Origin of the sequence: Collinsella sp. AM17-1, from assembly GCF_003470665.1 — a bacterium.
Taxonomy (GTDB): Bacteria; Actinomycetota; Coriobacteriia; order Coriobacteriales; family Coriobacteriaceae; genus Collinsella.
Window position 1 is genome coordinate 1 of record NZ_QRJZ01000003.1, and the last position, 57671, is coordinate 57671.

Consider the following 57671-nt stretch of genomic DNA (forward strand, 5'->3'; position numbering starts at 1 on the left):
GCCCGCGCCGAGCGCCGCAAGGGCGAGCAGCTTCGCCGCGACGGCGCGCCCGCGCGAGGGGACCGCCGTGAGGTTGGCGAGGCGCCCGGCAGCGCGCTCCTCGTCCACGGCGAGCCCGCAGACGATGGCGGACATGAGCGGCATGAGGGCGCCGAGGAACTGGGCATAGGCGTCCGCGCCCAGCGCCGGGTCCCATCGGGCTACTGAGAAGTACTCGCCGCAGGCAAGACCGGCTGCCAGGCCGCAGACGAGGTGCACCGCCGTGAGCGGGGAGCGTGCCAGGCGCAGGGCCTCGGAGAGCAGGGCCCGCGAGAGAGTCATGCGCGGCGTCGGGTCGGAGAGTCGCGTCACGGCCATCACCTCTCCTCGGAGCGCGCGAACCAGGCCGCGCCCGCCGCCGTGAGCGCGGCGAACGCGAGCGCGCAGACCGCAAGGCCCGCCAGCGTGAGCATGCCATCCGCCGCGAGCGCCCCGCCGAGCGCCATGTCCGCCGCGAGTGGCTCGCCGCTCGGCAGCACGGGGATGAAGCTCGTGGGGATGACCATGCTCGCCGACGGCGGAAAGAGCTGCGGCAACGGCACCAACGACCAGGCGAACCCACCCACGAGCTGCGCGACGAGCGGGCAGAAGATGCCCGCGAGCATGCCGAGCCGCACCGTGAGAAAGAGCCCTGCGGGGATCATCCACGCCGCGGTCACCGTGTTGACGAGCGCGCAGAAGAGCATCGTGAGCGTACCCGCGGCCGTGAGGCCCTGCGAGGAGAACGCCGATCCCGCGAGGTAGATGCCGAAGACCACGAGGTTCGAGAGCGTGCAGAGCGCGAGGCACCAGAGCGCCTTGGCCCACCAGGCGCGCCCGAGCGGGAAGCCCAGGCCCAGAAGCCCCCGCATCCGCGTGCGAGCGTCCGCCCGCGCGACGCACGCCACCACGAGCGAGAGAGACACGGGCAGGAAGAGCGCGTACCAGTAGTTCCACGCACTGAAGATCTGCACGCCCCGGTAGGGCATCGCGCCGAGCAGCGGCATCGGCAGCGCCATGAGCACGGCCAGGCGAACCGGTGCCGCGTGGCGCGACTTCAGGGCCTCGGCGCGCAGGGCCGCGAGCAGGCCGCCTTTCTCGCCCGTCATGCCGCCACCTCCCCGCGCGCTCGTCGCCCTTCCCGGCAGAAGCTCATGAAGAGTTCCTCGAGGTCCTGCCCGGGCCGAAGCGCATCCTCGTAGGCGAGGCGCCCCTCGCAGATGATGCCGATGGTGTCCGCCATCTGCTGCACCTCGGAGAGGATGTGGCTCGAGACGATCACCGTCGTGCCCGCCGCCGCGAAGCCGCGGATCTGGTCGCGCAGCTCCTCGATGCCGATGGGGTCGAGGCCGTTGGTGGGCTCGTCGAGCACGAGCAGGCGTGGCCGGGCGATCAGCGCCAGCGCGAGCCCCAGGCGCTGCCGCATGCCCATCGAGAAGCGCCCGGCGCGCTTCTTCCCGGTGTCCGCGAGGTCCACGGCGGCGAGCACCTCATCTATGCGGCTCTCGGGAAGGCCCAGCAGCGTGGTGCGCACGCGCAGGTTCTCGCGCGCGGTGAGGTTGGGGTAGAGCGGCGCCTCCTCGATGAGGCTGCCGATTGCGTAGAGGTCCTCGCGGCACCAGGCGTGCCCGGCAAAGAGGATCTCCCCGGCCGTCGGCCGCAGCATCCCGCAGATCATCTTGAGCGTTGTCGACTTGCCGGCGCCGTTGGGACCGAGCAGCCCGTACACCTCGCCCTCGCGGATATGAAGGCTCACATCGGCCACGGCGTCCTGCGCCTGGTCGCCGCGGCCGAAGCGCTTGGTGAGCCCACGCGTCTCGAGCATGTAACCCATGGGTTTATCCTTTCTCTTCCGGGAGCGCGGGCCGAGCCACCGTGCCCGCGCGCCTTGCCTTTCGGGTTCACCATCCATGGTGGGGTGCGTTTCTAACGAAGCCGTAACGGCCGTTGGGCTCTTTTGGCGCCAGCCCTTCTCGACCCGCACATCATGATTAATTTGCTTAAGGCAACAACTTTCCCGATCGATGTCATCACCGAATCAAAACGTGTACATCACCCTCCAAAACCGACATTTTTCGGCATGTTTGGAGACTGATGTACACGAATGCGAAAATCCCCGCCGCCCAAAAGCGCCCTCCACATGTCTGGACTCTCTATGCTTACGCTGGATAGACATCGCCGGAACGGGTATAGTATCGAAAGTTTTGTCGTTAACCAGCGGGGGAGTCCTGTGGGCATCAAAAAGAAGATCAAAAAGAAGATCAAAAAGGAGCTTATCGGCACTTCCGATTACCCGTCGAATAAGATCTTTACGATCTCCAATTTCATCACCTTTACGCGCCTGATCCTCACCCTGGTATTTCTGTACCTGTTTGTGACGGATAACAACCGCGTCATCGCCATCGTTATCTACGCCGTTGCCGCCTCTACCGACTGGATGGACGGTCAGATCGCCCGCATGACCAAGACGGTCTCGTGGCTCGGCAAGGTCATGGATCCCATCTGCGACCGTGCGCTGCTGTTCACCGGCGTACTTGGGCTGGTGGTCCGCGGAGAGCTGCCCATCTGGGTCTGCGTGCTCATTATTGGCCGCGACATCTATCTGGGCATCGGCACGCTTATCGTTCGTCATTATCACCGTCGCCCCATCGATGTCGTCTTTCCCGGAAAGATTGCCACTGCACTGCTCATGACCGGCTTCTCGCTCATGCTGCTCGGGTTCCCCGTTGTTGACGGCCTGCACCTTTTACCTTCATCCCTCACGGCCTTCCCGGGTCTTAACGGAAGCTCGGTGCCCCTCGGCATCTTCTTTGTGTATGGCGGTGTGATCTTCTCCATGCTCACCGCTGTCATCTACTCCATTAAGGGCGGAGCGGCCATTAAACAGGCTCTCGCGCATCCCGAGGACGAGGACATCGACTTTCTGAACCCCGAAATCGAAGACTGATTCGTTGGGGTATGATTACGTACGGTTCATTATTTGCGGCACGTCCGCGATAAGTTAGGGGTTGTCATGGACAACATGGTTAACAATATGCCTCAGAATGATAAGACTGCTGACGCTACCTGCGTATTCCGCGTGCCTTCAAGCGACGTCACCGTTCCCGACCTCATGGCCAACGTGCGCATCACCGCCCCCGTTCTGTCCATCGTCAAGGGTCCGCAGACTGGTGCCGCCTTTGAACTCGAGGACGACGTGACCACCATCGGCCGCGATCCCGCAAATGGCATCTTCCTCAACGACATGACCGTTTCGCGTAGCCACGCGCGCATTATTCGCGAGGGCCTCGGCGCTCGCATTGAGGACCTGGGCTCGCTCAATGGCACCTGGGTCGACGGCGCCATTGTCAACGCGGCCCCGCTGCACGATGGTTCTTCCGTCCAGATCGGTACGTTTACGCTCATCTACCACGAGAGCACGCCGGAGCGCATCGAAACCGGTGAGTAGGGCATGGCCGAACGCAACTATCTGAGTATCGGCCAAGTCGTCAACCTTCTTCGAGGCGCATACCCCGATCTTTCGAACTCAAAAATTAGATTTCTAGAAGATGAGGGGCTCATTACCCCTCATCGTACGCCTAAGGGATACCGTCAGTACTCTAAGGAAGACGTTGATCGCCTGGAGGTCATCCTGCACTTGCAGAAGACCCGCTACATGCCGCTCAACGTGATTAAGCAGCGCTTGGAAAACGCCACGGACCTGTCAACGCTCGCCTACGAGGTGGGCTTGCTGTCCGATGTTCCGCTTAAGACGGAGCCCAAGGAGACCAAACAAAAGCTGCATCCCATCGAGACCATTCCCGATATGCTGGGCGTCGAGATCTCGTTTATCCGCTCGCTCGCCGAGAACGACCTCATTCGCATCATCAAGAGTCCGCAGAACCGTGAGCTCGTCGATGGTCGCGATTTTCCGATCATCCGCTACTGCTCCGAGCTGTCACGCTTCCATATCGAGCCGCGCAACCTGCGTCAGTACGTGTCTTCCGCCAACCGCGAATCCTCGATGTTTGAGCAGGTGCTCGTGAGCATGCTCGGCATGGATACCTCCGATGACGAGCGCGACGCCAAGCTCGAGCGTGCGTTTAAGAAGCTTCACGACCTGACGGAGGGCGTGCACACCGCGCTGCTCAAAAACCGCGTTTTTGAGTCGCTCAACGCCGTGGTCGAGGACGCCGACATCGATGCACTCGATGAGGAAATCGCTCGCTCCGAATCCACCAAGGCCAAAAACGAAGAAACTGCCGCACCGGCTTCGCACGAGGATTCTCTCGTAAAGCCGCTCAAGGTCGTCGCCCCTTCGCAATCCGGCACCGTCACCGCGGGCAAATAACCGCTGTTGATATTTCGGCAACCCATTGAAAGGTCATGCAATGTACGACTTCGAATCTCAAATCGTCGACATCCCCGACTATCCCGAGCCCGGAGTCATCTTCAAAGACATCACGCCGCTCTTTGGCAATCCCGAGGCGCTCAAAGCCATGACCGATGCCCTCGCCGAGCACTTTGCCGGCATGGGAATCACCAAGGTCGTGGGCCCAGAGGCTCGAGGCTTTATGGTTGGCGTACCGGTGGCTGTAGCCCTTGGCGCCGGCTTTGTTCCCGCACGTAAACCGGGCAAGCTGCCGCGCGAGACCGTGAGCCAAAGCTATGAGCTCGAATACGGAACGGATTCCATTGAGATCCATGCCGACGCTATCAGCTCTAAAGATACCGTGTTGATTCTGGATGACTTGGTCGCGACGGGCGGAACCGTCGAGGCAACAGGTAAACTGGTGCGAGATATGGGCGCAAAGCTTGTCGGTTACGGTTGTATCCTTGAGCTTGCGTTTCTCAACCCGCGCGAGAAGCTCACGCCGTCTGATGGCGATGTGGAGCTCTTTAGCCTGGTGACGGTGGACTAGCCGTTACCCTTAGTTACTGGAAAGGAAGCTACATGCGCACAGCAAACACGCACAAAAACATGGCACGCTGCGCTGCTACGGCAACCCTCGCTTGTGTTTTGGGCTTGGGCCTCGCGGCTCCTGCCTACGCCGATACCGCATCCGACCTTGCCGCTGCTCGAACGAAGCTCGAGCAGATCGGTACCCAAACCCAGCAGATTTACGATGAGCTCGCCACGCAGACGCAGGCGCTCGATCAGACTGCTGGCGAGATCACGCAAAAGCAGCAGGAGATCGCTGACGGTCAGGCCAAGCTCTCGACCTATGTCGCCGGCGAGTACAAAACTGGCGGTCTGAGCCTGCTTCAGGTTTTGACGGGTGTCGATGATCTGAGCGATATGCTCAACCGTCTGTTCTACTACGGCAAAGTTTCCGATAAGCAGGCTCAGACCATTCAAGAGGTCAAGGAGCTTAAGCAGCAGCTCACCGATAAGCAGGCCGAGCAGGAGAAGAACGTCGCCGCCACGCAAAAGAAGGTCGACGAGCTTAATGCTCAGCAGGCTGAAGCCCAGAACGTCGTAAATTCCTTGGATTCGCAGCTGCAGGCCGAGCTTGCCGCCGAGGCCGAGGCCAATGCCGCGCTGCAGGCCGGCATCAACGCCAGCACCGCCGAGAAGGCCACGGTGAGCAACGAGACTGCCGGTACGACCGAGAACACCAACAACGGTGGCCAGACCAGCAATAACAACAACCAGGGCGGCAACACTCCGGCTCCTACGCCGGCACCTGCTCCGACGCCGCAGCCCTCCACGCCTGCTCCGGCTCCGACGCCTTCTGCTCCGAGCCAGTCCGTCGATGGCGGTTCTGTTGTCTCGCGTGCATACAGTAAGCTTGGTTGCGCTTATTCCTGGGGCGGAATTGGCCCGAACAGCTTCGACTGCTCTGGTTTTGTTAGCTATTGCCTCACTGGTCGCTATTGCCGCCTGGGCACCACGGGTACCTTTATGGGCTGGACGCGTGTGTCCGATCCGCAGCCCGGTGACGTTGTGGTCAACTCGTACCACACCGGCATTTACATCGGTGGTGGTCAGATGATTCATGCTTCCGACTACAATACGGGTGTTATCATCAGCTCCGTTGCCGCCGGCATGAACAACAACTATATCTTCGTGCGTTACTAAGTCATCTTACACAGCGTGTGAATGTGGACCTCGTGGCTTTAAGTCGCGAGGTCCATTCTTTATTTTCTCTAATCTTGTACGGCTATCTAGTATTCAAAACTAGATAGCCGTACATTCAGTTTGCAAGATGGCTATAATTGTTGAGGAACAATTAGAAAGGACCCTCTATGAGCTGGGCACTTATCTCCGATTCAAGCTGCAACCTCCGCGATTGGCAACCGACCGCGCCCCATACCACCTTTGCATTTGCGCCCCTCAAAATTCGAGTGGGGGAGCGTGAATTCATCGATGACCTTTCACTCGATGTTCATGAGCTCAACTGCGCTGTTCAGGCGGAGACGAACGCTTCTTCGAGCGCTTGTCCCAGCGTAGGGGAGTGGGCCGAACTCTTCAAATTGGCAGACAAGACCATCTGCATGCCAATCTCTGAGGGCGTGTCGGGCAGCTACAACGCCGCCGCCACGGCTCGCGATATGGTTCTTGCCGAGGAGCCCGACCGGCAGATTCATCTAGTCAATTCGCGCGCAGCTGGCGGCAAAATGGACCTCATTTTCTTGCTGTTCGACCGCCATCTTGCAAGCAATCCGGATGTCTCATTCGAGGACGCTTGCGCATACTTCGATAGCCTTGAGCAGAACAGCAAAATCCTCTTCAGCTTGTGCAATTACGAAAACCTGGCCAAAGCCGGACGTATCCCTAAGGCAGCCGGCGTCATTGCCAATAAGCTCAATATTCGCATTTTGGGCACGGCGAGTGAAGCCGGTAAAATCGAACTCGTCGGACACACGCGTGGCGAAAAGAAGATGCTCAACAAGATCATCGACACCATGGAAGCCGAAGGTTTTACGGGCGGCGAGGTCGTTATCGACCATGTCGAGAATGAGGCAGGCGCCCAAGCACTTGCCAGCCGAATTGTGGAGCGCTGGCCAGGCTCCAAGACTATCATCATGCCCTGTAACGGGCTAGATTCATACTATGCCGAAATGCATGGGCTCATTATCGGCTACGGCATGGGCGTGGCTTCGGGCCAATAACGTCCAACCAAGCAAAAATACGGGCGGGACAAAGTGGCAGATAGACCTTTGTTCCGCCCGTTTTATACGTCGGCTAGCTATTAAACCCATTAAACTTTAGATAGCTCATCAGGTACGCTTTCGAAACGAAGGATGAAACCGCACTGCGCACAAGCAGCGACTCACGCGTTACCTGATGCGCCGTATCGGGAACCGGCGTCTGCTCGACGGAAAACGCCGAACGAATCGATGCCTCGAGCTGATCGACCACATAATCGAAGGCCGTCGGGGCATCGTAGCTCAAACGCTGAATGTTAAAGAGTGCCTGCACCGCAGCAATAGGTAGCACCTGCTTAAAGATGCAGATAGCGATCAGACGGGCAATCTGCTCGCGGCCATATTGCTTTTTAACCGGAGCAGGCACCAGGCCGACCTTCACGTAGTTGTTGATCATCGATGGCGTAATGACGGGCTGCTCAACGCAAATGGACAGCGGCTCCATCCACAGCGCAACATACTCAATAACCTGGTCGCGATAGAGCGTCACATTGGGCAACTGGTCATAGCGCGACAGACTCAACGTATTGAGTTTGCACACGATTTCGGACTGAATAAATGCATCGGGCAGCACCGTGGGCTGAATATCCTCAGGCTTAATACTGACCGACGAATCGGACATCGGAATAACGTGTTTAACGTGGTTCATAAAGGTCCTCCGTTCATTTTCTATATTGTATTCTAGGTTATCTAGTTTTGCATACCACATAGCCGGCAAGTAAAAGTGGTTGGACAACACATTGATGCATCGTCCAACCACTTTGTTTAAAGATAGCAACCTTACATAAGATATATTATCGTACTTATCCACGGAGAAACGCGTATGCGCTCGTTGCTGCTATGGCTCCGTCCGAAACAGCGGTCACAACCTGGCGTAAACGTTTGGAACGGATATCGCCAGCGGCAAATAAGCCAGGCGTGCGGGTGGCCATCGATTCGTCGGTCACAATACCGCCGTCGGGCGCCAAATCTACCAGATGCTCTACAAGCTCAGTATGGGGCTGCACGCCAGCAAAGACAAAAATGCCAAACGAGCCAGGTTCAAAGGTCTCAGCATGCGTCTTGCCGCTCGCATTATCCTTGAACGTAATTGTCGTGGGCATCGCTTCACCAGAAAGCTCAACAATACTAGTTTGGTACCTAACTGAAATATTATCCTTAGCTAGGACTTTTTTCACGACGCCCTCGGGCGCACGGAACTGGTCGCGGCGCAAGACGATGGTCACGCTGCTGGCGATTTCTGACAAGAACAGGGCTTCCTCGCAGGCGGCATTGCCGCCACCGATGACAAAGACCTGTTTACCGCGAAAGAACATGCCATCGCACGTCGCGCAATACGAAACACCGCGACCGCGATACGTATCCTCGCCAACAAAACCAGCAGATCGCGGCGTAGCACCCATGCAAGCGATAACACTCGAGGCCAGCGTATCGCCCATATCATGATGCACCGTAAACAGCGCTGTATCGGCATCGTAATCGATACCCGTAACCATGCTCCATGCAACCTGTGCTCCCAGGCCCTCTGCATGTTGCTGAAAACGCTCGCCGAGTTCGGCGCCACTCAAGAGCGGAATGCCCGGATAGTTCTCGACCTCATTGGTTGTGGCGATCTGCCCTCCCGACATGCCCTGTTCAATCACGGTCGTCGTTAGGTTGGAGCGCGCAGCGTAAATGGCGGCAGCATAGCCCGCGGGGCCGCCACCGACAATAGCAACATCGATCGGCTGATGGGTAGTCATGAAGAGACCTCCTGTCGAAAGATTGGCGTTCTTTGCGCTCATACCCAAATTTACGTGAACGTGACACTCATGCACTACAATGATAAATCCGTGTTACAACGTCGAAGGGGAGTTATCGATGGATCAGACGCAGACGGGCGACGACGCTCCCCTGCTCACGCACAGCACTCCCCAATCGGAGCAAACCACGCTCTTGGCCCAGCAAAAACCTCTCGTGACCATCGTGCACGCCTCCGTCGGCTCAGGCCACAAAGCCGCCGCAAATGCGATTGCGCAGGCATTCGACCTCATCCGCGGCACCAATGGCATCCCCGAGGATGTTGAGATTGAAGTGCTAGATATCCTTGATTTTGGACGTATTAAATTCGACGGCAATAAGACCGCGGCATCTTTTACGGGAGCCACGCGCCCCATCTACGACCTGACCTGGCGATATACGCTTACGGGACATCTTCTTTGGGGTGGAGGCACGGCATGGTCGCGAATTATGTTCCCCGCCTTCAACGAATATATTCGTAGCCGCAGGCCCATAGCCGTGGTCGCAACGCACATCACAGCAGCCAATGTTGCCGTGGGTGCCCGCGTAATTACGGGTATCGATTACCCGGTCATCTGTGTGCCGACCGATTACGAAGTCGAAGGCTTTTGGCCCCACAAGGACACCGACCTATTCTGCGTGGCCAATGAGTTTATGGCCGAAACGCTGCGCCCGCGCAAGGTGCCCGAGGCAAATATTCGCATTACCGGCATTCCTATTCGCGCCGGATTCGACACGGATTACGATCGCGAGGAAGAGCTAGCCAAGTTCAACCTCCCCACCGACAAGACCGTCGTGCTGGTTATGGCCGGCGCCAGTTTACCTCAACCGTACGTCCGCTTTCGCGCGGCGATGGACCAGACCCTCCCCTTCCTACGCAGCTTTGAGGACATGCATTTTGTCTTTTTGCCGGGCAAGGATGAGGAATACGCCGACCGCCTCAAGACGCTCTTCGACGCCATGAAGCTCGAAAACGTCACGGTTCTGGACTACGTGGACGACATGGCGGCCCTCATGCACGGCTGCGACCTGGCAATTCTCAAATCGGGCGGACTCACCGTCACCGAGTGCCTGTGTGCGCATTTGCCGATGATCCTGCTGGGCAAGTCCTATGGCCAGGAAAAGGCCAACACCACGATGCTCACCGGCATGGGCGCCAGCATGCATGTCACCACCGCACGAGAACTCATCGTAACCCTGCGCCATCTGCACGATCATCCCGAGTCACTCAAAGCCCTACTCATCAACGGCGAAGTACTACGCCGCCCCCACGCAGCCGAAGACATAGCCATCGCAACCATGGAGCTCATAGGCAAACCCCAAAAGCGCAAAAGAGCCTTCTGCCGCTTCTACTGGGGCGAAAAACCTGCGCATATCCGCTAGCGTCGGACTGTCCGCTTGCCTGTGGGGGCCTATATATCATCCCGTGCTCAAACATTCTCACTACGCTGCGAAACTGCGCGCGGGACGATATATAGGCCCCCACAGGCAAGCTGCGTTTACGTACTAGCAGCTAAACTAGATTCCCCTCCAGTAGAACCAACAAAGGCGAGACCGGAAAAGATGAATACAGTTAGCCGACGCGACAAAGAGACTATTCCTTTATCGCGTCGGCTAACTAGAATGTAATTTTTTGTCAAGCGAGTAGCCGCCCGCCCGCCTCTCTCACATATCGTTCCACGCGCAGTTTCGCAGCGAGCGAAGCGAAGCGAGAATGTTTGAGCATGGAATGATATAGGTAAGCCCCGAGCGGGAGGGATACGAGCGCCCTAGGCGACGCCGCTGGAGCCGAAGCCTCCGTTGCCTCGATCGGTTTTGTCTAGTTCTTCTACTTCTATGAGGTTGACCGTGGGGACTTCTTGGATGACGAGTTGGGCTATGCGGTCGCCTTTGTTGATTTGGATGTCGTTGGTGGGATCCAGGTTGATGAGGATAACCTTGAGCTCTCCTCGGTAGTGGGCGTCAATGAGACCCGGCGTATTGACTATAGACAGGCCCTGCTTGATGGCCAAGCCGCTGCGGGGCTGGACGAAGCCGGCGTAGCCGTCAGGCAGGGCGATGGCCAGCCCAGTAGAGACCAGACGGCGTTCGAAGGGCTTCAGGACGCAATCCTCGTTGGAGCGCAAATCCAAGCCGGCATCGGTGGGATGGGCGTATTTGGGAAGCTCGACGGTGGGGTCGAGACGCTTTATGTTGACGGTAATGTTGGGCATGGAATCACCTTAGCTTGTCGAGCTCTTGCAGAAACTCATCGACGTCTTTGAAATCACGGTAGACCGAGGCAAAGCGAATGTACGCTACCTTGTCGATCTTGGCCAAGCGCTTGAGCACCATGTCACCCAACTCATGGGACGTGACGGCCGTCAGCGTGCGTGAACGCAGCTCGACCTCGATGTCGTCGATAATCTCATTGAGCTTCTTAGTGTCGATATCACGCTTGATGGTGGCGCGCATCAAGCCGACGAGCAGCTTATTGCGATCGAACCGCTGCTTAGTTCCGTCCGACTTAATGACCTCGATTGGGTCTTCACATCGCTCGAACGTTGTAAAGCGGTAGTTACACGAGCAACATTCGCGACGGCGCTTAATGGTGTTATTTGACTCCTGCATACGGGAATCAACGACGCGGGTATGTGCCTTGCCGCATTTGGGACAGCGCATGGAACCTCCTCTTAAACGATAACAAGGGTACCATGCGCAGCGCGATAATGATTACGAACGAGCAGGAACCTTAAGATGCGCACCGGCGGCGAGCGAACCATGCTCCAGATGATTGACGTTACGGATCATGTCGGAAGTCTCTTGCGTGGAAAGGCCTTCGATTGGATATTCCTCGGCAAGCGACCAAAGAGAATCACCAGGCTGAACGCGAATGGTCTCGTAGGTAACGTTGGAAGCGGACTCGGCATACGCGGCATGACGAGCGCTGAAGACCGACGTAGCGAGGACAAAAAAGAGCGTGAGCGCAACGGCGACGGCAACAATCGTCGAGACCTTCAGGGCAGCGGGAGTCGGCGCGGCAACAGCATACTGAGTACGAGCAGACTTTACGGGCAAAGGTTGATAACCGGAACGGCCACCCTTGACAACAGTAAAAGCGGGCGCGGCAGGCGTCTCGAGCTTAAGGGCGAGGTTTCCCTGGACCATATTCGTTGCGTTCATCATGTTCTCCTCTCGCGTGTTTTGCTGAGAACAGTTTTATCAAGCCGCGCGGACAAAAATGTCTGGCGCGAGAACGAATGTTCGGTTATTATTATCTTCGAACAGTTGTTCCTGTCAAGCAAAATTCGAACATTTGTTTGACATGGGTAGAGAGGATGCCCTGATGGCTCGCAAAATTACCAAGCGTCAGCAGCAAATTTACGACTTCATCAAGGAATATCAGCAGGAGAAGGGTTATCCGCCCAGCGTGCGCGAGATGGCTTCTGCCGTGGGCCTTTCCTCCCCCAGCACCGTGCACGCTCATCTCTCTGCCCTGGAGGCGCGCGGGCTACTCAAGCGCGATGCCACCAAACCGCGTGCCCTGGAACTCTTTAACGAAGACGGTTCCTCTGTCTCAATTTCTAAATCTGACGAGCCCACCGCACCTCGCGGGACGGTCTCGCTACCGCTCGTTGGTCGCGTCGCGGCTGGGATCCCCATTCTGGCCGAGCAGAATATCGAAGACACTTTTACTATCCCGACCGAAATCGCCACCGATCAGGGTTCCTTTATCCTTGAGGTACATGGGAGCTCAATGATCAATGTCGGCATCTTCAATGGCGATTACATCATCGTCCGTGAACAAAAGAGTGCCATGAACGGCGAAATTGTCGTGGCCATGATTGATGGTTCAGCGACCGTCAAGACGTTCTACAAGGAGCAGGGACGCGTACGCCTGCAGCCCGAGAACGACACCATGGAACCTATCTATGCAACGAATCCCGTTATCCTGGGCAAAGTCGTCGGCTTGATGCGCCGGTTCTCGTAATGCAAAAACGCATAACCATCTTTGATACCGTCCGCGGGTTTACGATGATTTCTATGGCAGGTTTTCACGCTTGCTATGATCTCGCCTACCTGTACGGCTGGGATATGCCCTGGTTTACCCAGTCAGTCTTTCAAGACATCTGGCGCGCCAGCATCAGCTGGGTATTTTTGTTTATCGCGGGTTGGATGTGCACGCTCTCACGCAACAATGCTAAACGAGCGGCCAAGTACGCTGCCGCAGCTTTGGTCGTCTGGATCGCAACAACGGTCGTATCGGTCGACGATTCAGTGAACTTTGGCATCATTTATTGCATGGCGGCGTGCACCGCGGTGGTTGCACTCACCCGTCCGCTACTCCAAAAATTACCGGGCTCGTGGGGCATCGCGGCGTGCCTTGTTCTTTTTGCCCTAACCTGGGGCATTCCAAAAGCGGTCTACCCACTCCCCTACCTGGCATGGCTAGGATTTCCGGGCCCGGGTTTTGTTTCGGGAGACTACTATCCGCTCATTCCGTTTGTCTTTATGTACCTTACCGGCTATTTTGCTGCCCAGGTAGCACAAGCATCAAGCCTCGAAGCGCCCGAATGGGCATACGCCAATCCCATCCCGGCGCTCACAGTCCTTGGTCGGCATGCCTTACCGTTCTACCTGCTCCATCAGCCTGTCATTCTAGGCGTACTAGAAATCGTTTATTCCGTACGATAGCGCTCGAGACGCGGCGCGATTCGGGCCGGCAACTTCGCCACAATGCGAACGCCGTTCTCGAGATATTCTTCATGCAGAAGGGTTCCCTGCTCATGCACCAGCGTGATGAGGGCGCCCTCACGATACGGGATATCAGCGGAGAGCAGCACATCGGTGGCAGCCGCCTCACGAGCAATACGGTCGACGAGATCGTCGAGTCCCTCGCCCGTTTGGGCCGAGAACAGCACGGCCTCGGGATAGCGACGACGGAAACTTAATCGATCAACGCTATCGAGAAGATCGATTTTATTGAATACGGTCAGCGTTAGGCGCTCTCCGGCACCGATCTCATCAAGCACGCGGTCGACAGCCTCCAGCTGCCGTTCATAGTCCTCGTCAGACGCATCTACGACTTTGAGAATTAGATCGGCACCCAAAACCTCGGACAGCGTCGATTTAAAGGCATCGACAAGACCATGCGGCAGCTTTTGAATAAAGCCGACGGTATCGGTGATCGTCATGCCGCGACCGCCGGGCAGGCGATACGAACGCGTCGTCGGGTCGAGCGTAGCAAACAGCTTGTCCTGCGAAAGTACAGTAGAGCCGGTCAGACGATTGAGCAACGTCGATTTACCGGCATTGGTATAACCGGCTAACGCGACGCGAAACGCCGGAGACTCAATGCGGCTCTTGGACTGGACATCGCGACGCTGTTCAACCTGCTTGAGCTCACTACGAAGCGCAGCGATCTTATTACGAATGAGGCGACGGTCGACCTCGAGCTGGCTTTCACCCTGACCAAAGCGTGAGCCGATGCCGCCGCGCGTCTGCTCCTTGGCAAGATGGCTCCACATGCCGCGCAGACGAGGCAACAGATACTGAAGCTGTGCCAGCTGAACCTGTAGGCGTCCCTCACGCGTCTGAGCATGCAGGCCAAAGATATCCAGGATCAGTGCTGTACGATCGATAATCTTTACCGGCTCGCCCACGGCTTTCTCCAAATAGGACTGCTGCGAGGGCGACAGGTCGTCATCAAAAATAACGACATCGGCATCTAAGCGATGCACCAGGCCGCACAGCTCTTCAACCTTACCGGAACCGATAAACGATTTAGGATACGGCTTTACCAAACGCTGCGACAAGCGTGCCACGCACTGGGCACCAGCCGTGTGGGCAAGACGTTCCAGCTCATCAAGCGAGCGATCGAGCGGCCATGCATTGTCGCGCCACTCAACACCAACTAAAATGGCACGCTCGGGCTCGGGCGCCGTGGGAACAAGGGGGAAACGGGCCATTAGGCAGCCTCAATACGATGCAGAATATCCTCAACGACCTCATCGATCGTACATTCATCCATATCAAACCACACGATACGGTCATCGCGCTTAAACCACGAAAGCTGACGCTTGGCATAACGACGCGAACGCATCTTAATGAGTTCGCGAGCCTCATCCATGCTTATCACGCCATTGAAAGCATCGATGATCTCTTTGTAGCCAATTGCCTGCATCGACGTCAGGGCATCTCCCAGCCCCTGGTCCATAAGACCGCGGACCTCATCGACAAGACCCTGCTCAAACATCAGATCGACGCGCAGGTTAATGCGCTCGTAGAGCACCTCGCGATTACGCGTCAGACCAAACCATAGAGCACGATAATGCTCGCGTGGAACACTAAACTGACTTTTTTGCTGTGCATAGGAGACACCATCATCGTGCATTTCGAGCGCACGAATCACACGGCGCACGTTATGGGGATGAATAACAGCAGCAGATTCTGGGTCACGCTCGGCAAGCAGCGCGTGCAGCGCTTCCTCGCCTATGCGCTCGGCGAGTTCCTGATACCCCGCGCGACGATCGTCCTCAAGCTCGCCCGAGGGAAAATCCATCTCATCCAGGGCGGCCTTGAGATACAGCCCCGTACCTCCGCAAAAAACCGGCAGGCAACCCAAACCAAGGAGACGTTCAACATGCGCGCGAGCGTCATCCTGATAAAGTGCAGCAGAATATGCCACACCCGGCTCAACAATGTCGACGAGACGCAACGGCGCCGTACACTCATCGGGCGCCATCTTTGCAGTACCGATGTCCATGCCGCGATAGATTTGCATCGCATCGCACGACAGCACTTCGGACGAAAGACAAGCTGCCAAACGGTCGGCAACATCGCTCTTACCAACCGCCGTCGGACCGACGATCGCAACGGCGGAAAGACCTGCCCCGGGAGAAACCATTAGCGCGGCTCGCCCACAACGGAGCCGGACAAATACCAGGTCTTGGCAACGTCAACGTCAACATCAACGATCTTGCCAACAAGCTGATCGATGCTGTAGCCCTCGGGGATGGGCGCATGCACGGTCTGATTCTTGGGACTCTTACCCAGCAGGACCGCGTCGTTCTTTTTACTCGTTCCCTCAATGAGCGCCGGCACCACAGTATGGAGCTCACCCTGGTTATACTCGTGTGCCGTGGTCTCGATAACCTTAACCAGGCGGTTGAAACGCTCGAGAATAACCTCATGCGGCGTAGGATCGTCAATCTCGGCGGCCGGGGTACCGGCGCGCTTGGAATAGATGAAGGTATAGGCCTGAGCATAGCGGACCGTCTCGGCAAGTGAGAGCGTCTGCTCAAAGTCTTCTTCATTCTCGCCCGGAAAGCCAACGATAATGTCAGTCGAGAGCGCGATATCGGGCATGCGGTTGCGAATGCGATCGACCAGGCCCAGATAGTCCTCGCGTGTATAACGGCGATTCATCTCTTTGAGGATCCGCGTCGAACCTGACTGGACGGCCAAGTGCAGCTGCGGCATAACGGCAGGCGTCTCGGCCATGGCGTCGATGGTCTCGGGCAACAGATCCTTGGGATGCGAAGACGTAAAGAAGATACGCTCCACACCCGTATCGCCCACGGCGCGCAGCAAATCGGCAAAACGCGGCTTGCCAAACAGATCGCGACCATATGAGTTAACGTTTTGGCCCAAAAGTGTGATCTCGCGCACGCCCTGGCGCACCAGACCGGTCACCTCGTCGACAATCTCCTCGAAGGGGCGGCTCTTTTCGCGACCGCGTACGTACGGCACGATGCAGTAGGTGCAGAAATTATTGCAGCCCGTCATGATGGGCACCCAAGCGTGATACTGGGTCTCGCGATGCCACGGCATGCTCATGGCATCCGTATCCTCATGCTCATTGGTACGGATATGACGCTTACCATCAAGGAACGCCTCGGCAATGAGCTCGGCCACATGTGCGATGGAATGCGTGCCAAAAATGACATTGACATTATCGACGTTGGTGAGCAGGACCTCGCCATCGCGCTGCGCGATACAGCCACCCACGGCAACCACGCGCTTGCCCGAAGGCGAAGGCGGCAGGCTTTTGCAGGAATTGCACTGACCGTACAGGCGAGTATCGGCGGCCTCGCGCACGCAGCATGTCATGAAGACAACAATATCGGCATGCTCGGGATCGAGCGCCATGAGGCAACCATACGAATCGAGCAGACCGCTCACGCGCTCGGAGTCGTGCTGATTCATCTGGCAGCCAAAGGTGCGGATAAAGTAGGTTTTACCGGCAAGAATATCGCGTACGGAACGCTGGTCCATGTGCATAAGTCCTAACGATGGGGGGCGAATCGAGGCAAGCAGAAGCTATGCCACAGGCTTAACATCATCAATGACGACGTTATCCATAGCAGCTCGATTGATCTGGTGAACGTAGATAGAAAGGCGGATGGCTGTGCGCGACTCCCCATTAATGAGGATGTCGGAGAACACAGGCGCGCAGGAAATATCAAAACCGGTTGGAATCAAAAAACCGCGCGCGATAGCCACGGCCTTAATGGCCTGGTTGACAGCACCGGCACCGACACACTGGATGTTGACGGGTACACCATCCTTGACCATGCCGGCGATGGCGCCGGCAACGGACGCGGGCGATGATTTGCTTGATACCTTCAGGCAATCCATGAAGAAACTCCTGCGTTTAAAAGTACGTTTTAACTGCAATAACTTTATCGTACCGAGTGGACTCGGTAAAGGCACTATTCCTCTTTGGCAAGATCGAAGGTCACGGTGATTCGATCACGCGAAACGCGAATCTTTGGGTCGCCGCAAAGGTTGAGATAGTACCGGGCGGCAAGGTCATTAAAGTCGCGCTCCACAGCACGCGAAAACTGTGCCATGTCATCCTTGGCAATACGTAGCCCGCGACGATCCTTCGCGAGATCGACAGGAGCCGGCGCATGCGAGGACGAATCACGTTCGCGCAGCAGACGCGCGGTCACACCGCGAACGGGCTTAATCTGCCCTGCCAAAATGCGATGTGCCGTGCGCTCGGACATCTCAAGACCCAAACCCGAGCAGATACGGATAAAGTCCTCGGCATCGGAGGCAAGGCCTAGACGATCAACAACCGGAAGCTCGCTCTCGTCATCAATAAACAGGAGACGAGACGTATCGAGCCGACTTGACGCCTGAGCATAAAGGGTCGCGGCAATCTCAGACGGAGAACCAAGATAGACATCGCAACCACGCAGCTCCTCGAGCGCAAACTCACAGGCAGCGCGAATAATATTATGCGGACCGCGAGCACAGACATAACGTCCGTCCTCATCCTTGACGGCCTGGGGCCAGCTGGACTGATCGGCACGCTCACTAAGGCGGTCGGCCGCAACGCTCACCTTAAAGGCTGAACCAAGATCGACGCCGGACGTGACCACACGGGCCTCGTCGGTGTTCTGCTTGATTGAAAACAATGCCATACCACGACCGTGAACGCCCCAACGGTCCATCTTCATGCTCTCGAGCTTGGAGGTAACGCGGGCATCGAAGATTCGCTCTTGCATATCCTGCGGAACGCCCGAACCGTTATCCAGAAAGACAAGCGTGCGGACGCCATCTTCCTTGGTCGTGGCGAGATAGACCTTGTCGGCGCCAGCATCGCGAGCATTACGGAGCATTTCGATGACGATATCCTCGACATGTTGAATGTCGTGCTTTGCCTGGCGCCGCTCGGCCTCCGAAACGCGGAGGCGGACATACCCCTCGCCAAGGTTCTCCTCGACGCGAAGGTTGCCCTCCCCCGACATCGACGCGATAAATGAGATGAGCTCGTTCGCGTCGCTCATATTATTTAGCGATATCGACAGCGCGGCTCTCGCGAATCACGACGACGCGCACCTGACCGGGATACTCCATCTCTTCCTCGATCTGATGGGCGATATCGTGAGCCAGGACCGTGGACTGGGCATCGGAGATCTTGTCCGGCTGAACCATGACGTGGACCTCGCGACCGGCCTGCATGGCATAGGTACGCTCGACGCCGTCATGGGAGTTGGCGATCTCCTCGAGCTTCTCAAGACGCTTGATGTAGTTCTCGGCAGACTCGCGACGGGCGCCGGGGCGAGAAGCGGAGACGGCATCGGCGGCCTGTACCAGGACATCGAGTACCGTGTTGGGGTCGACATCGGCATGGTGAGCCTCGATAGCATGAACGATAACGGGCTTCTCGCCATAACGGCGAGCAAGCTCGGCGCCGATGACGGCATGCGGGCCCTCGACGTCGTGGTCGATTGCCTTGCCCAGGTCGTGCAGCAGGCCGGCGCGTTTGGCAGTCACAACGTCCAGGCCAAGCTCGGAAGCCATCACGCCGCACAGGTCAGAGACCTCGAGGGAGTGCTGAAGCACGTTCTGACCAAACGAGGTACGGTAGCGCAGGGCACCAAGGGTCTTGACGATCTCGGGGTGCAGGTCGTGAATGCCGGTATCGAAGGCAGCCTGCTCGCCAGCCTCGCGCACGCGCTGCTGAACCAGGTCGGCAGCCTTGTGATACATCTCCTCGATGCGGGCGGGGTGAATGCGGCCGTCGGCGATGAGGTTCTCGAGGGCAACACGGGCGGTCTCACGACGGACCGGGTCGAAGCTCGAAAGAACGACGGTCTCGGGCGTGTCGTCGATCACGAGGTTGACGCCGGAAACCTGCTCGAACGTACGGATGTTGCGACCCTCGCGACCGATGATACGGCCCTTGAGGTCATCAGAGGGAATGTGCACGGAGGTAACGGTGACCTCGGCAGTGTGGTCGGCAGCGCAGCGCTGAATCGCCAGGGACAGAATCTCCTGGGCGGTCTTGTGGCACTCGGCGCGAACCTGCTGCTCGGACTCGCGAATGATCGTGGCAGCCTCGTGGGTGACCTCGCCACGAACCTTATCGAGGAGCTCCTTGTGGGCGTCCTCGCGGGTAAGGTCGGCGATACGCTCGAGCTCGGAGGTCTGCTTTGCGCAGAGCTCCTCGAGCTCTCGGGAGCGCTTCTCGACCTGACCGGCCTGACTGGACAGCTGATGCTCGCGCTTGTCGAGAGCGTCGTTACGGCGATCGAGGGATTCCTCGCGCTGCATCACGCGGTTCTCGAGCGTACGAATCTCGCTCTTACGCTGCTTGTCCTCGGCCTCGGCGGCCTGCTTGTTCTTGATGATCTCCTCTTTAGCCTCGAGCAGAGCCTCTTTTTTGAGGGTCTCGGCCTGACGCTTAGCATCACCGATCAGGGACTCAGCCTGTGCGTGTGCCGACTGAATCTTTTCGTCGGCCTCGTGAAGACTACCCTGCTTGGCGGTGCGCATGTAGGCAATGGCGGCGACGGCACCCAAAACGATGCCAACGAGCGCTGCAATGATAGGCATGCTCACTCCTTTTTATGGATTCGTTACACAACAAAGCGAACCGTCCTTACGAACGGCTCGCGACATTTGAGTAATATGGGCGCAGCTTATGCGGGTCGGATACAGATAAACATATAAACAAACTCATCACAGATGAGCACATATCACAAAGCAAATGACAATGTTTATCGTACGTTGAACCACAACAACTGTCAAATAAATGGCCCCAGCACGGCGGCTAAAACGCGGTGAACGGCAGGGCCACAAAACGCATACGCCTAAAGCGCACATTCCTCACATTCGGCATCGAGACGTGCCTTAACGGCATCGGCGGCGATGTGATACGAAAAGCCCTTGCCCATCAAAAACCGAACCAGTTTTTCGAATCCGCGCGTCTCTGGAACACGCCGCTTAACGAGCAGGGCTGACGCACGCGCCAAATCGTCTTCGACGGCAAAATAATCCTCGGGATAACCGGGAATGTCATCGAGCACGACATGACGGCGCTTGAGCTCGGTCTCGATTTTACGCTGTCCCCAACCACGCCGCTTGCGTTCCTCGATAAAGTACGAGCAAAATCGGTTCTCGTCTAAAAAGCGATACTCGGTGGCACGCTCGACGGCGAAATCGATCGCGGGCTGGTGAAAGCCGTAGCGAGCCAGCTTGTCACGGACCTCACCCGTCGCATGGTCGCGGCGCGATAACATCTCAGTCACCATGGTAAGTGCACATTTACGCTCGATGAGCTGCACCGCCTCACAAAAGTTATCCCAATCACAGGGAAGATCGGGGCGGTTTTTGACATACAGGCGCGCGACCCGCACGGGAATCCAAATGGACCGCTCAAAACCGCCCTCAAGCTCACAATCGATATGTGCGCAAGGCTTTTTGGACGCATACCCGCTCGAGAACGAGGAGGCCGCCTTCTTATCGGGAAAGACGACCGTGGCCTCGGTCACCGTATACGACATGAGCGTAACCGCTACTCGTCGTCATCATCGAGCATGGCGGAACCATCGATGGCGTAAAGCTCGTCAAACTCCTCAGGCGCAGGCTGATCGGTCAGCTCTACCTCGGACGGAGCATCGTCATCAAACTCAAGCCCGCAGGCAAGACGGACCTTATGCTCAATCTCGTCGGCGCAATCGGGGTGTTCGCGCAGGAACGCCTTGGCGGCCTCGCGACCGTTGCCGAGCTTGTCCTCGCCATAGGCAAACCAGGAGCCCATCTTCTTGCAGATGCCGCACTCGACAGCCATGTCCAGAATCGAGCCCTCCTTAGAGATGCCCGTACCGTACATAATGTCGAACTCAGCAGAACGGAACGGAGCTGCCACCTTGTTCTTAACGACCTTAGCGCGCACGCGGTTACCGATAACCTCGTCCTTAAGCTTAATGCTATCGATACGGCGAATGTCGATACGCACCGAAGAGAAGAATTTAAGGGCGCGGCCGCCCGTCGTGGTCTCGGGGTTGCCGAACATGACGCCGATCTTCTCACGCAGCTGGTTAATGAAGATGCACGTCGTGTTGGACTTAGACAGCGAGCCGGCGAGCTTGCGGAGCGCTTGGCTCATCAGGCGAGCCTGAAGACCGACCGTAGTGTCGCCGATTTCTCCCTCGATCTCGGCACGCGGGGTCAGCGCGGCGACGGAGTCAACAACGATGGCATCGATGGCGCCGGAACGCACGAGCATGTCAACAATCTCGAGCGCCTGCTCGCCCGTATCGGGCTGAGAAATGAGCACCTCGTCGATATCCACGCCGATACGCGCGGCATACGTGGGATCGAGCGCATGCTCGGCATCGATAAATGCCACAACGCCACCCATTGCCTGGGCCTCGGCCAGGATCTCGAGCGAAAGCGTCGTCTTACCGGAGGACTCAGGACCGTAAATCTCGACGATACGGCCACGCGGCACGCCGCCGATACCCAGCGCGGCATCGAGTGCCAGAGCGCCCGTAGGGATGGCCTCGACCTCGAGCTCGGGGCCACCGTCGCCGTACCTCATGATGGAACCCTGGCCGAATTTCTTCTCGATCTCGGCCTTGGTGGTGGCGATCATCTCATCGCGCTCTTTACCCGTCGTGCGAGCATGAACGGTACGTACGGGACCTGAATTCTTGGCCATGAATAGCCCTCCTCTTAACAACCTGCATCGATAATAAACGAACGGCTGTTCGTGGTCAACCGTTCAGATAAATCATATGCAGCCGACCTTTCCAAAACCCAACCAAAAGCCGACCAAACACTGACCAAATGCTTGACCATAAAGGGCCAAATAAGAACAAGGCAGGCAAAAATACACCTATGAACAGCACAAACGCTAAATTCTTCTGAGGTCCCCATCTCCACAATTAAGGGGCCCGGAGGCCCCTTAAAACACGTCTATTCCATAGAATCGAGCACGCAGACAATGCGACCCAATGCCTCCGTGACCGCATGGGCACGAACACACGAACGATCGCCCTCATAGTGGCAGCGCACAGAGTCCACGATCGGCACTCCCCCATCGGCCGAGCGATACGCCCAGCCAATATAAAAAGTGCCAGCCGGATCGTCCTCGGTCCCTCCACCCGGGCCGGCATAGCCAGTCGCGCTCACGGCAATATCGCTCTGATACAGCTCCAGCGAACCGGCAGCCATCTCGCGCGCCGTCTGGTGCGACACGGCGCTAAACCGATCGAGCGTCTCCTGCTCAACACCCAGAACACGATGCTTGATCTCATCGCAATAGGTCACCGCACCGCCGCGCAGCACCGCCGAGGCGCCCGAGATATCGGCAATCGTCGAGGCGATCATACCCGCCGTCAGCGACTCAGCCGTAGAAACCGTCACGCCCCGAGCGCTCGCGCGCTCGACAATATCGCGCGCCAGCTCCTCGTTATGTGCGGAAATCTGCTCAAAAGAGTCCGCCATACCCACCAGGACCTAGACCGAAAAGACGATCTTGCGGCAGTTCCAGAAGTACTGGGCGCCCGAGATAACGGTCAAGACAACGGCAACGGCATACAGGAAGCGCGACACCGAGTAGATGCCGAGCGTCAGCGCCACCGGGCCAAGGTGCAAGCCGGCCATCGCAAAAACGCACAGGTAACCGCAGATGGAGACCATCGTGGTCGCCGTCTTGTACTTGCCTAGCTTGTCGGCGGCAACGACCACACCGGCCGCACTCGCGACCATGCGTAGGGCGCTCACCAGCAGCTCACGGAACAGGATGATGAACACCGACCACACGGTTACGAAGCCAAAATCCAAGAACAGCAGCAGGGCCGAGAACACGAGCAGCTTATCGGCGATGGGGTCCAAGAACTTGCCGAAGTCGGTGATCTCGTTGCGCGAGCGCGCCAGATAACCGTCAACCTTATCGGTGCACGACAGGATCACATACAGAATGAAGGCAGCGGCGGCGAGCGGGCCGTCGAAGGTGCTCCAATTCGTACCGGCAACACTCGTGTGAGACAGCGCCGAAACGATCATGAACACCGGGATAAAGACGATGCGAACGCACGTCACGATGTTGGCGGGCGTCCAAACACTCGTCAGTTCCTTATTGCTCTCGTTAGCCACGACGCTCTCCTACTCCACAACATGACCGATAAGCTCATAGCAGAAGCTATCGGTAAACTCGACGGTCAGAATATCGCCCACGGACGCCTCGCTGGCGTCCAAGTGAACCGCGCCATCGGAATCGGGCGCCTGGAACCAGGCATGGCCGATCAGCTCGGCGCCATCCTCGGTCTCTTCGATACCGTCGACAATCACCTGGGCGCGCTCGCCCACATGTGCGGCGGTGGCGGCAAAACCGAGCGACTCAGCCAGATCCATAGCCTCCTGGGCGCGCTCGAGCTTAACCTCCTCATCGACCTGGCCCTCCATCTTGGCGGCCAGGCTGCCCTCCTCCTGCGAGTAGGCAAAGACGCTCGTGTAGTCAAAGCCGACGGTGTCCATAAAGTCGATAAGGTCGCGGAACTCGTCGTCGGTCTCGGTCGGGAAGCCGACCATGGCCGTGGAACGAATCACGATGCCGGGGATACGCTCACGCAGATCGCGGAACAGGTCCCCGAGCTCCTGGCGCGAACCGGAACGGCGCATAGCCTTGAGGATGCGCGCGTCGCAGTGCTGCACGGGGATATCGATATAGGGCAGCACCTCGGGGGTATCGCGAATCGTCTCGATAAGCTCGTCGGTCATGCCCTCGGGCTGCAGGTAGAGCACACGGACCCAGACGTTGTGCGGGCGCACGGCCTCGGCGACGGCGCGCAACAGCTGCGCCAGATTGCGCGGCGAGCCCTCGGCGACGTCCTCGTCGGCAAAGTCGGTGCCCCAGATGCCCGTGTCCTGGCCGATCAGCACGATCTCTCGCACGCCACCGGCAACCAAGTCGCGCACCTCGGAAATAATGCTCTCGGCATTGCGCGAGTGATAACGACCGCGGATATACGGGATCATGCAGAAGCTGCAGAAGCGGTTGCAGCCATCGGAAATCTTGACATAAGCAACGGCACCCTCGACGGTACGCTTGACCTGCGGGATATAGGCTGCGATCTCACGCTCGACACCCAGCACGCCATCGATGACCGCCACGATGCCGTCCTCCTCGTCGGCCTTCACAAAGGCCGCGACCTCGGGCAGCTCGTCAGGCAGGTCGTCGCCATAGCGCGACGGCACACAGCCGCACATGACGATGGGGCAAGAACGAACGCCGTCCTGAACCTCGTTGGCGAGCTCGAGCGTGGTCTCGATGCTCTCGGACGTTGCAGAGGCGAGGAACGAGCATGTATTGACGATGGCGATATCGGCATCCTGTGGGTCGAATGCCTCCTCGTAGCCCGCGGCGGTCAAAAGAGAACGCATGCGGTCGGTGTCAACCTCGTTCTTAGCGCACCCGAGGGTAATGTAGAGCACGGAGCCCAGCGGTGTATCCATGTTGAAGAGCGGTCCTTTCGAATGATATTAGCGGTAGTTGGTGAACTGCAGCGGCTGGCCGTAGTCCTGGTCGCGCAGGAACTGGATCACGGTCTGCAACGCGTCCTTCGAAGCAGAGGAAACACGCAGCTTGTCGGCCTCGATGGTCACCTTGACCTTGAGCTTTTGGTCCTTGATGTCCTTGTTGATCTTCTTGGCGGTCGCCTGGTCGATACCCTCGACGATATGGCCGAGCACGCGCACGGTGCCGCCCGATGCCGCCTGCGGAGCATCCCACGAGACAGCCTTGAGGTCGATGCCGCGCTTGATGAGCTTGGAGCTCAGGACATCGATGATCTGCTTGGAGACAAAGTCGGCCGGGGCGTTGATCGTAAAGAGCTTGTCGCCCTTCGAAAGCTCAATCGTGGCGCCGGAATCCTTCAGGTCATAGCGCTGGGAAATCTCGCGCGTGGTCTGCTGGAAGGCGTTGTCGACCTCTTGCATGTTGACCTCGGACACGACGTCGAAACTGGAATCTTTAGCCATGATGTTTCCTTTCGCGTACGAGCGACTTAGTAGCTATCGTACGAATAGTCGGTAGAATCGGTGGGCGTCTGACCATCAGTTGCGGTATCGGCGCCATCCGTGGACTGGGCATCGGTGCCGTCGGTGGTATCGGTACCATCGGTGGTGTCGGTACCATCAGAACTTTCACCATTCTCGGAATCAGTCGTCTCCTTCTTGGGAACGGTAATCGTCACACGCGCCACGCCCGAGGTCTTGGTATCGTAACGGACCTTTTCACCGTTTTTGGTAACGGTGACATCGGAGGGCTTGGACGTGGTGATCTCGATCGAGGACTCGGGCGTGTACTCCTGCTCAAAGGGGCCAGTCGCCTGAGCGCCATAGACCGACTTGCCGTCGACCTTGACCTCAATCCACGCGGTCTTTCCCTTGGCAACGGAGACTTTGACCTTCGTGACCTCGTTCACTTCCTTCTTGGCCGTCGTCTTGGTAGCGTCCGAATCGGTCGACTCATCCGTCGCCTCATCGGCGTCTTCGTCCTCGTCGACCGTTTCGGTCTTCTTAGAAGACTTCTTGGTCGTCGTCTTGGTAGCAGTGGGCGTCTCGGGCGTGGTCTCGGGCGTCGAAGATGCGCAGCCGCGCAGAAGTACCACGATGAGCACGATCAGCAGCAGCGCCACGGCACCAATGCCAGCGTAGACGATACGCGGATCGAGCCCGTTGTTTTGAGGAGTTCGAGATCCGCCGCGTCCACGACTGGAACTGCTGCGGCCGCCTCCCTGAGGCATACGACCACGATTGCTATCGGGACGACCACGATAGCCACCCTGGCCCTGAAGGCTGCGCTGACCCGAGCGGGGCGCAAGTTCACCGCGGCCTTGATAGCCACGCTGGCCCGAACGCGGAGCCGAAGGGCGCTGGCCATACGGCTGAGACTGAGAGCGAAGACGCGGCGTCACCTGCGTGGTATCGGCATCCGCATAGCCGCCGCGAGAGCGTCCCGTAGAGGCACCACGGTAACCGCGATCGGAATAGCCGCCGTCGCCGTAGCCGGCACGAGGGTCACGCGCCACGCCGCGGGCAGCGGGAAGTGCACGGTCCTCGGGCATCGGCGTACTGCGGAACCGGTCACGCTGTGAGCGAATCTCTTCGCCCGAACCCGTCTCGGTAATATAACCGGCCTGCTGAGGACGCTGTCCATAGCGAGTCGAACGACCGCCCTGAACCATCAGGAAGCGCCCGTTATCGACAGAGGAACGCGAATTGACGTAGCCGGCGGCGTCCTGGAAACGACCGCCCTGCTGCGACGTCTCGCGTTCGTATGCCATCAGTTCGTCAAAGTAGGCATTGACGACCTCGCGCGGATTGAGGCCCAAAAAACGAGCATAGCTCGAAATCATGCCCTGCGCATAGCCGCGCGGCGGCATCGAAGCAAAGTTACCGGTCTCGAAAAACTCGATGATCTGCGGCCTGATTTTGATGGTGTTGGCGACCTGCTGAATGGAAAGGCCCATTCGGCGACGCTGCTCGAGCAGCATGTCACCAAAGCGTGCAGCCATCAGAATCCTCCAAACTCACGATCTTCACGTGCCATCTCGGCGTCGACAGATTCCAGCGCGGCAAGCCCCTCCTCGTCCAACAGGACCTCGCGCGGCTTGGAACCGTCGGGCGGGCCGACGACACCCTTTTCTTCCAGCATGTCCATAATACGCCCGGCACGCGCATAGCCAACCTTCAGGCGGCGTTGCAGGCCAGATGTGGAGCCCAGCTGCGATTCCACCACAATATGGGCGGCTTCCCAAATGAGCGGATCATCGTCTTGCGGCTCGGCGACTCCGGTGCGGACAATGCCGCCGCCACCAGCCATGGACATGGAAGCGGGCGCCACGGCGGACAGAATCTCCTCGTGGTAGTCGGGCTCGCTCTGCGACTTGACGAACTCGACAATCTCGTTGATTTCGTCGTCCGAGACAAAGCAGCCCTGGATACGGCGGGGCTTGCCCCAGTCGACCTTGGAGAACAGCATGTCGCCCAAACCGGTGAGCTTCTCGGCACCCATCTGGTCGATGATGACGCGCGAGTCGATGCCCGTGGCGACGTTAAAGGCGATGCGGTTGGTGATGTTGGCCTTGATAAGGCCCGTCACCACGTTGGAGCTGGGGCGCTGCGTGGCAACGATAAGGTGAATACCGGCGGCACGGCCCAGCTGTGCAATACGCACGATCGAGGCCTCGACATCCTTACCGGCGACCATCATCAGGTCAGAGAGCTCGTCAATGATAATGACCAGGTAGGGCATCTTTTGCGGCGGGTTGTCGTAATGCTCAAACTCGCCGGCGGCCTGCTTTTCGTTATAGGTCGAAATCTTACGGACGTTGAGGCGTTCGAATACCTTCAGGCGGCGCTCCATTTCGGACACGGCCCACTGCAGGGCGCTCGCGGCCTGCTTGGGCTCGGTCACCACGGGCACATAGAGATGCGGCAGACCGTTATAGCCCGCAAGCTCGACGCGCTTGGGGTCGACCATGATCAGGCGAACGTCCTCGGGAAGGGCGCGCATGAGCAAGGTCGTGATGATGGAATTGATCATCACCGACTTACCAGAACCGGTCGTACCGGCGATCAACAGGTGAGGCATCTTGGCGAGGTCGGCGACGACCGGCGTGCCCTCGGCGTCGCGGCCGATGGCAAGCTCGAGCGGACCGCCCTTCACATAGGGCAGCACGTCGCCCAGATTGACGTTCTGGCGCTTGCGGTTGGGAATCTCGATGCCCACGAGCGAGGTGCCGGGGATCGGGGCAAAGATACGAACCGACTGGGCGGCGAGCGAAAGCGCAATATCGTCCTCGAGGCTCGAAATCTTGCTCACGCGCTCGCCCTCGCCAGGTTGCAGCTTAAAGGTCGTCACCGTGGGGCCGGCGATCCAGCCGACCACGCGGGCACTGCGGCCAAACTCAAGCAAGGTGGATTGCAGTGACTCAGCGGTCTGCTCCAGCTCCTTATCCGAAGACGCGGCAGAAGCCGACTGCGGGTTGGCATGTAGGATTTCGAGCGGCGGAAGCTTGAGGCCATCCTCTTCTTCGCCCTCGTTATCTGCGGCGCCGCCGTCCGCTCCCCCATCACGAGCCGCAGCCGATTCGACAGCACTCGTGGCAGGCGCATCGGCAACCTTGGGATGCTTTAAGAAGTCGGGAATCTGAGGTGCGGCCGAAACAGGGTTCACGGCAAACGGCGGCTCGGACTCGTCAACCTTGTCCGGATCGTCCTCCATCGAAAGCTGTCCAGTGACTTGCCCGTGCTTGGCGTGGCGACGCGGCAGCAAGGTCGTCTTGGCGGTCTCGAGCGGAGCCTCGTCGTCCTCGTCGTCACCCTCGGTGAGCTCAATCTCGCTATCGGACCAAGACGGGTCGGGCTCGCTTGTGTTGAGCTTGGGCGCAGCCTTGCCCTTCTTGGCATGGCGGCGCGGCAGCAGCGTGGTCTTGGCGCGCTCGGCTTCAACCGACTCGGATACGTCGACAAATGGGTCATCGTCCTCGTCGTCATCCAAAACCGGGTCGACATCGCCACCCATGACCGTGGTCAACGCGGCGTCAGTCCCCTTCTGGCGCAGAATGCTCAGGTGCGGACGAGCGACGCCGGGAACAGACAGGGCCTCTTCATCGCCCCACGGGCTCGCATTGACATCGGCACGTCGACGCTCGGCAAAATCGGCAGCGCGATCGCGTGCGGAGCGCAAAACGCCACCCACCGAAAAGCCGATAATGACCAAACCAACGACGACAAGCCCCAGCAAGACAACCATGGCGATAGGTTTACCCAGGGCGTTTTGCAAGGCACTTGCGATAAAGGCGCCAATGTAGCCGCCCGACACGGAAAGGTTCTGCGGCGTGAACATAAGGTCGCACGAGTCGCTCGTACCCGGCACCATCAGCGAAAGAATAGAGACGACGGCGATAAAGACCACGGCGCCGCCCGCAACAGAGCGCACGTTGAGCGGCGAGTCCTCGCCTAAAAAGAGCGTGGCGGCAAACAGCAAAATGACGATCGGCAGCACGTAGGCACCCAGACCAAAGCCCAGGTGGTAGAAACCGGCAACCGCAGCCGTAACGGGTGCGGTCGCTGGCGAAATCACGGCAATGAAGGACGCAATCGCCAAAACGGCAATGACAACGCCGGCGATATCGCGGTTGGCCGAAGGCTCGACCAGGGGCTCAAAATCGTCGAACTCGACCTCGTGGCCCTTATTGGCACGAAGATGGGAACCGGCACCCTTAGCAGATGCCGGTTGGTTGTTGGCTTTATTGCCTTTGGCGTTTTGTGCAGATCCGCGCGCCAAACTAAACCTCCATGACGACCGGGATGATCATCGGACGAGTGCGCGTACGGCTCCAGATAAAGTTAGAGAGCGAGTCGCGCACGGCCTTGCGAATGGCATCGGAACCGCTGCTCGTAAAGCTGAACTTGCCCTTCTCGATCGTCTTCATGATGGACGCCGAGGCGTCCTCGGAGAACTGGTCGTCGATGGCAAAGGAGACGCCGCGGCCCGAGAACTCGATGGCCTCGATCTTCTTGTGCTTGAGCGAAACGATAGCGACAGCCGTGACCATACCGTCGTTGGCAAGCTTCTGACGATCGCGCAGAACGATGGGGTCGGTATCGCCGATACGCAGTCCGTCGACGTAGACGACGCCAGACTCGACGGGCGTACCGCGCTTAACGATACCGCCGCGCATCTCGAGCGTATCTCCGTTGTCGAGGATAAAGATATGATCGTCCTTGAGGCCCATCTTACGAGCAAGCTGGGCATGGGCGCGCAGATGCACGGCCTCGCCGTGGACCGGCATAAAGTACGTAGGCTTGGCCATGGCCATCAGGAGCTTGAGCTCCTCCTGGCTACCGTGACCCGAGACGTGAACAAGGGCGCGGTTCTTATCCCACACGTCGCAGCCAAGCTTGGCGAGACTGTTGACGACCTGCTGAACGGCCTTCTCGTTACCGGGGACCGGCGTTGCCGAGAGGATGACGGTATCGCCCTCGTGGATGGAGAGCGTCTTGTGCTCGCCGTTGGCCATGCGCGAAAGGGCCGACAGAGGCTCGCCCTGCGAACCAGTGCACATGACGACGATCTTGTCGTCGGGCAGGTTATCAATATCGAAAGCATCGAGGATATCGGCATCATCGATGTTGAGATAACCGAGCTCGCGCGCCACGCGGGTGTTGGTGAGCATGGAACGTCCGGTCACGACGACCTTACGGCCGCACTTGCGGGCGGCGTCGCAAATCTGCTGCAGACGATGGATGTGGCTCGAGAACGACGCGACGAACACGCGGCCCGGAGCATTCTTAATGGCATGCAGCAGATTAGGGCCAACCTCGGCCTCGGACTTGGTAAAACCGGGGACCGTGGCGTTGGTGGAGTCGGACAGCAGCAGGTCGATGCCCTGCTTGGCAAAGCGGCTGATAGCGGCATAGTCGGGCGTGACGCCGTCGATGGGCGTCTGGTCGAGCTTAAAGTCGCCGGTGTGCATAACGGTGCCCTGGTTGGTGCGGATAAACACGCCCAGAGCGCCCGGGATGGAGTGCGTCATCGAGAAGAAGTCGAGCGAGATGCCACCCAAATTGACGTGGCTACCGCCCTTGACCTCACGGAACTTGGGTGCGCGGATGCGGAACTCAGAGAGCTTGCCCTCGATAAAGCCGAGCGTCAGCTTGCTCGAGAAGATGGGCACCTTGTTGTTGAGGTCCTGCAGCAGGTACGGAAGCGAACCGGTGTGGTCCTCGTGGCCGTGGGTGACGATGATGCCGCGAAGCTTTTCCTCGTTCTCCAGAACGTAGGTGTAATCCGGAAGCACCAGGTCGATACCGGGCTGCGAGTCATCGGGGAACATGAGGCCAGCATCGACGAGCACCATGTCGTCGCCGCACTCGAAGACCGTCATGTTCTTGCCGATGCCATCAAGGCCGCCGAGCGGGATGATCTTCAAGGGAGATGATTTTTTAGCTGCCATAGGTGAGTGTTGTTTCCTTTCTTCGAAACGGGTCTGAAACAACCGACGGGGCGCTTCTGGCAAACCGACCGTCGGGAACGTACAAACATGCATCACGGAGTCGACACATTAACCACAGTATGATACCCATTTGCACAACAACAGACCACCCATGCATCAAAGCCCCATCTGAACCTGTGTATCCCGCCGGTTCCCCGCGAGGGCGGGCACGGATGAAGTTTCCTGCTCTACAGTCCTGCTCACGACGGAGGCCACATTAAGTGGCCTCCTGTTCGTGCGGAACTCGCGATAAACTTCATCCGTGCCCGCCCTCGCGGGGAACCTACCAAAAAGGGACAGGTTTATTTTGGTTGGTTTTATCTGGGGATATGCCGCTGCGTCTGACTATAGATCTGAAATTTGACTACTGATTAGACTGTCCAACTAAATAGCGAGTGGCACTAACAAGCCCTTTTGCTTGTGCCCGGGAGGGACGCATATGAAGTTTATCGCGAGTTCCGCACGCAAAGGAAAGCACTTAATGTGCTTTCCGTCTTGCGCAGGACTGTAGAGCAGGAAACTTCATATGCGGCCCTCCCGGGCGCAAGCAAAAGGGCGACCCCTGTCCGGAGTCGCCCTTGTTGAGCTGCTTATGTGCGGCTGTTACTCGGCGTCGTGGTGACGACGGGGCTTGCGGCCTCCGTTGTCGCCGGGACGGCGCGGACGGTCGCTGCGCTCGGAGCGCTCGCGACGCGGACGCTCACGGCGCTGGAAGTGCTCGCCGTCGCCCTCGGAGGCACCCTCGGCGCGAGCCGGGGCCTCAGGCTTGTCGAGACGATCGAGCGAGATCTTGCCGCGATCGTCGACCTCGATGACGACGACCTTGACCTCGTCGCCCACGTTGAGGACGTCCTCGACCTTCTCCACACGACCCTTGGCGACGCGGGAGATGTGCAGCAGGCCGTCCTTACCGGGCAGCAGGTTCACGAAGGCACCGAACGGCTGGATGGAGACAACACGACCGGCGTACTCCTCGCCCGGCTCGGGAACCTTGATAATGAGCTTGATGCGCTCGACGGCCTGATCGACGGATTCGCCGGTGCCGCCGACAAAGACGGTGCCGTCCTCCTGGATGTCGACCGAAGCGCCGGTCTCGTCCTGGATGCCGCGGATGACCTTGCCGCCAGAACCGATGACGTCACGGATCTTATCGGTCGGAACCTGGATGGAGACGATGCGCGGAGCGGTGCTGCGCGTGGTATGACGCGGCTCGGGGATCACATCGAGCATCTTCTGCAGGATGAAGGCGCGACCCTCCTTGGCCTGCTGCAGGGCGCGGGCCAGGATGTCGAAGGTAAGACCGGTGGCCTTGTTGTCCATCTGCAGGGCGGTGATGCCCTCGGTGGTGCCGGTGACCTTAAAGTCCATGTCGCCCAGGAAGTCCTCGAGACCCTGGATGTCGGACAGGACCACGGTCTTGCCCTCCTCCTGGATCAGACCCATGGCGATACCGGAGACGGGGCGCTTAATGGGCACGCCGCCGTCCATAAGGGCGAGCGTGGAGCCGCAGGTCGAAGCCATCGAAGAGGAGCCGTTGGACTCCATGACCTCGGAGACCACACGGATAGCGTAGGGGAACTCGTTCTCGTCGGGGAGCACCGGAAGCAGGGCGCGCTCGGCAAGGTTGCCGTGACCGATCTCGCGGCGCTTGGGGCTGCCCATGCGGCCGGTCTCGCCGGTGCAAAACGGCGGGAAGTTGTAGTGGTGCATATAGCGCTTGCCCTCGGTGGGCTCGATGGTATCCAGACGCTGGCCCTCGTTAAGCATGCCGAGCGACAGGACGGAGAGCACCTGAGTCTGGCCACGCTGGAACAGGCCGGAGCCGTGAACGAGCGGCAGGTAGTTGTCCTTCACCATGATGGGACGGATCTCGTCGGCGGCACGGCCGTCGACACGCTCGCCGGTCTCGACGACCATGGTGCGCATGGCCTTCTTCTCGAGCTTCTTAAGCGCCACGGGGATCTCGCGCTCCCAGGCGGCCTGCTCCTCGTCGGTGAACTCAGCGCGGATGGACTCCTTCAGAGCCTCGACCTTGCCGATGCGGGAAAGCTTGTCGGCGTCGCGCAGGGCAGCGGCCATCTCGTCGTAGTGGGCGAAGATGCGCTCCTGGACCTCCTCGACGGGCTGGTCGAGCGGGTACTCCTTCTTGACGATAGCGCCGTTGACCTGCTCCCACTCGGCGACGAACTCGTCTTGGGCCTGGCAGAAGGCAGCGAGGGCCTCCTGGCCAAACTTCATAGCGGCGAGCATGTCGTCCTCGGAGATCTCCTCGGCGCCAGCCTCGACCATCGAGATGAAGTCGGCAGAGCCGCCCAGCTCAAGGTCCAGATCGGAGTTCTCGCGCTCCTCATAGGTGGGGTTGACGATAAACTCGCCGGTCTCCACGTTGCGGCCGATGCGCACGCAGGCAAGCGGGCCCTCGAAGGGCACGCCGCCGAGCGTCATGGCCAGCGAAGCACCCATGACGTTGATGACGTCGAAGGGGTTGACCTGGTCGGCGACGAGCGAGGTGGCGACGATGTGCACCTCGTTGCGGAAGCCGTCCGGGAAGCTCGGGCGAATCGGGCGGTCGATCATGCGGGCCGTGAGCGTGGCCTTCTCGCTGGGACGGCCCTCGCGCTTGAGGTAGCCACCCGGGATACGGCCGGCAGCGTACATCTTCTCGTTGAAGTCGACGGTCAGCGGGAAGAAGTCGTAATTCTTGCGCTCCTTGGAGACGACCACGGTGTCGAGCATCGTGGTGTCGCCCTGCTTGACCAGGCAAGCGCCGGTGGCCTGCTTGGCAAGCTCGCCGGACTCGAAGGTGTAGGTCTTGCCGTACAGCTCAAAGGTCTTGGATACGAGTGTCATTGTTCTCCTTTACCCCACAGGCCCCTTGCCTGCGGGCTTCTCATGTGACGCGGGCCCCCTGCCCCCGCCACGCTTCAGAGCGTGATTGTTCACGCCCTTACACAAAAAGAGCGCCCCGCTGCGCAGGACGCTCTTAGCATGTACAAATCCGTTACTGGATGTTGTCGCGGATGCCCAGAGCCTTGATGAGCTCACGGTACTCGACGATGTCGTTCTTCTTGATGTAGGAGAGAAGACGACGACGACGGCCAACGAGCATGAGCAGGCCACGACGGGTGTGGAAGTCCTTCTGGTGGGACTTCATGTGCTCGGTCAGCTCCTTGATGCGCTCGGACAGGATGGCGACCTGAACCTTGGGGTTACCGGTATCGACCGGGGAGTTACCGAACTGGGCGGTCAGCTCCGCCTTGCGCTCTTTGGAAACAGTCATTGTTTCACCTTTCGTTTCGCGTCGCCCGTGGGCGACTCTATTCGCCTCGGACTGGGAAGCCGCCGGTGGAGCGAACATCCAAGTTCGAGGTACCAACAGGTCGGTATGTTACCACAAGCGGCGCGCGCCTGCGTATCATCACCGACCCAACATGAATTCCATCGCACGGAGCCGCTGATCGGTGTGCGTGGCGGCCCAAACATGCGAAAGCCCCAGCAAAAAAGCAGCCGTATGCGGATCGATTCGCTCGGCCATGAGCTCATCGAACGTCATGGACATCAGAGCGCGCAGCCATGCGACCTCGCCGGTCGACACCAGCTCGGCACCCGGAATGCTCGACGCGCATGACCCGCACAGAAGCCCGCCGGCTTGGGCCGAGAAATACGAGAGCAAGGGATCGCCGCACGAGACGCATGCCGAGAAATCGGGTCGGTAGCCAACGTGCGACAGCAGCTTAAAGACAAAAGCCGCCACGAGCAGGTCCATATGTGCCGAGTCGAGCCCGCCGCCGATAAGCGTGAGCGCCCGCTGCGTGATGGCAAAGGTAAATGGATCCTCGGCATCCTCGAACGAGCACACACGCGCGACCTCGGCAATCGCGCTGGCGGCACAGGTCGTCTCGTAGTCAGGAGCGGCACCGAGCGGCGCCTCCATAAGCTCCGCCTGAGAAACCACGTCGAGCGAGCGACCATGCGCCAACAGCATATCAACGGTGCAGAAGAGCTCGCAGCGGGCCGCAAGGCGACCGCCAGGCTTACGTGCGCCCTTAGCCACGGCACGCACCTGCCGCCCCCGTTCGTCGAGCATCGTCAAGATCAGGTCGGTTTCCTTGAGCTTCGTCTTGTCGAGGACGAGCACCTTTGTGCGATATGTGCGAGAGCCTGCCATGAACGCCGGGGCTTAATCTTCAGCATTGTAGCCAAAGCGGCGGATCTGCGCCTCGTCATCGCGCCAGCCGGCCTTGACCTTCACGTCGAGCTCCAAAAAGACCTGAGTGCCAAAGATGCGCTCAAGGTCACGACGGGCATCGATACCGATATGCTTGATCATCTCGCCGCCCTTGCCGATGATGATGCCCTTCTGCCCCTCACGCTCGACGTAAATCGTGGCGTGCACGCGCAGGACCTTCTTAGTCTGCTCGAGCGCGTCACAGATGACGCCCACGGAGTGAGGGATCTCGTCGCGGGTGCGACGCAGGACCTTCTCGCGCACAAACTCGGCCACGAGGGTCTCGTCGGACGCGTCGGTGCCCATGTCCTCGGGGAACCAGCGCGGGCCCTCGGGCAAAAAGCGAGCGACGGTCTCGATAAACGCATCGACGTTGAAGTTCTTGACCGACGACGTCACGATCTCGTCGTCGTATTCCATAAACTCGTGAGCGGCCTTGAGCTGCTCCATAACCTGGGCGGGATCGGCCTCGTCGGCCTTCGTGAGCACAAGGACCTTTTTGGAACGGGCGCTCTTGACGCGCTCGGCAACCCAGGCGTCTCCCCTGCCGATGGGTTTGGTGGCGTCGATCAGAAACGCGACGACATCGACATCGTTCAGTTCGAACAACGCGCTCTTGTTGAGCTCGGAGCCCAAGCCGTCCTTGGGCTTGTGGATACCCGGCGTGTCAACGAAGACCAGCTGGTAACCGGGGCGGTTGACCACGGCGCGCATACGGCGGCGGGTCGTCTGGGCCACCGGAGAGGTGATGGCGACCTTCTTGCCGTAACAGGCGTTGAGCAGCGTGGACTTGCCGGCGTTGGGGCGACCGACCAGGGCCACAAAGCCGCTACGGAAACCGGGTTCCACGTCGCCAAAGCCCGCGAGGCTCTCATCCTCGTCGCACAGGGCATCGAGTTCCTCGTCGCTCATACCCTCAAACGGGTCGAACTCCTCGACCTCGTCAAACGAATCGGCACCTTCAGCCTCGTCCAGGACCTCGTCATCCAAAACTTCATCGGTAGGCTGCATATTGTCGGACATGGGAATCCCTTTCTAAATAAAGTCGAGCGCGTGGGCAAAGACAAGCAAGCCCACGATCGCGGCGGTAATGGAAAGAACGTATACAGAGGCAGCGGCGATATCCTTCGCGCGCTTGGCCAACGGATGCAGCTCCTGGGTCGCCAGGTCGACAATCGCCTCCATGGCGGTATTGCACAACTCGCCGTGAATCACCAGGCCGCAGCAGATGATGACCGTAGCCCACTCGGCAATATCGAGCCCCACGATGCAGCCGGCAATGACGGTGCACACGCCCGCCACGAGCATGACCTTGATATTGCGCTCGGTCTTGACGGCGGTGACGAAGCCCTCCATCGCGTATGAGAACGACTTTAAAAAGGACGGATGGTCCTTGTTCGATCCGGGAATCATAAATGGCTCCTAGTCGTGGGCATGATTGGTTATGGGGCCGACGTGGACGAGTTTGGGGTCCTCGCCGCGCTCAAGCGCGAGGTCGCGCAGGATGGCATCCTCGCGCGCCTCCATGACCTCGGCCTCATCGTCCTCGATGTGGTCGTAGCCCAGCAGGTGCAGCATTCCGTGCACGAGCATCAGTCGGCACTCATCGGCGGGGCTGTTGCCAAAGCCGGGGGCCTGGCGGGCAATAACCTGCGGGGCCAGGATAATATCGCCGAGCTCGAGCGTCTCGTCGGCGGGAATGTCCTCGTCAAAGGCCGAGTCACATTCAAACGAGAGCACGTCGGTCGTGCGATCGATGCCGCGCCACTCGTGGTTGAGCTCGTGCATCTCGTCCTCATCGACATACGAAAGGGAAATCTCGACCTCACGCTCAACACCCTCGGCGGCAAGCACAACTGAGCAGATGTGCTCCACCTCCTGGGCATCGAGCAGCGTATCGAGCTCGGCATCGTTGCTGATCAATACACTCAACGGGACTCCTTTCGATCGTGTGCGCGCTGCTCACGCGCATCGTCGTATGCATCATAGGCCTCAACAATACGGCCCACCAGGGCATGGCGCACCACATCGGCGCGCTCCAGGTGAGAAAACGCCACATCGTCGACGCGACCCAGAATCCTTTCGGCATCGGCAAGACCGCCGCGACGACCCACCAGGTCACGCTGGCTCAGGTCGCCGGTAATCACAAACTTGGAATTAAAACCTAGACGCGTCAGGAACATCTTCATCTGCTCGGGCGTCGTGTTTTGCGCCTCATCGAGCACCACAAAGGCATCACTCAGCGTTCGACCGCGCATGTAGGCGAGCGGCGCGATCTCGATCACGCCACGCTCCATAAGCTCATCGGTGCGTTCGCGATCCATCATGTCAAAGAGGGCATCATAGAGCGGGCGCATATACGGGTCGATCTTTTCCTCGAGGGTACCGGGCAAAAAGCCCAGGTTCTCCCCCGCCTCGACAACCGGGCGCGTCAGGATCAGGCGGCCCACCTCATGGCGCTTGAGCGCGGCAACGGCGAGCGCCATGGCCAGATAGGTTTTACCGGTACCGGCGGGACCGAGGCCAAACGTGATGGTGGAAGAGCGGATGGCATCCACATAGCGCTTTTGACCGAGCGTCTTGGGGCGGATAACGCGACCGCGGTACGATAGCAGCACATCATCGCGAAGCGATGTGGCCTCATGCTCGCCGTCGCGCAAGACGGCCAGGCAACGCGAGACATCGTCGGAAGAAAGGGTACGGCCGGCCGCCGCCTCGCGAAAAGCATGTTCGAAAAAGCGCGCCACGAGCTCGACCTCGTCCGGGTCACCGCTCACGGCGATGCTATCGCCACGGGCGACCACATGGGCGCGAACCAAGCTCTCGAGCGCACGAAGGACGCCGTCGCCGGCGCCCAAAACGCGCGAGGGATCAATCCCCTCGGGAACGGTAAGTCTAATCTTCGAGGCTTCCATGAACCTCCCTGCGTGCATGGACCAAGCCGGAATCATCGACTCCGATGATAGCAACATCGAGCAGGCACGGGGCTGTGAGTCCACAGGTATCATCAAGACGGGCATGATGGAACGAGCCAAGCGTCAAATTATCACCGTACTCAAGCACGGCGCGCTCGACGGTACCCACGCGACGGCGGGCATCGGCAACCGCGAGCTCCTGAGCCGCCGCGCGCATGCGACGGCTGCGCTCGGCCATGACCTCAGGCGGTACCTGGTCGGGCATGTCGGCGGCGAGGGTGCCGGGGCGCTTGCTATAGCGAAACACGTGCATGCGCGAAAAGCCCACGCGACGGCACAGCGCCAGCGACTCCTCGAACTCCTCGTCCGTCTCGCCAGGAAAACCGACGATAACGTCGCACGAAAGTGCGGCCTGTGGCAGGTTCGCACGGATCATGCGCACCGTATCCTCAAAGGCCTCGGCACTATAGGGACGGCCCATGCGATGCAGCGTCGCCGTGCAGCCAGACTGCACGGGCAGGTGCAAAAACGGGGCGATACGCTGCGGATAGCGCGCCATAACCTTAAGCAGGCGCTCAGAGATATCCATGGGCTCGACCGAGGAAATGCGCACATGCGCAATAGTCGTGCGCTCCATAATGGCCTCGAGCAGCTCATCGATTTCGACATGCTCGTCGGTCGCGCTCTTGCCGTCATAGGCACCCAGATTCACGCCGGTCAACACGACCTCGGGCACGCCGGCCTCCTGGGCCTCGCGAACTTGCTCGAGCACGGACTCGACGGGCACGGAGCGCTCGGGGCCGCGTGCCTTCCACACAATGCAATAGGTGCAGCGATGGTTGCAGCCGTCCTGAATCTTCACGCCCAGGCGAGAGCGACCGAGCGCATCGACAACCTCGCCATCACTGCAGGCGGGAACGCTATCGGACTCAACGCCCAACACCTCGCAGACACGTTCGGCGACATCGATCTTGGACGGCTCGGCGACCACGCGGTCGGATAGCTCCAGCAGCTCCTCGGGATGCAGGTTGACCACGCAGCCGGTCACGACCACATAGGGCTCGTTTTGATGGGCCAGCGCATGGCGGACGGCCTTACGGGTCTTGGCCTCGGCCTCGCCCGTAACGGCACAGGTGTTAATGACGATCAAGTCGGCATCCTGGGGCTCCACAAAAGCAAAGCCCAGGCGCATAAGATCGGCAGTGATACGGTCAGACTCAACCCGGTTGACACGGCAGCCGAGGTTGACGACGGAAATATGGGGTGCGAGCACGCGGGCTCCTTAATCGAGGATATCGTCGAGGGCACTCTTGATACGGTCGGTCACCGACTTCTTACCGGAAGCGACGTCATCGCCCATCTCATCGGCAAAAGCACGGAGCAGCTCGCGCTGCTTATTGGAAAGATTGGTGGGAACGACCACGCGCAGTTGCACGATCAGGCGGCCACGCGAACCGCCACCGCCAATGCGCGGCATGCCGTAATTATTGACGCTCACGGTGTCGCCGTACTGGGCGCCGGCGGGAACCGTCACCTTAACGACCTCGTCGGGCATAATGCCCTCGACCTCGATCTCGCAGCCGAGCGCAGCCTGTGCAATCGAGATATCGCTCACCAGGTACAAGTCGTCACCGTTGCGCTTAAAGCGCTCATGGTCGGCAACGCGCACGTTGACAATCAAGTCGCCCGAAGGCTCGCCGCGAAGGCCGGCCTCGCCAAAGCCGCTCACACGCAGCTGTCGACCGGTCGAAACGCCGGCGGGAATATCGATGTCGATCTTTTCATGCGAAGGCGTGCGACCCTGACCGTCGCAGGTCTCGCAGGGATGGTCGATAACCGTACCCTCGCCATGGCAGTCGGGGCAAGGCGAGGAAGACTGAACCTGGCCCAGGAACGAACGCTGAACCGTCGTGACGTAGCCCGTACCGTGGCAGCGGCCGCACTGCTTTTCCTGTGCGCCCTCTGCCCTACCGGTGCCATTGCAGTCCTCGCAAGGAGCAAGGCGGTCATAGCTGATAGTCTTTTTGCAGCCGAGCGCCGCCTCCTCGAGCGTCACCGAAAGCGAGATGGCCATGTCACGACCGCGACGACGCTCGCGACGGCCGCGGGCACCACCGCCGGCGCCGCCGCCAAAGAACGACGAGAAAAGGTCGTCCATGCCCATGCCGCCAAAGATGTCGTTAATGTCGACATAGCCAGAGCCACCGGGGCCGTCAGGAGAGCCAAAGCGATCGTAGTTTGCACGCTTCTGCTCATCGGAAAGAACGGAATATGCCTCGTTGAGCTCTTTGAACTTGGCCTCGGCCTCGGGGTCGTCCGAAACGTCCGGGTGTACGGTACGGGCCTTCTTTAGAAACGCGCGCTTAATCGTCCGCGCGTCGGCATCCTTTTCGACGCCAAGTACCTCGTAGTAATCCCTATTTTCCGACACGACCGAATCCTTCCGACTTTCATTATTGTCACAGTGCGTCCTATACCCAAGCTGGGGCGGCCGCAAACAGAGGGTTTGATGTTAGTACATTCCGTACGGCGAAAGCATGGCACGCTGCGAGCAGCTCGCAAACCAAACCGACACGAGTGCAAACATAAATCCGTTGGCAAAACCGTTGGCAAACTGCATCGCGCCGCGTTTCCACCACAGCAGGCTGCGATGAAGCACGCCGTCCGAGAGCACCATGAACAGGCCCATGGCAAACGGAATAAAGCACATCATGGCAAAGGCCGAGAACACGCCCGAGATGGCCGACAGCACCAAAAACGGCGCCACGATGCCCATCAGGTAAAAACCGGTACGGGCCTTGCCTTCCAGGCGCTCGGCCTCGACATGGGCACGGCCGACCAGGTCGCCGCCCGCGGCACCGTTGGTGCCGGCGTGACCCATGCCGCCAATACGAACCTCGTCGCCATCGTGCGTGCCGGCAGGAAACTCAATCGTCTGCTCGGAGGTCACGCGGGTTCGACCGCTGCCACCGCAATCGGGACAGGGGTCGGCGACGACCTTACCGGAACCGCCGCACTCGGGGCAGACCGACTGGAACGTGCCGGCGCCAAACAGGAAGGACAGGTCGACATCGATGTGGCCGCGACCGCCGCAGCTCGGGCAGGTATGCGCATGCTCGGACGAGACGGAGCCCGAGCCGCCACAGTGACCACAGGTATCAAAACGCGTATAGCGGACGGTCTTACGGGCACCGCCCTTGGCCTCCTTGGCGTCGAGCTTGATGTCGACGACCACGTTGGCGCCGTTCTCGGGATTGTAGGCAGCCTGCCCACGACGCTGCTGGCCCCAGGCGCCACCAAAGGGGAAGCCGCCCTCAAAGGGATTGCCATAACCCGTGCTGCCGGCGTAGCCGCCACCATAGGGCGAAGCCGTAGGAGCACCGGCAAAGGGATTGCCCGAGCGCATGGCGTCATAGCGAGCACGCTTCTGCTCGTCCGAAAGCACGGCGTAGGCCTCGGAAACCTCTTTGAACTTTTCCTCGGCATCCGGCTCTTTATTGACGTCCGGATGGAGCTTGCGGGCCTTTTGCTGGAAAGCCTTTTGTATATCACGCGAGGTGGCGTCCTTGGAGACGCCCAGGATCTCGTAGTAATCTTTTTCGTTCATCGTCGCCATGCGCGGCAACCTCCTGCTCACAGCAGCGTATATAATGCGGTCATTCTACCCGAGCGGCCTAAGCTAGACCCCAAAACAGCTCGAACAGCACATTTCCATCGAGCCAACCCAAGTGGGTGGGAGCCAGACGGGCGCGAGTGCGACCTTCGATAACATCTTTCGATGTAACGCGCCCCGCATGCCCTTTAGCATCATCGGACACCCAGGAGGCAAGGCCCAACTCGAGCGCGCGGTCGCAAGCCGCCGCCAGCTCGTCCTCGGGGATAATGTTTGCCGAGCGAACCAACAGGTCAGACCCAACGCCGCGCGTCATGCGACAGGCGAGCATCAAATCCTCGGCTGCTGCCTCGCGCTGCGACAGACACTCGGCATCAAACGTCGTCGCAGCATCGTCGCGCTGTACCAGACGCACGCGATACGCGTCGCCTCGAGCAAGTGCGCCGCAAAACAGCCCGGCCAAGCGAGCGAAGTCCCCAGCATCGAGCATGCCGGCGGCAGAGCGGCCCAGACCCAGGTAACCCTGTCCGGTCCAGTAGGCAATGTTATGGGCGCATTCATGGCCGTCGAGCGCGTAGCTCGCCACCTCATACGGGTGATAGCCGGCGGCACCCAGGAGCTCGCGCGCCACGTCCATGCAGGCGGCCTGAAAATCCTCGTCGGGCTCGAGCGACTCGTCACGGCACGCCATGCGATAGAGGGGCGTCCCCACCTCGAGCGTGAGCGGGTAAACCGACACATGATGCGGAACCGCCGCCAGCACGCCCTCGAGCGTACGCTTCCAACTCGCTGCGGTCTGCCCGGGAAGTCCGCACATAAGGTCGCACGACACGTCAAGCCCAGCGTCCTTGACCGTCGCGATGGCGGCGAGCGCCCGATCGGCATCGTGAATGCGGCCGATGGCGGTAAGTTCGGTGTTATCGAGCGTTTGCACGCCCAGAGAAACGCGTGTGACACCAACCTTGGCAAGCGCAGTAGCAAGCTCGGCGGTCAGCGACTCGGGATTGGCCTCGCAGGTAAACTCAACGGGGGCGCACCACGCACGAATACGCCGCGCCAGCTCCACCAGGCGCTCCCCCGCCAGCGACGGCGTGCCGCCGCCAACATAGACGGTGCGGATCTGGTCGAGGGCCCCAGCCTTGCCAAAAGCATCGAGACGCGCGAACAACTGCTCAAAATAGGAATCGAGCGCGGCATCCAAATCACACGAAGCAAAGCTGCGCGAGTCGAAGTCGCAGTAGCGGCACTTTTGGGCACAGAACGGCACGTGCACGTACAGCGCGGTAACGGCCACCCTTAAGCCTCCAGCGGATGAGGGGGCACCGATTCGCCGGCGGCAAGGGCAGCCTCGCAGGCCACCACATCATGCTCGATCTCATCGACCAGCGCCATAAACTCCTCATACGTGGAGCAGCGCACCACATGGGCACGCCAAGCGGCGGCATGGGGCATGCCTTTTAAGTACCAGCTTGCGTACGTACGGGCACGCGACATGAGCGGCAGGAGCTCATGCGTCAGCGTTAGGTGCTCACGCAGGGCGTCCAGGCGCTCGACAGAGCTGCGCGCCGGCACCGGTGTGCCATCGAGCGCAAGAGCGCGAGCATCGCCAAACACCCACGGGTTCCCGTAGATGCCGCGCGCGATAAACACCGCGCTGGCACCCGAGTTTCGCAGATGCACCGCGGCATCCTCGGCGGTGAACACATCACCCGAACCGATCACGGGAATCTCAACGGCATCTGCAACCTCATCGACGACCGACCAGTCGGCCTGGCCCGTGTAGAGCTGCGTGGCGCAACGACCATGCACGGCGACTGCGGCAGCCCCTGCGCCCTCAAGCATCTGGGCAAACGTCGCGGCATTACGGTCCTCAGCATAAAAGCCCTTGCGGATCTTGACGGTCACGGGCACGTGCGCCGCGCCCACCGTGGCCTCGACGATCTTCTCCGCCAGGTCGGGCGTGCGCATAAGCGCCGAACCCTCGCCCTTGGTAACGACCTTGCGGGCGGGGCATGCCATATTGATGTCGATGAGCGACAGGCGATCGCCAACGCGCTCCTCGACGGCGGCGACGGCGCTCGCAAACTGATCGGGCTTGGAGCCAAAGAGCTGCACGCAAATCTTCTGTTCCTCGTCGGCCGGCAGCACCAGGCGCCACGTTTTGTTGCTGGCATAGGCAAGGCCTGCCACGCTCACCATCTCGCTGTAGGCAAGGTTGGCACCGCGGCGGCGGCACATAATGCGGTAGGCGGGGTCGGTCACGCCCGCCATGGGAGCCATAAGGAACGGCTGCTCGGCATAGGCACCCAGCAGCCGCTTGCTGTATTCAGAAAGCGCCATGGACCTACTCGTCCACCTTGAGGATCGCCATAAACGCCTCCTGCGGGACCTCGACCGAGCCGATGGCCTTCATGCGCTTCTTGCCCTCTTTCTGCTTCTCGAGCAGTTTGCGCTTACGCGAGATATCGCCGCCGTAGCACTTGGCAAGAACGTCCTTGCGACGCGCCTTGACGGTGGAACGGGCGATGATCTTGTTGCCGATAGCACCCTGGATGGGCACCTCGAACAGCTGACGCGGGATGATCTCCTTGAGCTTGTCGCACAGGCCACGGGCCAGGCCATATGCCTTGTCCTTATGGACGATAAACGAAAGCGCGTCCACCTCGTCGCCCGAAAGCAAAATATCGAGCTTCACGAGCTCGGAGGGACGGTACTCGTTGAACTCGTAGTCGAGCGAGGCATAACCCTTGGTGCGGCTCTTGAGCTGATCGAAGAAGTCCAAGATGAGCTCGGCGAGCGGCATATCAAAGCGCATCTCGACCGATTTACTCGTCAGGTGGATCATGTCGGTCGTGACGCCGCGGTGCTCGATGGCGAGCTGCATGACGGCACCCGTGTACTCAGGCGGGCAGATGATCTTTGCCTTGAGGTAGGGTTCCTCGATACGTTCGATGCGCGTGGCCTCGGGAAGGTCCTGCGGACTGCGGACATCGATCATTTCGCCGTCGGTCTTGTAGACGTGATAGTCAACCGAGGGACTCGTGGCAATGAGGTCCAGGTTGAACTCGCGCTCCAGGCGTTCCTTGACGACTTCCATGTGCAGCAGGCCCAGGAAGCCCACGCGGAAGCCAAAGCCGAGCGCCACCGAGGTCTCGGGCTCCCACACCAACGACGGGTCGTTGACGTGCAGCTTATCGAGGGCGTCACGCAGGTTCTCGTAGTCCTTGTTGTCGATCGGGAACAGGCCCGTATAGACCATGGGCTTGGCCTCGCGATAACCGGGAAGCGGCTCGGGGCAGGGGTTCGACGCCCACGTAAGGGTATCGCCCACGCGAACGGCCTCGGGGTCCTTCAAGCCCGTAACCACATATCCGACCTCGCCGACCGTCAGCGCATCGACCGGGGTCTCGGCAGGACGCTTGACGCCCACGCCGTCGACCAAAAAGTCGCCCTTGGCCTGCATCATAAGCAGGGTATCGCCCTTTTTGATGGAACCATCGAAGACGCGCACCGTAGCCACCACACCGCGATACTCGTCAAAGTACGAATCCAAAATGAGCGCTTTGAGCGGAGCGTTTGCATCGCCCTTAGGCGGCGAAATCAAAAAGACGATGGACTCCAGCAGATCGTGAATGCCCTCGCCGGTCTTGCCCGAGACGCACACGGCATCATCGGCGGGAATCGCCAGGTCGTCCTCGATCTCGGTCTTAACCTCGTCGGGATGGGCCGAGGGCAGGTCGATCTTGTTGATAGCGGGCACAATGTCCAGATTGGCGTTCATGGCGAGCGTCGCGTTGGAGACGGTCTGTGCCTCGACACCCTGAGTGGCGTCGACGACGAGCACCGCGCCCTCACAAGCGGCCAGCGAACGCGAGACCTCGTAGGTAAAGTCTACATGGCCCGGCGTATCGATGAGGTTGAACTGATACGTCTCGCCGTCGTCGGCGTCATAGGACACGCGGACGGCGTTGGACTTGATCGTGATGCCGCGCTCGCGCTCGATATCCATGGTGTCGAGCAGCTGCGACTCCATGTCGCGTTCGTCGACGGTATGGGTGAGCTCGAGGATGCGGTCACTGATCGTGGACTTGCCATGGTCGATGTGCGCAACGATCGAGAAGTTGCGGATGTGGGAAATGTCAATTGAAGTATTCATGCGGACTATCTTACCCGAGCGGTACAAAAAATGGAGCCTGTTCCATAAAACAGGCTCCATTTATGCGCGTAATCTGTGTGGTGTGAAATTTACAACTTAGGCGTTGATGCTGTTCACGAGCTTGGCAAGACCGGACTTGCGGTTGGAAGCCTGGTTCTTGTGGATAACATGCTTGGCGGCAGCCATGTCGAGACGCTTCGTGACGGTCTTGAGGGCAGCCTGGGCCTTTTCAGCATCGCCCTCGGCGACGGCGGACTGGACGTGCTTGGTCAGCGTCTTGAGCTCGGACTTGACAGCCTTGTTACGCATGCGAGCTGCCTCATTGGTGCGGATACGCTTCTTCTGAGACTTGATGTTTGCCACTTCTGGAGTTCCTTTCGAGTTCCTTGCAAAAAATGTATGACACCTCTGAGACACGGTGAGGTCATGCAAGCGCCTACTATAGCACGCTCCCTCACAAAGGGATAGAACGAATTTGTCAAATAGGCAGGTATCATCACGATTTTCTCAAGATGTTCGTAATCCAGAGCAAAAGCGCAGTCTGAGAATCGGCCGAACCCTTGAGTGCGAGCTCCACATCGACCGCACCCTCGAGCGCTGCGACGAGCTCTGCCATCGAAAAGCGACGTGCCCAGGTCAGGTGATTCTTGACCTGCCAGGACTGGAGCTTGAGCGTTGCGGCCAGCTCACGACCCTGTCCGCGCGCATCGAGCGCCTTGGCAACGATAAGCTCGCGGATGCGGCCGCACAGCAATGTGTAAGTCCACACGTAGCTCTTGGCGGGCAGTAGATTGAAGAGCTCGAGCGAGCGTCGCATGTCACGGGCCGAGACCGCATTGAGAAAGTCCCAGGGTTGAACCTCGGCCGTACGTACAATCCAGCGCTCAACGTCGGCAAGCTCAATCTGGGGCGCCTCGACCATCTGGGCAAGCTTAGCCAAGTCGTTATCGAGCATGCGAGTGTTTTCACCCGAACGCGAGACGAGTTCCTCGGCGGCCGCCGTCGAGATCGACTTGCCGTGCTGCGTCGCCATCTGCTGCACACGGCGCGGTAGCTCCCAGCGCTTGGTGCCGGAGCAATCGATCACCGCCTTCTTGTCGATCTTGGCGATCGCCTTATACAGGCGCGTATTCTTGGCAAGTGAGTCGGCGATGATGAGGCAGACCGTTGTTGGGCTGGGACCCGCCAGATACCCAACGAGCGGCTCCGAGACCGCCTTGGCGAGCTTTGAGCAGCCATCGAGGATTACCAGACGAAACTCGCTGCCCATCGGAAAGGTGTTAAGCGATCCGATAATGGACTCGATATCGGGGTCCTTGGTCATGTCTCGCTCGTCGAGGTTGAACTCGACCATACCCGATTTTTCCAGACGCGCTTTCATACGCGAGACGGCGTGGTCGCGCTTAACTCCGTCGGTACCGACGATCAGATATGCCGGCAGCAAACCGGTTTCGGACATTGCGCTCCCCTCCCGCAGGCCTTCGTATTCGTTCCGTGCCATTTTAGCCCAGGGGCCCACCACACGCCAACGACGTCGTCACGGTCGCTGGCGTCGCATCGCAAAGCCATTCGCAGTCGGTGTGACGGTAATGTCGCCGTGTTCGATGGTACACGCGAACACACCACCCGCTTCCTTAACGGCATCGATGCAGGCATCGGACGGATGGCCGTATCGATTCCCCTCACCGGCGCTTGAGAGGGAAAGCTCGGGCTTCAGGACGTCCAGCAACTCGCCATCGACTGAAACCTTGGAGCCGTGATGCCCAAGTTTAAGGACATCGATATCCCCCACCTCCTGCACGAATTCCCGCTCTTGGTCGAGCTCGGCATCACCGGTGAGAAGTATTCGCAGGCCCTTGCCTTCCTGAACATAAGAGAGCAGCAGGACAAGCGAGTCCTCATTTCCCTCGCCATCCACGGACTCGAATGGCCACATCACGCGAGCGCAAAATGAGCCGATGTCGACCGTATCCCCACGGCGCACCTGCCGATACTCCACGCCAGGTCGGTTCAATACCTCGGCAGGAGCATCCTCCAGCGCATCCGCCGCCACGGCAATCGTTCCGACCGAAAACTGTTCGAGCACGGCAGGCAGACCACCCCAGTGGTCCTCATCCCAATGCGTCACAAAAACGGCATCGATATGGTGCACGTTATTGCGAACCAACGCCGCAACCACACGCTCGTCGAGCCCGCAGTCGACGAGAGCTACTGCGCCGCCTTGGCGGATAAGAATCGCATCGGCCTGGCCCACATCGAGCACCGTCACCGAAGGCGGAGCGAATCGATCCCAATAGACGTACGGAATCGCAGCCAAGAGCATCAGGCATGCAAGCCCCACCGCCATAGGACGTGCACGGGGACGCGGCCACCAGACCAGCAGAACCGCCAGCAAACACGGCGCTAGGTAAATCCACATGCTATCGGGCGGCACGCTCACGGATGCACCCGGCATGGCGGCAAACAGCTGCTCGAAGAACAGCGCGCAACGGGCGGCAATCATGGGCACAACGAGCGCCCAAGTCCGCAACGGTCCCACAAGCGAAAAGGGAGCCAGAACGATCGACACAGCGAGCAGTACGCTCACCACCGGACCGATGACCGCATTTGCCAACGGAGCAATGAGCGAGAATGTACCGAAGGTAGGAATGGTGATGGGAAGTGTCGCCAGTTGCGAGCATAGCGTGACGGAAAGCATGCTGGCAAAGCCCGATGGCACGCCCAGCTCACCCAAAGCGTAGGTCGCATAGGGGCAAAAGCACAGAATGGCTAAGACGCTGGCACATGATAGCTGAAAGCCCATCTCGAACAGCACCGTCGGCCGCAGTAGCACAAAGATGGACATGGTTGCGAAGAGCGCCGAAAGGCCGTGCCGGCGACGCCCCGCGCCGTTTACGACAAGCGTCGCGAACACCATGCAGCACGCGCGCACGGCCGAGGGAGACGCGCCCGTAAATGCAGCGTAGCCCACAAGCGTTATCGCCAATATCGCCCGCTGAAGACCACGTGAGCACCGAGTCTTTTGCAATACGCCCTCGATTACAAACCCCACGATAGCCAAATGGCTGCCCGAGACGGCGATAAGATGTGCCGTTCCCGTCACAGAAAACCAGTCGCCCGCCGGCTGGGCGCGCAGCTCGGCCGAACGACCGCAGACGACACCGGCTATGAGCGCACGCGCCGGGTCGGTCGCGGGCGCGATGGACGCAAGCAGCCCATTTCGCAGCCGAAGCAGCGGCCCCGGAGAACCCTCATCGACCGACACAATCCGAACGGCTTTAACCTTACGCACCTCGCCTCGGAGCACGCGCGATCGTCCATATGCATCGTTCTCAAAACGCGAAACGCGACCGATAACACGCACGTGCGCCCCGACCTTGAGCTCACGATCACACGATAGGCGAACCGTTGCCAAGTTCTTACCGTCCGCGCGTGCCTCACAGGTATAGGAATACACGTCGTCGTTTATGGATGGATCACCCTGCACGACAAACTCGAGGCCGCTTGCCGCTCGACCGTCGAGCGCCTTCGAGGCGCTGAGCACACCCACAGCCCACCACGCCGAGACGACCGCTCCCGCCACGAGACCGGCGGACGCGGCATACAGCCACCGCTTCAAAGGAGCAAGCCGCGCACAAGAGTGAGCCAGCACAACGAAAACCGCTGCCGCAACGGGAATGGCCCATAGCGGCCCGACCGCCGTCGCCCGCTCCCTCAGCAGCGCATCAGCGGCTATGCTGAGCACCAAGGCGCAGCTCACGCACATGCCGGCACACAGGGCCATCGTCCACGGAATCAGGGGCCGCGGAGGCATCACGTGCTCTCGCTCGGTCGCACTCATACGCAGATGCAATCTTTGATTTTGGCAAGCTTCTTCTCGCCGATTCCCGACACGCGCATCAGATCGTCAACCGAAGCAAAAGCACCGTTCTTTGTCCGCTCATCGATAATCGACTGTGCCATTGAGGGACCGATTCCCGAGAGCGTCTGCAGCTCTGCCGAGCTTGCCGTATTAATGTTTACTAGGCCTGTTGCGCCACCGACGCCTGATGATGCGGAAGTCCCACCATCAACACCGGCTTCCGCAATGGACGCCTGCTGCTCCCCTACCGTTGGAACGTGAATTTTTTGTCCATCAGTGACCTTGGATGCACGATTAAGCCCCGTAACGTCTGCTTCGGGCGCCAGCCCGCCGGCGGCATCAATCGCCTGAGCCACCCGCGCCCCGTCTTTGAGGCGATATACACCGGGTGACACCACGGCGCCATCAACATCGACATAGACCTCTGCCGCGGCAGACGCCTTAGGCGAAGAGCCTTCGGATGTCTTTCCGCTCGAAGCATCGCCGGATCCCGGCTCCACTAACGTGCCCGAACCATCAGTGCGCTCAAACGACACACCGCCGGCACCGCCGCCAAGGTTCGCCATCGCCAGTCCACTCGCCATCGCAATGACGACCAGTATCGCCATCACCACTGCCTTATGACCGAGCAGTTTGCCCGCCCAGCGGTCCATCTTTTTGACTCGTTCGTGTTGTTCGCGCTGCGCCATAGCAAAACCTCCCAACACCATCGTGTCAGGAAAGGAGCTCCACAACAGCCACGCCCCAAAACCGGTTTTTGCGGTCAAACCAAATACCGACCAAAACCTTGCACAAATCTGTCCATTTATTCAGGCACACGTCAGCAAATGAACGCTTAGCCGCAAAATGCCCAGATAGCAAAAGACCGACGATGCAGGCGCATCGTCGGTCTATGCACAAATTTACTCGTAATCTTGGTAAATCTCACGCGGAGCAAGCTCCGAATGTTTGCGTTTTAAGGTCTTAGGGGCCTTATACGTGTTGCTCTCGAAGTCGATGTACTCGGTCTGCTTGAGCAGGCGCTCGATCATCTCCTCATGATCGAACAACTCCCAGGCCTCATGCACGGCATCAAGTTTAGCGTGCGTCTCGGGTCGGCGCGGCATAAACAGCGTGCAACAGTCGGGAGCGGCCTCAGTCGAGATATCGAACGTACCGATCTCCTCAGCACGCGCGATGATCTCCTGCTTGTCCGAACCGATGAGAGGACGGAACACGGGGATCTTCACGGCCTCGTTGACGGCCATGATGTTCTCAAGCGTTTGGGAGGCAACCTGCCCAAGCGATTCGCCCGTAACGATGGCCTTGGCGCCCTCGATGTGCGCAATGCGCTCGGCAACCGAATACATAATGCGACGATACATGATAACGCGCAGGTTGCTGGGGCAGGTGACCGAAATCTCACGCTGGCAGTCGCCAAACGGCACCACGTACAGGCGGCCGATCTGGACACCCGGCTCAAGCGCACGGATGATATCCTGCACCAAATACTCACTCGTATCGGGCGTCTGCGGACGACCGGAGAAATGTACCGGCACGCAAACCGCGCCGCGGCGCGCGAGCATCCAAGTCGCCACCGGAGAATCGATACCCGAGGACAGCAGCGTCACGACCTTGCCGGCAGAACCCACCGGCAGACCGCCCACGCCGCGCTCGGAGCGTGCGTACACGTAAACGCTACCCTGGACCACCAGTACGTGCACCATTGCATCGGGGTCGTGCATTTGAACCTTTTTATCGGGGAAGGCCTCACACAGTACCTCGCCCACCTGACGATTGATATCGATCGAGGTGAGCTCATAGTCAGTATTGGAGCGCTTGGCGTGCACCTTAAACGAATCGAAGGAACCAAACTCGCGCAGCGCCTTCACGGCGGCGGCGCAGTACTCCTGCGGGTCGCGGTTGGTGTGATACGCCAAAGACACACGGGCAACGCCGGGAACGGTGCGAATGACACGCGCCGCCTCGTCGGCCTGATGTTCGTTAAAGGTCACGAGGATATAACCGGAAATTCGAGACACGGCGTTCACGGAAAAGGCGGCCAAGGCCGCCTTGATGTTATCCATGAGGATATGCTCAAAATGTGCGCGGTTCTTGCCCTTCAGTCCAACCTCGTGATAGTGGACCAGGCAGACGCGAGCTGCCATTTAGGCTTCAGCAACCTTGTGGCCGAGCGCCTTCTCGTAACGGGCCTCGTCGTAAGAGATGTCGCCGTCGACAATCTCGTCCATAGCCATCGAGATGGTATCGGCACCGGAAAGCCCGATGGTGATGTCATCGACATCCTGGACGGCAAGCACGCGGTTGTGCTGGCCACGCAGCATGCTATTGATGTCGCAGGCGCGCTTGGAGGCAAGCGAAGCGAGCAGGAAGCGGTTGTGATCGGTCTTCTCCAGAAGATCGTCAATGCAAGGCTTTACAACGGACACGGACCTCAGATCCTTTCATGCATATCGAGAACGCGAACGAGCTCATCGGTCGCGCGGTCGAGATCGTCATTCACCACGACGTCGTCGTAGCGGTCGGCAAGGGCAAGCTCATCGGCGGCGTTTGCCATACGCAGCTCAATCGTCTCGGGCGTCTCGGTACCGCGACCGACTAGACGCTCGCGGAGCACCTCAAGCGAAGGCGGCTTGATAAAGATCAGCACGGCCTCGGGGAAACGCTCCTTCACCTGCAGGGCGCCCTGGACATCGATCTCCAAAATCAGAGACGAGCCCGAGGCGAGCTTGGATGTGACCTCGCTCACCAACGTGCCGTAGCAGTTACCGTGGACCTCGGCCCACTCAACAAACTCACCGTTTGCCACGCGGCGGTCGAACTCCTCGCGCGTCAGAAAAAAGTAGTTGACGCCGTCGACCTCACCTTTGCGTGGTGCTCGCGTGGTAGCCGAAACCGTCAGGCCCAGGTTCGAGCGGCGCTCGCGCACACGAGTGACGAGCGTACCCTTGCCTGCGCCTGACGGTCCAGAAATCACAAAGAGCTTGGAATCCTGAGCGCTCACTTATTTGGTCAGCTGCTCGAGGAGCTGCTCGCGCTGACGGACGCCGAGGCCCTGGACGCGACGGGTAGCGGAGATACCGAGCTCCTCCATGATCTTGGCGGCCTTGGCCTTGCCATAACCGGGGAGAGACTCGATGAGGGTGGAAACCTTCATGCGGGAAGCGATGGGGTCATCGGAGTTGAGCACGGACTCGAGGGACTTCTCGCCCTTCTTGATCTGCTCGCGAAGCTCAGCGCGGGCGTGACGTGCGGCAGCAGCCTTCTCAAGAGCCTGCTTGCGCTGCTCGTCGGTAAGCTGAGGGAGTGCCATTCGTACCTCCAAATAGTTGGGTTATATCTGATTCAATAATTGGCATTTTAGCACGTAGAACGCACAAAAAGCCTAATCGCGGCTCCATAGGTTAGACGATACCCGCAAAAAGTGCAATATACTGCGCCCAAAGTTAAGCCCCTGACCTGCGATTCCACACAAAGGATGGGAAAGTTTACGCAGGCACAGGGGCTATTTTGTGCTAATGAGACCCAAAAGTGGTGACTTAGGGGAATCTTTTACGCGACGTTTTCGACCAGCTCGGCGACGATGGCGTCAAAGGCGGCAACCGGATCGTCGGCACCGGTGATGGGACGGCCCACCACAATGTGGCTTGCGCCACGCTCGATAGCCTGGGAAGGCGTCGCCACGCGGGACTGGTCACCAAGGGCGGCACCCACCGGACGCACACCCGGAGTCACGATCAGGGCATCAGGACCCAGCAGCTCACGCATGTCGTGAGCCTCCATCGGTGAGCACACGATGCCATCGATGCCATTGGCCTGAGCAAGCTTTGCCAAGCGGGCGGCCTCCTCGGCCACGGGAGACTCGACGCCGATCTCGCTCAAGGCATCCTGATTCATGCTCGTGAGCACGGTGATGGCGACGAGCTTGGCACGGTCCTCACGCGCCTCCTCGGCACCCTCGTGGCAGGCAGCGAGCATAGCACCCGAGCCCAGGCCGTGGACCGAAAGCAGGTCGGCACCGGCAAGCGAGGCCGAGCGGGCAGCGCCGCGCACCTGATGCGGAATGTCATGGAACTTAAGGTCGAGGAAGACCTTAAAGCCAAGGTCCTTAAAGGTCTTGACGATCTGGGGACCCTCAGCGTAATAGAGCGTCATGCCGACCTTGAGCCAGGCGGCATGGCCCGAAAGCTCGTGGGCGAGCTCGAGCGCGCGCTCACGGTCGCAGTCGAGGGCGACGATAACACGGTCGCGGGCATCATTCTCTAGCATTCGAAAGCACCCACCAGCTCGTTGATGTCCTTTACGCCCTGGGACTCGGCCCAGGCCTCGAGCTCATGCGCGATCTTAAGCGAAGCGCACGGATCGACGAAGTTGGCCATGCCGACCGACACGCAGGTGGCGCCGGCCAGGATAAACTCAGCCGCATCCTCGCCAGTCATGACACCGCCGACACCGTTGATGGGGATATCGACGGCCTGGGCAACCTCCCAGACCATGCGCACGGCGATGTGGTGGCACAGCGGGCCCGAAAGGCCGCCCTTGGGCTTGGCCACGCGGGACTTGCGGGTATGGACGTCGATGGCCATGCCTTGGATGGAGTTAATGACCGAAAGGCCGTCGGCTCCCGCGGCCTCGAGGGCCTTGGCGATCTCGGCGACGTTGACCGGCGCCATCTTCACGAACAGCGGCTTATCGGTCACCTTGCGGCAAGCAGCCATAACGGAAGAGGCGCCCTCGGGCGTGGAGCCCATGGCGGCACCGCCGGCGGCGATATTAGGGCAGCTCACGTTGATCTCGTAGCCGGCAGCCCAGGGGCACAGCTCGACATACATCTCGAGTGCGCGGACAAACTCGTCAACGGAGTGACCGGCAACCTGACAGATGACCTGGCAGCCGTCCTTGGACAGCTGTTCGAGCCACGGACCGGACTCGCGGGCAAAGGCGGCCACGCCGGGGTTCTGAAGACCCACGGAGTTGATCATACCGCCGGGAATCTCGGCCATGCGGGGCGCGGGATTGCCGGGCCAGGGCTCGGCAGCGCAACCCTTGGTGGTGATGGCGCCCAGCTGGGAAACATCAAAGAAGTTCTGGAACTGCCAACCGTAGCCAAAGGTACCGGCTGCGGTGTTAATGGGGTTCTGCATCTTGACGCCGCCGAAATCGACGGCCATGTTCACGGTACCCACTAGAAGACCACCACCTTGGAAGCATCGAACACGGGGCCGCACATACAAGCACCCTTCATACCGTCGACCGTCTCGACATTGCAGGTGTTGCAGGCGCCAAAGCCACAGCTCATCATGCGCTCGAGCGACACCTCGCAGTACACACCGGCCTCGGCGGCAGCGGCGGCGACCTTCTTCATCATGACGGCGGGGCCGCAGCTGGCGACGTAGTCGTAGCCGCCCTCTCCAAGCAGCTCGGCTGCCGGATCGGTGCAAAAACCGTGCGTGCCGAGCGAACCGTCGTCGGTGCACACGTTAACCGTGGCGCCCAGCGCACGGAACTCATCGACACCCACGGCCTTGGAAGCGGTGCCAAAGCCCAGGCACACGTCCACATCAACACCCTGCTCGGCAAGCATGCCGGCAAGACACAGCACAGGCGGAACGCCGATGCCACCGGCGACGAGCAGTGCCTTCCTGGTGCCCTCGGGTACCATCCAGCCACGGCCACCGGGGCCCAACAGGTTAGAGGTGGAGCCAGGGCCCATCTGGGACAAACGGCGGGTATCGTCGCCCACGACGGCGTACCACAGCTCGACGGTGCCGGCCTCGGCGTCGGCGCGGTAGAAACTCAAGGGCACACGAAGCAGAGAAGACGCATCGCCGGGGACGGCGATGTTCACAAACTGACCGGGCTTGAGCGCACTTGCAAGCTTGGGGGCCGAGATAACGAGCGAGAAGATGCCGTCGGCGATCTCCCGGTTCGAGACGACCTCGAAGTCGTGCATGCGTGCAGTGGAAGGTGTGGGCATAGACGCTCCAATCCCCCATGCGGTTGCATGGTCTAAACGAACAGAAAGCGCGGCACCGCAAGGGCGCCGCGCACAAAAGCGATAAGGCTATGCTAGCAGATGCAGCCGTCGGCGAGCGTCTGCTTGCCACCGACAAATACATCGGTGGCACGACCGGTGAGCGTGCGGCCGGCAAAACCGGAGTTCTCGGCGCGCGACTCGTAACCGTCCTCGCCAACCGTCCAGGTTGCGGAGGGGTCGAACACGGTCAGGTCGGCGACAGAGCCCGCCTTGACCTGAACCTGATCGAGGCCCAGAATCTCACGCGGCTTGATGGCCATGAGCTCGACCATGCGGCTCACGCTCATCTTGCCCGTGTTGACCAGCTCAGTGAGCACGAGCGACAGCGAAGTCTCGAGGCCAATCATTCCAAAGGGCGCGAGCTCGAACTCGCGGGCCTTCTCCCACGGGGTGTGGGGAGCGTGGTCGGTAACGATAGCGTCGACGGTACCGTCGATGACACCCTGACGGATGGCCTCGGCATCCTCGTCGGTGCGCAGCGGCGGATTGACCTTGAGCGAGGTGTTGTAGGTCTCGTCCAGGTCGTTCTCGGTCAGGAACATGTGGTGCGGGGTGGCCTCGCAGGTCACCTGGACACCGGCAGCCTTACCGGCACGCACGAGCTCCAGGCCATGAGCGGTGGAGATGTGCTGGATGTGCAGCTTGGCACCGGTCAGCTTGGCAATCTCGATGTCGCGGGCAATCTGAAGCTCCTCGCCGGCGGCCGGCCAACCCTCGAGGGCCAGACGGGTCGAGACCTTGCCCTCGTTGATCTGGCCGTGGCCGACCAGATCCTCGTCCTGGCAGTGGCTCATAAAGACCTTGCCGAACATCTTGCCGTAGTCCATGCAGCGACGGAGCATGCCCGCGCCCTGCACGCCGCGACCATCGTCGGTGAAGGCGACGGCGCCGTGGGCGACCATATCGCCCATCTCGGACATGGCCTCGCCCTTAAGACCGCGGGTCATGGCGCCCGACGGATAGACGCGGCAGTGGCCGACCTCGGCAGCGCGGGACTTGACGAACTCCACGACGGTGCCGTTATCGGTGACGGGATCGGTGTTGGGCATGGCGCACACGCCGGTGAAGCCGCCCTTAGCAGCAGCGCGGGTGCCGCTCTCGATGTCCTCTTTGACCTCGTAGCCAGGCTCGCGCAGATGCAC

At 59.7% G+C, this 57671-nt stretch carries 56 protein-coding genes and 1 pseudogene (1 of these 57 running past the window's edge); 9 read left to right on the forward strand and 48 right to left on the reverse strand.

Annotated features, from left to right (window positions below; all coding sequences use genetic code 11):
* From DW195_RS02210 to DW195_RS02220, 3 genes and pseudogenes are all read right to left on the reverse strand, one after another.
* A pseudogene (locus tag DW195_RS02210) lies at window positions 1–321 on the reverse strand (lantibiotic ABC transporter permease); the annotation flags it as partial.
* Window positions 322–356: 35 nt separating this feature from the next.
* Window positions 357–1127 carry a hypothetical protein gene (locus DW195_RS02215; RefSeq protein ID WP_118205700.1) on the reverse strand — a complete coding sequence of 257 codons (771 nt, stop codon included), beginning with the start codon at window positions 1125–1127 and terminating at the stop codon, window positions 357–359.
* The gene (locus DW195_RS02220) at window positions 1124–1852 is read right to left on the reverse strand and encodes a lantibiotic protection ABC transporter ATP-binding protein (protein WP_118205701.1); all 729 of its coding nucleotides are present in this window, start codon (window positions 1850–1852) and stop codon (window positions 1124–1126) included. The genes DW195_RS02215 and DW195_RS02220 overlap by 4 nt, the downstream gene beginning before the upstream one ends.
* A 321-nt stretch (window positions 1853–2173) precedes the next feature.
* Here DW195_RS02220 and DW195_RS02225 point away from each other — a divergent pair, with 321 nt between their 5' ends.
* From DW195_RS02225 to DW195_RS02250, 6 genes are all read left to right on the forward strand, one after another.
* Window positions 2174–2965 carry a CDP-alcohol phosphatidyltransferase family protein gene (locus DW195_RS02225; protein WP_233540791.1) on the forward strand — a complete coding sequence of 264 codons (792 nt, stop codon included), beginning with the start codon at window positions 2174–2176 and terminating at the stop codon, window positions 2963–2965.
* 66 nt (window positions 2966–3031) lie between these two features.
* Entirely contained in the window at window positions 3032–3466 is a 435-nt protein-coding gene (locus DW195_RS02230; RefSeq protein ID WP_006236002.1) for an FHA domain-containing protein, read from the forward strand.
* 3 nt (window positions 3467–3469) lie between these two features.
* Window positions 3470–4348, forward strand: a complete 879-nt coding sequence (locus tag DW195_RS02235) for a MerR family transcriptional regulator (RefSeq protein ID WP_055250118.1) — start codon at window positions 3470–3472, stop codon at window positions 4346–4348.
* Between the two features lie 40 nt (window positions 4349–4388).
* Window positions 4389–4919 carry an adenine phosphoribosyltransferase gene (locus tag DW195_RS02240; RefSeq protein ID WP_118205702.1) on the forward strand — a complete coding sequence of 177 codons (531 nt, stop codon included), beginning with the start codon at window positions 4389–4391 and terminating at the stop codon, window positions 4917–4919.
* A gap of 32 nt (window positions 4920–4951) precedes the next feature.
* On the forward strand, window positions 4952–6079 hold the full coding sequence (locus tag DW195_RS02245; RefSeq protein ID WP_055285172.1) for an NlpC/P60 family protein: 1128 nt from the start codon (window positions 4952–4954) through the stop codon (window positions 6077–6079).
* Between the two features lie 167 nt (window positions 6080–6246).
* Window positions 6247–7113 carry a DegV family protein gene (locus DW195_RS02250; protein WP_118205703.1) on the forward strand — a complete coding sequence of 289 codons (867 nt, stop codon included), beginning with the start codon at window positions 6247–6249 and terminating at the stop codon, window positions 7111–7113.
* A 73-nt stretch (window positions 7114–7186) separates the two neighbouring features.
* Here the strand turns inward: DW195_RS02250 and DW195_RS02255 are convergent, their stop codons facing one another.
* Both DW195_RS02255 and DW195_RS02260 read right to left on the reverse strand, forming a co-directional pair.
* Window positions 7187–7798: a DUF1836 domain-containing protein gene (locus DW195_RS02255; RefSeq protein ID WP_199576293.1), complete on the reverse strand. Its 612-nt coding sequence runs from the start codon at window positions 7796–7798 to the stop codon at window positions 7187–7189.
* A 154-nt stretch (window positions 7799–7952) separates the two neighbouring features.
* The gene (locus DW195_RS02260) at window positions 7953–8891 is read right to left on the reverse strand and encodes an NAD(P)/FAD-dependent oxidoreductase (RefSeq protein WP_118205704.1); all 939 of its coding nucleotides are present in this window, start codon (window positions 8889–8891) and stop codon (window positions 7953–7955) included.
* Window positions 8892–9009: 118 nt separating this feature from the next.
* Here DW195_RS02260 and DW195_RS02265 point away from each other — a divergent pair, with 118 nt between their 5' ends.
* The gene (locus DW195_RS02265; protein ID WP_118205705.1) at window positions 9010–10311 is read left to right on the forward strand and encodes a glycosyltransferase; all 1302 of its coding nucleotides are present in this window, start codon (window positions 9010–9012) and stop codon (window positions 10309–10311) included.
* A 386-nt stretch (window positions 10312–10697) separates the two neighbouring features.
* Here DW195_RS02265 and dut read toward each other — a convergent pair whose 3' ends face one another.
* Genes dut through DW195_RS02280 form a run of 3 tightly spaced genes read right to left on the reverse strand, consistent with a single transcriptional unit; the run spans window position 10698 to window position 12090 of the window.
* Window positions 10698–11141, reverse strand: coding sequence for a dUTP diphosphatase (gene dut / locus DW195_RS02270; RefSeq protein WP_118205706.1), 444 nt, complete (start codon window positions 11139–11141; stop codon window positions 10698–10700).
* 4 nt (window positions 11142–11145) lie between these two features.
* The gene (gene nrdR, locus DW195_RS02275; RefSeq protein ID WP_022093781.1) at window positions 11146–11589 is read right to left on the reverse strand and encodes a transcriptional regulator NrdR; all 444 of its coding nucleotides are present in this window, start codon (window positions 11587–11589) and stop codon (window positions 11146–11148) included.
* 51 nt (window positions 11590–11640) lie between these two features.
* Window positions 11641–12090, reverse strand: a complete 450-nt coding sequence (locus tag DW195_RS02280; RefSeq protein ID WP_158567882.1) for a LysM peptidoglycan-binding domain-containing protein — start codon at window positions 12088–12090, stop codon at window positions 11641–11643.
* Between the two features lie 163 nt (window positions 12091–12253).
* Here DW195_RS02280 and lexA point away from each other — a divergent pair, with 163 nt between their 5' ends.
* Together lexA and DW195_RS02290 are read left to right on the forward strand one after the other, a co-directional pair.
* Window positions 12254–12898: a transcriptional repressor LexA gene (gene lexA / locus DW195_RS02285; RefSeq protein ID WP_040359862.1), complete on the forward strand. Its 645-nt coding sequence runs from the start codon at window positions 12254–12256 to the stop codon at window positions 12896–12898.
* The gene (locus DW195_RS02290) at window positions 12898–13602 is read left to right on the forward strand and encodes a heparan-alpha-glucosaminide N-acetyltransferase (RefSeq protein WP_118205708.1); all 705 of its coding nucleotides are present in this window, start codon (window positions 12898–12900) and stop codon (window positions 13600–13602) included. Before lexA ends, DW195_RS02290 begins: the two co-directional genes overlap by 1 nt.
* Here DW195_RS02290 and hflX read toward each other — a convergent pair.
* The 40 genes from hflX to DW195_RS02490 all read right to left on the reverse strand — a co-directional run.
* The gene (gene hflX, locus DW195_RS02295; protein WP_118205709.1) at window positions 13587–14876 is read right to left on the reverse strand and encodes a GTPase HflX; all 1290 of its coding nucleotides are present in this window, start codon (window positions 14874–14876) and stop codon (window positions 13587–13589) included. The genes DW195_RS02290 and hflX overlap by 16 nt on opposite strands.
* On the reverse strand, window positions 14876–15814 hold the full coding sequence (gene miaA, locus DW195_RS02300) for a tRNA (adenosine(37)-N6)-dimethylallyltransferase MiaA (RefSeq protein WP_118205710.1): 939 nt from the start codon (window positions 15812–15814) through the stop codon (window positions 14876–14878). The genes hflX and miaA overlap by 1 nt, the downstream gene beginning before the upstream one ends.
* Window positions 15814–17184 carry a tRNA (N6-isopentenyl adenosine(37)-C2)-methylthiotransferase MiaB gene (miaB, locus tag DW195_RS02305; protein WP_118205711.1) on the reverse strand — a complete coding sequence of 457 codons (1371 nt, stop codon included), beginning with the start codon at window positions 17182–17184 and terminating at the stop codon, window positions 15814–15816. Before miaB ends, miaA begins: the two co-directional genes overlap by 1 nt.
* A 45-nt stretch (window positions 17185–17229) precedes the next feature.
* The gene (locus DW195_RS02310; RefSeq protein ID WP_117564291.1) at window positions 17230–17547 is read right to left on the reverse strand and encodes a stage V sporulation protein S; all 318 of its coding nucleotides are present in this window, start codon (window positions 17545–17547) and stop codon (window positions 17230–17232) included.
* A 74-nt stretch (window positions 17548–17621) separates the two neighbouring features.
* Window positions 17622–18707 (reverse strand): ATP-binding protein, encoded by a 1086-nt coding sequence (locus tag DW195_RS02315; protein ID WP_006235981.1) that lies wholly within the window; start codon window positions 18705–18707, stop codon window positions 17622–17624.
* A 1-nt stretch (window position 18708) separates the two neighbouring features.
* Window positions 18709–20259: a ribonuclease Y gene (gene rny, locus DW195_RS02320; RefSeq protein ID WP_118205712.1), complete on the reverse strand. Its 1551-nt coding sequence runs from the start codon at window positions 20257–20259 to the stop codon at window positions 18709–18711.
* Between the two features lie 257 nt (window positions 20260–20516).
* The gene (locus DW195_RS02325) at window positions 20517–21209 is read right to left on the reverse strand and encodes a regulatory protein RecX (RefSeq protein ID WP_118205713.1); all 693 of its coding nucleotides are present in this window, start codon (window positions 21207–21209) and stop codon (window positions 20517–20519) included.
* Between the two features lie 11 nt (window positions 21210–21220).
* Window positions 21221–22369, reverse strand: a complete 1149-nt coding sequence (gene recA / locus DW195_RS02330; RefSeq protein WP_022094695.1) for a recombinase RecA — start codon at window positions 22367–22369, stop codon at window positions 21221–21223.
* Between the two features lie 257 nt (window positions 22370–22626).
* On the reverse strand, window positions 22627–23157 hold the full coding sequence (locus tag DW195_RS02335; RefSeq protein ID WP_118205714.1) for a CinA family protein: 531 nt from the start codon (window positions 23155–23157) through the stop codon (window positions 22627–22629).
* 12 nt (window positions 23158–23169) lie between these two features.
* The gene (gene pgsA, locus DW195_RS02340) at window positions 23170–23718 is read right to left on the reverse strand and encodes a CDP-diacylglycerol--glycerol-3-phosphate 3-phosphatidyltransferase (RefSeq protein WP_233540798.1); all 549 of its coding nucleotides are present in this window, start codon (window positions 23716–23718) and stop codon (window positions 23170–23172) included.
* A gap of 99 nt (window positions 23719–23817) precedes the next feature.
* Window positions 23818–25167 (reverse strand): 30S ribosomal protein S12 methylthiotransferase RimO, encoded by a 1350-nt coding sequence (gene rimO / locus DW195_RS02345; protein ID WP_118205716.1) that lies wholly within the window; start codon window positions 25165–25167, stop codon window positions 23818–23820.
* 27 nt (window positions 25168–25194) lie between these two features.
* Complete coding sequence (locus tag DW195_RS02350) at window positions 25195–25692, reverse strand: YajQ family cyclic di-GMP-binding protein (RefSeq protein WP_022094699.1); 498 nt, start codon at window positions 25690–25692, stop codon at window positions 25195–25197.
* Window positions 25693–25718: 26 nt separating this feature from the next.
* Window positions 25719–27230, reverse strand: coding sequence for a helix-turn-helix transcriptional regulator (locus DW195_RS02355; RefSeq protein ID WP_118205717.1), 1512 nt, complete (start codon window positions 27228–27230; stop codon window positions 25719–25721).
* On the reverse strand, window positions 27230–30007 hold the full coding sequence (locus DW195_RS02360; protein WP_233540793.1) for a DNA translocase FtsK: 2778 nt from the start codon (window positions 30005–30007) through the stop codon (window positions 27230–27232). Before DW195_RS02360 ends, DW195_RS02355 begins: the two co-directional genes overlap by 1 nt.
* Before the next feature lies 1 nt (window position 30008).
* Window positions 30009–31679: a ribonuclease J gene (locus DW195_RS02365; protein ID WP_118205718.1), complete on the reverse strand. Its 1671-nt coding sequence runs from the start codon at window positions 31677–31679 to the stop codon at window positions 30009–30011.
* A 642-nt stretch (window positions 31680–32321) separates the two neighbouring features.
* Window positions 32322–34568, reverse strand: a complete 2247-nt coding sequence (locus tag DW195_RS02370) for a polyribonucleotide nucleotidyltransferase (RefSeq protein WP_118205719.1) — start codon at window positions 34566–34568, stop codon at window positions 32322–32324.
* 151 nt (window positions 34569–34719) lie between these two features.
* A complete protein-coding gene (gene rpsO, locus DW195_RS02375) occupies window positions 34720–34998 on the reverse strand; it encodes a 30S ribosomal protein S15 (RefSeq protein ID WP_006235963.1) in 279 nt (92 codons plus the stop codon).
* Between the two features lie 138 nt (window positions 34999–35136).
* On the reverse strand, window positions 35137–35886 hold the full coding sequence (gene recO / locus DW195_RS02380; protein WP_118205720.1) for a DNA repair protein RecO: 750 nt from the start codon (window positions 35884–35886) through the stop codon (window positions 35137–35139).
* A gap of 12 nt (window positions 35887–35898) precedes the next feature.
* A complete protein-coding gene (gene era / locus DW195_RS02385) occupies window positions 35899–36969 on the reverse strand; it encodes a GTPase Era (RefSeq protein WP_199576294.1) in 1071 nt (356 codons plus the stop codon).
* A gap of 12 nt (window positions 36970–36981) precedes the next feature.
* Window positions 36982–37359 carry a diacylglycerol kinase family protein gene (locus DW195_RS02390; RefSeq protein ID WP_022094706.1) on the reverse strand — a complete coding sequence of 126 codons (378 nt, stop codon included), beginning with the start codon at window positions 37357–37359 and terminating at the stop codon, window positions 36982–36984.
* 9 nt (window positions 37360–37368) lie between these two features.
* The gene (ybeY, locus tag DW195_RS02395; RefSeq protein WP_117637259.1) at window positions 37369–37878 is read right to left on the reverse strand and encodes an rRNA maturation RNase YbeY; all 510 of its coding nucleotides are present in this window, start codon (window positions 37876–37878) and stop codon (window positions 37369–37371) included.
* On the reverse strand, window positions 37875–38861 hold the full coding sequence (locus tag DW195_RS02400; RefSeq protein WP_118205721.1) for a PhoH family protein: 987 nt from the start codon (window positions 38859–38861) through the stop codon (window positions 37875–37877). Before DW195_RS02400 ends, ybeY begins: the two co-directional genes overlap by 4 nt.
* Window positions 38842–40134, reverse strand: a complete 1293-nt coding sequence (locus DW195_RS02405) for a MiaB/RimO family radical SAM methylthiotransferase (protein WP_118205722.1) — start codon at window positions 40132–40134, stop codon at window positions 38842–38844. Before DW195_RS02405 ends, DW195_RS02400 begins: the two co-directional genes overlap by 20 nt.
* A gap of 9 nt (window positions 40135–40143) precedes the next feature.
* Entirely contained in the window at window positions 40144–41292 is a 1149-nt protein-coding gene (gene dnaJ / locus DW195_RS02410; protein WP_117766629.1) for a molecular chaperone DnaJ, read from the reverse strand.
* 81 nt (window positions 41293–41373) lie between these two features.
* Window positions 41374–42477: a DnaJ domain-containing protein gene (locus DW195_RS02415; RefSeq protein ID WP_187365004.1), complete on the reverse strand. Its 1104-nt coding sequence runs from the start codon at window positions 42475–42477 to the stop codon at window positions 41374–41376.
* A 58-nt stretch (window positions 42478–42535) separates the two neighbouring features.
* Window positions 42536–43768: a radical SAM family heme chaperone HemW gene (gene hemW / locus DW195_RS02420; protein ID WP_118205723.1), complete on the reverse strand. Its 1233-nt coding sequence runs from the start codon at window positions 43766–43768 to the stop codon at window positions 42536–42538.
* A gap of 2 nt (window positions 43769–43770) precedes the next feature.
* On the reverse strand, window positions 43771–44814 hold the full coding sequence (dusB, locus tag DW195_RS02425; protein WP_118205724.1) for a tRNA dihydrouridine synthase DusB: 1044 nt from the start codon (window positions 44812–44814) through the stop codon (window positions 43771–43773).
* 4 nt (window positions 44815–44818) lie between these two features.
* Window positions 44819–46630, reverse strand: a complete 1812-nt coding sequence (gene lepA, locus DW195_RS02430) for a translation elongation factor 4 (RefSeq protein ID WP_117773570.1) — start codon at window positions 46628–46630, stop codon at window positions 44819–44821.
* Between the two features lie 96 nt (window positions 46631–46726).
* Window positions 46727–46993 (reverse strand): 30S ribosomal protein S20, encoded by a 267-nt coding sequence (gene rpsT, locus DW195_RS02435; protein WP_022094714.1) that lies wholly within the window; start codon window positions 46991–46993, stop codon window positions 46727–46729.
* A gap of 133 nt (window positions 46994–47126) precedes the next feature.
* Window positions 47127–48089 (reverse strand): DNA polymerase III subunit delta, encoded by a 963-nt coding sequence (gene holA / locus DW195_RS02440; RefSeq protein ID WP_118205725.1) that lies wholly within the window; start codon window positions 48087–48089, stop codon window positions 47127–47129.
* A 78-nt stretch (window positions 48090–48167) separates the two neighbouring features.
* Window positions 48168–50471 carry a DNA internalization-related competence protein ComEC/Rec2 gene (locus DW195_RS02445; protein WP_118205726.1) on the reverse strand — a complete coding sequence of 768 codons (2304 nt, stop codon included), beginning with the start codon at window positions 50469–50471 and terminating at the stop codon, window positions 48168–48170.
* A complete protein-coding gene (locus DW195_RS02450; protein ID WP_117639904.1) occupies window positions 50468–51181 on the reverse strand; it encodes a helix-hairpin-helix domain-containing protein in 714 nt (237 codons plus the stop codon). Before DW195_RS02450 ends, DW195_RS02445 begins: the two co-directional genes overlap by 4 nt.
* Window positions 51182–51394: 213 nt before the next feature.
* On the reverse strand, window positions 51395–52639 hold the full coding sequence (thiI, locus tag DW195_RS02455) for a tRNA uracil 4-sulfurtransferase ThiI (protein ID WP_117758525.1): 1245 nt from the start codon (window positions 52637–52639) through the stop codon (window positions 51395–51397).
* Window positions 52640–52921, reverse strand: a complete 282-nt coding sequence (locus tag DW195_RS02460) for a DNA-directed RNA polymerase subunit omega (protein WP_035138532.1) — start codon at window positions 52919–52921, stop codon at window positions 52640–52642. It lies immediately after the preceding gene.
* A 5-nt stretch (window positions 52922–52926) separates the two neighbouring features.
* A complete protein-coding gene (gene gmk, locus DW195_RS02465; RefSeq protein ID WP_099431806.1) occupies window positions 52927–53496 on the reverse strand; it encodes a guanylate kinase in 570 nt (189 codons plus the stop codon).
* A complete protein-coding gene (gene mihF / locus DW195_RS02470) occupies window positions 53497–53805 on the reverse strand; it encodes an integration host factor, actinobacterial type (protein WP_006236130.1) in 309 nt (102 codons plus the stop codon).
* Window positions 53806–54044: 239 nt separating this feature from the next.
* Complete coding sequence (pyrF, locus tag DW195_RS02475) at window positions 54045–54761, reverse strand: orotidine-5'-phosphate decarboxylase (RefSeq protein ID WP_118205727.1); 717 nt, start codon at window positions 54759–54761, stop codon at window positions 54045–54047.
* Window positions 54755–55663, reverse strand: coding sequence for a dihydroorotate dehydrogenase (locus DW195_RS02480; RefSeq protein ID WP_006236128.1), 909 nt, complete (start codon window positions 55661–55663; stop codon window positions 54755–54757). The genes pyrF and DW195_RS02480 overlap by 7 nt, the downstream gene beginning before the upstream one ends.
* Window positions 55664–55677: 14 nt before the next feature.
* Window positions 55678–56445, reverse strand: coding sequence for a dihydroorotate dehydrogenase electron transfer subunit (locus DW195_RS02485; protein ID WP_117736693.1), 768 nt, complete (start codon window positions 56443–56445; stop codon window positions 55678–55680).
* Between the two features lie 116 nt (window positions 56446–56561).
* Window positions 56562–57671, reverse strand: partial view of a dihydroorotase gene (locus tag DW195_RS02490; RefSeq protein ID WP_117564269.1) — the 3' portion only. The gene runs 180 nt beyond the window's last position; 1110 of the gene's 1290 nt are visible here — the last part of the coding sequence; its start codon lies off the right edge, out of view; its stop codon occupies window positions 56562–56564.

What these genes read in the sequence shown, in the direction of transcription:
- DW195_RS02245 (WP_055285172.1), top strand. Translation starts at nt 4,952, where the DNA reads ATGCGCACAGCAAACACGCACAAAAACATGGCACGCTGCGCTGCTACG.
- DW195_RS02400 (WP_118205721.1), bottom strand. Translation starts at nt 38,861, where the DNA reads ATGGAAGCCTCGAAGATTAGACTTACCGTTCCCGAGGGGATTGATCCC.
- DW195_RS02265 (WP_118205705.1), top strand. Translation starts at nt 9,010, where the DNA reads ATGGATCAGACGCAGACGGGCGACGACGCTCCCCTGCTCACGCACAGC.
- miaA (WP_118205710.1), bottom strand. Translation starts at nt 15,814, where the DNA reads ATGGTTTCTCCCGGGGCAGGTCTTTCCGCCGTTGCGATCGTCGGTCCG.
- DW195_RS02220 (WP_118205701.1), bottom strand. Translation starts at nt 1,852, where the DNA reads ATGGGTTACATGCTCGAGACGCGTGGGCTCACCAAGCGCTTCGGCCGC.
- DW195_RS02415 (WP_187365004.1), bottom strand. Translation starts at nt 42,477, where the DNA reads ATGGCGACGATGAACGAAAAAGATTACTACGAGATCCTGGGCGTCTCC.
- DW195_RS02325 (WP_118205713.1), bottom strand. Translation starts at nt 21,209, where the DNA reads ATGTCGTATACGGTGACCGAGGCCACGGTCGTCTTTCCCGATAAGAAG.
- nrdR (WP_022093781.1), bottom strand. Translation starts at nt 11,589, where the DNA reads ATGCGCTGTCCCAAATGCGGCAAGGCACATACCCGCGTCGTTGATTCC.
- mihF (WP_006236130.1), bottom strand. Translation starts at nt 53,805, where the DNA reads ATGGCACTCCCTCAGCTTACCGACGAGCAGCGCAAGCAGGCTCTTGAG.
- DW195_RS02235 (WP_055250118.1), top strand. Translation starts at nt 3,470, where the DNA reads ATGGCCGAACGCAACTATCTGAGTATCGGCCAAGTCGTCAACCTTCTT.
- DW195_RS02370 (WP_118205719.1), bottom strand. Translation starts at nt 34,568, where the DNA reads ATGACACTCGTATCCAAGACCTTTGAGCTGTACGGCAAGACCTACACC.
- DW195_RS02390 (WP_022094706.1), bottom strand. Translation starts at nt 37,359, where the DNA reads ATGATTCCCGGATCGAACAAGGACCATCCGTCCTTTTTAAAGTCGTTC.
- DW195_RS02355 (WP_118205717.1), bottom strand. Translation starts at nt 27,230, where the DNA reads ATGGCTGCACGCTTTGGTGACATGCTGCTCGAGCAGCGTCGCCGAATG.
- DW195_RS02215 (WP_118205700.1), bottom strand. Translation starts at nt 1,127, where the DNA reads ATGACGGGCGAGAAAGGCGGCCTGCTCGCGGCCCTGCGCGCCGAGGCC.
- holA (WP_118205725.1), bottom strand. Translation starts at nt 48,089, where the DNA reads ATGTCCGAAACCGGTTTGCTGCCGGCATATCTGATCGTCGGTACCGAC.
- DW195_RS02280 (WP_158567882.1), bottom strand. Translation starts at nt 12,090, where the DNA reads ATGAACGCAACGAATATGGTCCAGGGAAACCTCGCCCTTAAGCTCGAG.
- DW195_RS02230 (WP_006236002.1), top strand. Translation starts at nt 3,032, where the DNA reads ATGGACAACATGGTTAACAATATGCCTCAGAATGATAAGACTGCTGAC.
- DW195_RS02260 (WP_118205704.1), bottom strand. Translation starts at nt 8,891, where the DNA reads ATGACTACCCATCAGCCGATCGATGTTGCTATTGTCGGTGGCGGCCCC.
- recA (WP_022094695.1), bottom strand. Translation starts at nt 22,369, where the DNA reads ATGGCCAAGAATTCAGGTCCCGTACGTACCGTTCATGCTCGCACGACG.
- DW195_RS02480 (WP_006236128.1), bottom strand. Translation starts at nt 55,663, where the DNA reads ATGGCCGTCGATTTCGGCGGCGTCAAGATGCAGAACCCCATTAACACC.
- DW195_RS02255 (WP_199576293.1), bottom strand. Translation starts at nt 7,798, where the DNA reads ATGAACCACGTTAAACACGTTATTCCGATGTCCGATTCGTCGGTCAGT.
- recO (WP_118205720.1), bottom strand. Translation starts at nt 35,886, where the DNA reads ATGGCAGGCTCTCGCACATATCGCACAAAGGTGCTCGTCCTCGACAAG.
- rimO (WP_118205716.1), bottom strand. Translation starts at nt 25,167, where the DNA reads ATGGATACACCGCTGGGCTCCGTGCTCTACATTACCCTCGGGTGCGCT.
- DW195_RS02445 (WP_118205726.1), bottom strand. Translation starts at nt 50,471, where the DNA reads ATGAGTGCGACCGAGCGAGAGCACGTGATGCCTCCGCGGCCCCTGATT.
- rny (WP_118205712.1), bottom strand. Translation starts at nt 20,259, where the DNA reads ATGCCTATCATTGCAGCGCTCGTTGGCATCGTTTTGGGTGCCGTCGCC.
- DW195_RS02315 (WP_006235981.1), bottom strand. Translation starts at nt 18,707, where the DNA reads ATGAGCGACGCGAACGAGCTCATCTCATTTATCGCGTCGATGTCGGGG.
- pyrF (WP_118205727.1), bottom strand. Translation starts at nt 54,761, where the DNA reads ATGCTAGAGAATGATGCCCGCGACCGTGTTATCGTCGCCCTCGACTGC.
- DW195_RS02485 (WP_117736693.1), bottom strand. Translation starts at nt 56,445, where the DNA reads ATGCACGACTTCGAGGTCGTCTCGAACCGGGAGATCGCCGACGGCATC.
- DW195_RS02250 (WP_118205703.1), top strand. Translation starts at nt 6,247, where the DNA reads ATGAGCTGGGCACTTATCTCCGATTCAAGCTGCAACCTCCGCGATTGG.
- miaB (WP_118205711.1), bottom strand. Translation starts at nt 17,184, where the DNA reads ATGGACCAGCGTTCCGTACGCGATATTCTTGCCGGTAAAACCTACTTT.
- lexA (WP_040359862.1), top strand. Translation starts at nt 12,254, where the DNA reads ATGGCTCGCAAAATTACCAAGCGTCAGCAGCAAATTTACGACTTCATC.
- DW195_RS02240 (WP_118205702.1), top strand. Translation starts at nt 4,389, where the DNA reads ATGTACGACTTCGAATCTCAAATCGTCGACATCCCCGACTATCCCGAG.
- DW195_RS02310 (WP_117564291.1), bottom strand. Translation starts at nt 17,547, where the DNA reads ATGGATTGCCTGAAGGTATCAAGCAAATCATCGCCCGCGTCCGTTGCC.
- DW195_RS02365 (WP_118205718.1), bottom strand. Translation starts at nt 31,679, where the DNA reads ATGGCAGCTAAAAAATCATCTCCCTTGAAGATCATCCCGCTCGGCGGC.
- DW195_RS02350 (WP_022094699.1), bottom strand. Translation starts at nt 25,692, where the DNA reads ATGGCTAAAGATTCCAGTTTCGACGTCGTGTCCGAGGTCAACATGCAA.
- DW195_RS02225 (WP_233540791.1), top strand. Translation starts at nt 2,174, where the DNA reads ATGCTTACGCTGGATAGACATCGCCGGAACGGGTATAGTATCGAAAGT.
- thiI (WP_117758525.1), bottom strand. Translation starts at nt 52,639, where the DNA reads ATGGCAGCTCGCGTCTGCCTGGTCCACTATCACGAGGTTGGACTGAAG.
- hflX (WP_118205709.1), bottom strand. Translation starts at nt 14,876, where the DNA reads ATGGCCCGTTTCCCCCTTGTTCCCACGGCGCCCGAGCCCGAGCGTGCC.
- era (WP_199576294.1), bottom strand. Translation starts at nt 36,969, where the DNA reads ATGTCCGACAATATGCAGCCTACCGATGAAGTTTTGGATGACGAGGTC.
- dusB (WP_118205724.1), bottom strand. Translation starts at nt 44,814, where the DNA reads ATGGCGCTTTCTGAATACAGCAAGCGGCTGCTGGGTGCCTATGCCGAG.
- DW195_RS02290 (WP_118205708.1), top strand. Translation starts at nt 12,898, where the DNA reads ATGCAAAAACGCATAACCATCTTTGATACCGTCCGCGGGTTTACGATG.
- rpsO (WP_006235963.1), bottom strand. Translation starts at nt 34,998, where the DNA reads ATGACTGTTTCCAAAGAGCGCAAGGCGGAGCTGACCGCCCAGTTCGGT.
- lepA (WP_117773570.1), bottom strand. Translation starts at nt 46,630, where the DNA reads ATGAATACTTCAATTGACATTTCCCACATCCGCAACTTCTCGATCGTT.
- DW195_RS02335 (WP_118205714.1), bottom strand. Translation starts at nt 23,157, where the DNA reads ATGGCGGACTCTTTTGAGCAGATTTCCGCACATAACGAGGAGCTGGCG.
- dut (WP_118205706.1), bottom strand. Translation starts at nt 11,141, where the DNA reads ATGCCCAACATTACCGTCAACATAAAGCGTCTCGACCCCACCGTCGAG.
- DW195_RS02450 (WP_117639904.1), bottom strand. Translation starts at nt 51,181, where the DNA reads ATGGCGCAGCGCGAACAACACGAACGAGTCAAAAAGATGGACCGCTGG.
- pgsA (WP_233540798.1), bottom strand. Translation starts at nt 23,718, where the DNA reads ATGATCGTTTCGGCGCTGTCTCACACGAGTGTTGCCGGTACGAATTGG.